Genomic DNA, 54851 nt, shown 5'->3' with positions numbered 1-54851 from the left:
AAAACATTAGTTAGTGGTGTTGAAATGCTTCGTTCCCAGCTTTTCCGTCGTTATGCCGTCTTTTTCGCCGGGCTTTATTTCTGCGCGGCCGGCGTCGCGCTGGTCACCCGCGCGGGGCTCGGCACCTCCCCGATTTCCTCGCTCGCCTATGTGCTCACCTTTCTCTTCCCGCTGTCGCTTGGCACCTTCACCCTGCTCACCAACATCGTGATGCTTGGCGTGCAGGCGGCGATCCTCCGGCGGGATTTCGAGCTGACCCAGCTGCTGCAGCTTCCCGCGACGCTCGTATTCAGCGCCGGGATCGATCTGAATATGTATTTTCTGCGCGCAGTCCCTCTGCCAAATTATCTGTCCCAAATCGCAATGCTTCTGCTCGGATGTGCGGCGCTGGGGTTCGGTGTGGCGGTTGAGGTGGTCGCGGACGCGCTCATCCTCCCGGCGGACGGGATGGCCAAGGCGATTTCTCAAAAGTGGGGCGTCGCGTTCGGCAAGGCGAAAACCGGCTGCGATGTCACGCTTGTGATCCTGGCGATCCTCATTTCGCTTCTGGCGATGCATCATATTTCGGGCGTGCGGGAAGGCACGCTGGTCGCCGCTCTGACAGTGGGGACCTGTGCGGGCTGGTTCAAAAAGCATCTCATCTGTCTGTGCTGTGAACGCTGGCGGCTCTTTCCGGCCGCCCCGGCGGCACAGCCCGATCCTTCCTGAGCGTTCCCTTCTATTTTATCAGTACGGCGTGAAATGTGCAATCATTTCACGCCTTCTCTTTTCCCATGCGCGCCTTGTCAAGACCGCCGCTTCGTGTTAAGATAAAAGCCAGAAATCTCCAGGAGGAATTCTCATGAAAATCCGGTTTGCCGCCCCCGATGACGCCGCGGCATTGCTGCGCATCTATGCGCAGTATATCGAAACCACAATCACCTTTGAATACACCCTCCCCACCGAGCAGGCGTTTTCCGAGCGGATTGCATCCATTTCCAGCGTATATCCTTACCTGGTCTGCGAGGAAGGCGGGCGGGCCGTCGGATATGCTTACGCCCACCGGCAGATGGAGCGGGAAGCATACCAGTGGAACGCCGAACTTTCGATCTACCTTGACCCGTCCGTCACATCAAAAGGACTCGGTCGGAAATTATATGGGGTTTTAATGGAAGTTTTGAAGCTGCAGAATATCAAAACGGTTTACGGTGTGGTCACCCAGCCAAACCTGAAAAGCGAAAAGCTGCATCTCTCGATGGGCTTTACCCGGGCTGGTTTTTTCCGGAACACGGGCTTCAAGTGCGGTGCATGGCGCGACGTTGTCTGGTTTGAAAAGCAGATCGCGCCATATGAACCACAGCCTGAACCCATCCGCCCCATCCGGGAGCTCCCGCGCGAAACGCTGGAAGCAATCCTGCAACCGCATTGTGAAGGCCGATTTTCGATTTGACAAACCGTCCAGGGCGCAATATACTAATATTCGTGTGGATAATACTCCAAAAGGAGATGTACTGTTAAATGAGCGAATGTAACCACAATTGTGAATCCTGCAGCCAAAACTGCAGCGAGCGGCAGATGAAGCCGGAGGATTTCCTCGAAAAGCCCCATGAACTGAGCTGTATCCGCAAGGTAATTGGCGTGGTGAGCGGTAAGGGCGGCGTCGGCAAGTCCCTTGTCACCTCGATGCTCGCGGTGCTCCTCAACCGCCGCGGCTACAACACCGCAATCATGGACGCGGATATCACCGGCCCGTCGATCCCCAAGGCGTTCGGCCTGCATGAACGCGCCGAAGGCGGTCCGGAGGGGATCTACCCGGTCAAGAGCAAAACCGGCATCGACGTTATCTCGATCAATCTGCTGCTTGAGAACGAGAGCGATCCTGTCATCTGGCGCGGTCCGGCCATTGCCGGCGTGGTCAAACAGTTCTGGACCGATGTGATCTGGAACGATGTGGATTACCTGTTTGTTGATATGCCGCCCGGAACCGGAGATGTGCCGCTCACCGTTTTCCAGTCGATCCCGCTCGATGGGATCATTGTGGTGGCCTCCCCGCAGGAACTGGTTTCGATGATCGTGGAAAAGGCGGTCAAGATGGCCGACATGATGAAAATCCCGATTCTCGGTATTGTGGAAAATATGAGCTATGTCGAGTGTCCCGACTGCGGCAAAAAGATTCAGATTTTCGGCGAGAGCCACATCGATGCAATCGCCGCGCAGCATGGGCTCAAGGTGCTTGCGAAGCTGCCGATCAATCCCGACATCGCACAGGTCGTGGATAAAGGCGTTGTCGAGCTGTTTGAAGGCGACTGGATGGACGGAGCCGCCGACGCTGTGGAAAATTTGCAGGAATAACGGTAAAAAAAACCCGCTTCATTGTATGAAGCGGGTTTTTTTGGGCGAAACTATCCATAAAGATTCTGACAAAGGAGTTTTATGGATATGAAAGTTCTCAAAGGTTCCAAAACCGAAGCCAATCTGCTTGCCGCGTTTGCCGGCGAAAGCCAGGCCCGCAACAAATACACCTTCTATGCTGCCAAAGCCAAACAGGATGGTTTTGAACAGATCGGCCGCATTTTCGAGGAGACCGCGAATAATGAAAAGGAACACGCTGAAATCTGGTTCAAGCTGGTGCATGAAAGCATGCCCGCCACCGATGTGAACCTGCAGGACGCCGCCAACGGCGAGCGTTACGAATGGGAAGAGATGTACAAAACCTTTGCCGAGGAAGCCAAAGCCGAAGGCTTCGACAAGATCGCCGCGCTGTTCTCACTGGTTGGCCAAGTGGAAAAAGAGCATATGGAACGCTATGAAACGCTGCTCCAGAATGTCAAGAACCAGATGGTATTCAAAAAGCCGCAGCAGGTCACCTGGATCTGCCTCAACTGCGGCCATATCTTCGAGGGACCCGAAGCGCCCAAGATGTGTCCGGTCTGCGAGAAACCACAGGCATGGTTCCAGGTGCGCGCTCAAAATTATTGATATCCCCTTTCTATTCCCCCTCTTCTCCCCGGCGGGACTTCTGTCCCGCCGGGGAATTATTTTTCCGGTCCTTCGGTGAAGGTAAAAATCTCCTCCACCGTCTTGCCGAACACCCGCGCAATATCCATCGCAAGCTTGAGGGAGGGGTTGTACTGTCCTTTTTCCAGCCGGCCGATCGTTTCCCTGCGCACCTGTACCAGCCGCGCAAGCTCCCCCTGTTCCATCCCGGCGCGTGCCCGCAGTTCGCGTATCTTCGTCTTCAGCATGCCTTACTCCCCGAACCGCTCATAGTAGAGAAAGACACCGCTGCGCAGGATCCCCATGGCCACAAAGCAGTAGATCACTTCGGTGGAGGTGATTGAGAGGCTGACCTCGCCAAGCGTGAGCAGCGTAACCACGGCAGCGGCAATATAGACCAGGTTAAATACCAGGGCATCCGCCTGCGCTTCGTTTTTCCTGGCCCGTTCGTCCGATTTCTCCTTCGGAATGAGGACCTCCAGGACGATTCCCAGTCCGGCGAGCAGCGCAAACAGCATGACGAACAGCATGGTCCATGCGGGTTTTTCAATCGGCAGCCCGGCGTAGAGCAGCAGAGCGCCGATCGTGCCGGTGCAGATGAGCTCCACCTGTTTGGAACGGACGATGGAAAGGCGCGGAAGCTTCATACAGATTCCTCCAATGTGATTTATTTGTATCTTATGAGATAAATATATCACTTTAAAAATTTTCTGTCAAGCCGCACTTTCAAAAAATCCGATCAGGCTATTGCACATCTGTACCAACTCCAATCGTCCTATATACCAATTTTTCGTAGAAAACACCCGAAAAAATTGACCTTGCAGACAAAGAGTTGTATCATAGAGGTGGATATTTTCGGAGATATTTTTTGTAAGGAAGGTGTCTGACTATGAAAAATTACGCGGACTATGAGGTCATCCAGCTGACCCAACAGCTGGTGCGCCACAAGAGCACAAACCCTGGCGTTTATGAAACCGAAGTTGGAAATTTCATCTACGATTGGTGCTCCAAACTGCCGGGTGTGGAAGTCTTTCGCGATCCGTATCCGGCGGATCCCAAGCGATTCAACGTCATCGCCCATCTCCCGGGTGAAATCGAGCATCCGAATCTCGTCTACATCTCGCACATGGATGTCGTCCCCGAGGGCGAAGGCTGGAACTGTGATCCCTACGCCGCCCAGATCATCGACGGGAAAATTTACGGCCGCGGTGCATGCGACATGAAATCGGGCATGGCCTGCGCCATGATGACCCTCAAATCGCTCGCCGAGATGGGTAAAAAGCCGAAGCACTCCTTTGTGTTCATTGCCTCGTTCGACGAGGAGGGCAACGTCATGACCGGCGCGGAACAGTCGATGACCAGCGGATGGGTCCGGGCGGACAGCTGGGTCGCCGACCAGGAACCCACCAAAAAGGAAATTATTGTCGCCCACAAGGGCAAGATCTGGTTTAAAATCCACGCGCAGGGCCGCGCCGCTCACGCTTCCACCCCGTGGCAGGGAATCGATGCCATCGCGGCAATGGGCGAAGTGATCCACGGATTCCGCGAGCGAATCGAACGGTTCCCGAGCCATCCGGAGCTGGGTGATTCCACGGTTGCGTTCGGCACCATAGCGGGCGGCATCAACACGAACGTCGTTTCCGATCAGGTAGATCTGTGCATTGATGTGCGTCTCTCCCCGCCGACCACCCCACAGGATGCCATCCGCATCCTCGATGAGGCGATCGCGGACGCCGAGGCGGTTGTCAAGGGCGTAAAAGTCACTTATGACATCATTGCTCAGCGGCCCCCGATCGAGCGCGATCCGGATGCAAAACTCTACAACGCGGCCATAGATGCTTATCGGAAGGTGCTGGGTGAGGAGCCGGTCATCAATTTCTTCTCCTGCTATACCGACGCCGCGGTCATCGCGGGTTCGCTCTCGAATCCGAATACGATGTCCTTCGGACCGGGCGACCTGGGGGTCTGCCACAAGCCAAATGAATTTGTTGACTGCGAGCCGATCCTTGAAGTCCAGCAGGTGCTGTTCCAGCTTGCAAAAGACATGATATTCTGATTTTTCGCAATGTATAAGGGGCGCCGGCTTTAGCCGGCGCCCCTTATATTGTTCTTTTACACCTCGTAGGTTTTTAAAATGTTCTGCGCGATTTCGCGGCGGGTGGTGCGCATATCCATTGCCTGCTTTTCGATGTATCGGTGAGCCTGCGGTTCGGTCATATTGAGGTATTGGATGAGCGCGCACTTCGCGCGGTCGACCAAGCGGATCTCTTCAATCTTGCTCTGCAGTCTGACGTTTTCGCTCTGCAGACCCACGATCCGGTTGCGCGCCGCGCTCACCAGCTTGAGCGCCTGAAAGAAGAGCGGCCGGATGACCGGTTTTGCCACGACCAGCACACCATAATCCTCCACCCTGGCTGATACTTCGTCCGCATTTTCGTTTTTCACAAGCAGCATGACCCCCGCCGTGGTCATCTGAGAAACCGAAATGGCCAGTTCATGCCCGAATTCATCCGTCAGCGGCGTATTTACCAGGATGAGGCCAAAATCGTTATCGATCAGCATCCGGCGCGCTTCAGCGCCGGACTTTGCATAAGCTGTCTGGCGGTATCCCGCTGTCCCCAGCAGGCCGCTGAGCAGATCGGCCGCCTGCTGGGAACTGGATACGATAAAAACGCTTTCCATGCCGTCACCCCTCCAAAGAGCAATCCGCCCCTATTTTACAGCCGGTCAAACGAATGCCTCCACTCGAAACCATCCCGGTCGGCAGCGGCCTGACAGTCCCGCCATTCCTTCTTCCGCACACAGACCAGTTTCTCCACCGTCTCCTGAGGCAGCGCCCGTGACACGAAAGCGCTGGACGCCGCTTTTTCCACCGCTTCCCCCAGATCACCCGGCAACTTTTCACATTGCGCAAGCAGCGCGGCGGGCGCGGCATACAGGTTCAGATTCAACGGTTCAGGCAGCGGCAGGCCTTCCCGCACGCCCTCCAAACCCGCTTCCATCAGCAGCGCGAACGCATGGTACGGGTTACACTGCGGATCGGGCGAACGCAGTTCGAACCGGGCGTATTCCCCGTCCGCCGCCGGGATACGGATGAGTTGGGAGCGGTTCTCCCGCGACCAGCTCACATAGGCGGGCGCCTCAAAGGCGCCGAGCCGGCGGTAGGAGTTGGCCGTCGGATTGAGAAACAGGGTGATCTCCGGAATGCGGCGCATCACGCCCGCAATAAAGCTATGTGCGACCGGGCTGTGGAAATTCCCCCGGTTGGTGAACAGGTTGATCCCATCTTTAAAAAGCGACAGGTTGATGTGCATGCCGCTTCCGCTCTTGTCCGGGAACGGCTTGGGCATGAACGACGCGAACAGCCCGTCGCGCGCGGCGATGGTGCGCACCACCGATTTGAAGGTGATGAAATTGTCCGCGCAGGAGAGCGCGTCCGAATAGCGGAAATCGATCTCATTCTGGCCCGGTCCCTGCTCATGGTGGGAACTTTCCGGATAGATCCCCATCTCCTCCAGCGTCAGGCAGATTTCCCGCCGGACATTCTCCCCGCGGTCAAGCGGCGCAATATCGAGATAGCCGCCCTGATCGTGCGGGATGTTGGTGGGTTCGCCGTGTTCATCCATCTGGAACAGATAGAATTCACATTCCGCGCCGACACGCACCTCATATCCGGCCGCGGCGGCTTTTGCCACCGCGTTTTTGAGGATACTCCGGCCATCCCCTGCGAACGGACGGCCGTCCGGATGCCGGATGTCACAGTAAAACCGCACAACCCGCCCCTGCGCGGGCCGCCATGGCAGCACTGCCAATGTGCCCGGATCCGGGAAGAGGAGCAGATCGCTTTCCTCCACGTTCATGAACCCTTCGACTGCCGAAGCGTCGAAACCGATTCCCTGCTGGAATGCGCGCTCCAATTCGTTCGCCATGATCGAAATATTTTTAAGCGTGCCAAAGATATCGCAGAAGGCCAGACGCACAAACTTTACATCATTTTCTTCAACAAACCGCAGCACTTCGTTCATTGTATAATCCATAACCAAACCCCTTCCAAACCATACGCCGCTTTCTTTCTGTAATCGGTTTCCTGCAATTTTATTGTACCACGTTTAATTATAGGTATAAAGCTGTTTATATGGATTCTTGCTGTCCGGGGTCAGGACATAAAACCGGCTGTCCAAAATCTCCGCGCGGTCCTCACCAAATTTTTTGCAGAATTCGGTGACGTATGGTTCAATTTCCGCAAGATCCTGGGCGGCCGCTTCCCGCACAAGAATCCGATCAGGCAGGCTGGCCGGCGGGGCGGCGCACCGCAGAAAGATCTTTCCGCCGTGCATCCCGGTGCCGCAGAAATAACCGGTAATCGGCGTATCCGCGCTTCTCCCAAGCCCCAGCACAACAATCAGTCCGCCTGCTTGATATTCCCCCAAAAAGCTTCCCGCTACCCCGCCGATCACCATGACCGGCAGCTTTTCCCGATAGGCCTTCATATGGATGCCCGCCCGGTAACCAACATTGCCATGGATATAGATTCTGCCGCCGCGCATTCCATAACCGCTACCGTCGCCGCAAGAACCATGGATGACGATCTCGCCGCCGTTCATTGTGTCGCCGGCCGCGTCCTGTGCGTTTCCAGCGGTCGTGATCGATCCGCCGCTGAGATACGCACCCAGGGCATTGCCCGGCACGCCGGTGATGTATATTTCCCGATCTGCAAGCCCGCTTGCAATATACCGCTGCCCAATACAGTTTTCAAGCCGGATCTGCCGGTCGGCGCTTGCTCGGATTTTTTCGTTCAGCTCCTGAAAGTTCATATTTCCAACCGTGATTTTCATCAATCCAGTCCCCCCAGTTTGCGCAGGCGGTCCATTTTCGAAAAGGCCATCAGCTGCGGTTTTTCCTTAATCAGCTCAAAATCGATCGAGTTGAGCGGCGTGCGATCGCGGATAAGCGCGGTGTAGATACCCGCGCGCTCCACCGCGCCGATCAGGATATAGCCCACCAGCTTTCCGTCCCGGATGACCAGCCGTTTGTAACTTCCGTCCTGCTCGAAAACACAGCTTTCGCCTTCGCAACTGCCCGCCGTGATGATATGCAGGCCGAAGAAGCCAATCGCGTTCATCGGCATGGCGCGGTCGAATATCCTGTCGCCGCCCGCCATATTGAGTCCCGCGCATTCGCCCTGCATGTAGGCATTTGGCCAAAGCGCCAGCACCCGGTCTATGCCGGTGGTGATGTCGTGGCTTTCGGCGCAGTCGCCTGCCGCGTAGACGTCCGGCAGAGTGGTGCAGCAGCGGGTGTCGGTGACGACACCGCGGTTCACCGCGCCGCCCGCTGCGCGCACCAAATCAGTGTTCGGGCGCACGCCCACCGCGAATACGAGAATGTCGAACGGGATCACCTCCCCGCTTTTTAAAAGCGCGGTGTCCCCGGTGAGCGAAGCGATGCTGTCCGAAAGACGAAAATCCACATTCTGTGCCTCGATGTGGCGGCGCATGATCTCGGAACCGCGTTCGTCGAGGATCGACGGCAGTACCCGGTCGGCCAGGTCAACCACTGTGACTGAAGCAGCCTTGTCCGCAATACCCTCGGCACACTTGAGGCCTATGAGCCCTGCGCCCAGAATCAGCACCCGCGCCTCGGGGAACAGCGCCTGATGTAAGGCGCGCGCGTCGTCAAGCGACAGGAAGGTAAATTTCCGTTTCACCTTTGCCGCGCCCTGCACCGGCGGCACAAACGGCTGCGAACCAGCGGCAACAAGGAGCTTATCATAAAGAAGTTTCCCACCGCTTTTGAGCGCCACCTCCTTTTTATCCGGGTCGATGGCGCAGGCGGACTCGCCAAGAAGGGCCTGCACGCCGTTTTTTATATAGAAGTCGTCCGGGCGGTATTTCATCCGCTCCCCGTCGGTTTCCCCTCGCAGCAGGTAGGAGATGAGCGGCCGGGAATAGACGTGGTGCGGCTCCTTCGCGACCACTGTGATCAGGCCGTCCTGGTCTCGGGTACGGATCGCTTCGACCGCGCCGACGGCCGCCGCCGAATTTCCGATGATGACATATTTCATCCACGCGCGCCCCTCTCTTCATACACAATCGCCTTGTTTGGGCATCCCTTGACGCAGGCAGGCTCTCCCGCATTGTTTTTGGTGCAGAGCTCGCATTTCTGGATCGCGCGGTGGTCGCTTGACGGCATAATGGCGCCATACGGGCAGGACATGATGCAGGTGTAACAGCCCACGCATTTTTCCTGCCCGATGGTGATGACTCCGCCCTCAATGGTGAGCGCGCCGGTGATACAGCCCTTGACGCAGAGCGGTTCGTCGCAGTGGCGGCAGGAAACCGCGAAGCTGATGTTCCCACGCTGTTCGATCTGGATGCGCGGGTTGATCGTGATATCCTTGAGCGCCTTCACCATATCGTCCTGCCCGGAGTTGGCGAACGCGCAGTAGTATTCGCACAGATGGCACCCGAGGCACCACTTTTCGTTGACATAGATCCGTTTCATAACCCAGCTCCTATCCCCTCGGTTTTCTCAATCCATTTTCTTTCTTTTTTCTCCCGCAAAAAAGAAAGAACCAAAGAAAAAATGTGTTTAAAGTGGGGCCTGCGGGCCCAAGAAGGCTTCCGCGCGCCACGTCGTGCAACCAGGGCTCCGTTCCGGAGCCCCGCAGCCTTTGAGAAGGCTTTCGAAACTTTCATAGACGCGCTTATTCGCCGGCGTGTCTGATGCCGAGGATGTCAAGCTCCTTCTGGGTGAGTCCAATGCCGCGCAGCATCAGCCGGTTGCCCCGCAGCGCCTCAATCGAATTGATGCCCATTCCGCCCATCATCTCCTTGATCTCATGATCCCAGGCGGTGACAAGATTGACCAAGCGCTTATAGCCGATGTCCGGGTTCAGACGTTTGACCAGCTCCGGACGCTGGGTTGCGATGCCCCAGTTGCAGCGGCCCGCCTGGCAGCTGCGGCAGAGGTGGCACCCGAGCGCGAGCAGTGCCGAGGTCGCGATGTAGACCGCGTCCGCACCGAGCGCGACCGCTTTGACGATATCGGCGGAGGAGCGGATCGAACCGCCCACCACCACCGAGACGTTTCCGCGGATGCCCTCCTCGCGCAGACGGGAGTCGACCGCCGCGAGCGCGAGCTCGATCGGGATGCCAACATTGTCTCGGATGCGGGTCGGGGCCGCGCCGGTGCCCCCGCGAAAACCATCGATCGCGATGATGTCCGCGCCCGAACGCGCCACGCCGCTCGCAATGGCCGCGACGTTATGCACCGCCGCGATCTTGACGATGACCGGCTTTTGGTAGGCGGTAGCTTCCTTTAAGGAATAGACCAGCTGGCGCAGATCCTCGATCGAATAGATGTCGTGGTGCGGCGCGGGTGAAATCGCATCGGAACCTTCGGGGATCATCCGGGTAGAGGAGATGTCACCCACGATCTTTTCGCCCGGCAGGTGCCCGCCGATGCCCGGCTTCGCGCCCTGTCCCATCTTGATCTCGATGGCAGCGCCCGCCTCAAGGTAGTCACGGTGTACGCCAAACCGTCCGGACGCCACCTGCACGACAGTGTGTGGGCCGTACTGGTAGAAATTCTCATGCAGGCCGCCTTCGCCGGTATTATAGTAGGTGCCAAGTTCACAGGCCGCGCGCGCGAGACTCTCATGCGCGTTATAGGAAATCGAACCGTAGCTCATGGCCGAAAACATGACCGGAACCGACAATTCGAGCTGTGGAGTGAGGTTGTTTACGATCCGCCCACTCTCATCCCGTTCGATACGGTCCGGCTTCTTGCCCAGAAAGGTCTTGGTTTCCATCGGCTCACGCAGGGGATCAATCGACGGATTCGTCACCTGGGAAGCGTTGATGAGTATCTTGTCCCAATAGACCGGGAACGGCTCGGGGTTTCCCATCGAAGAGAGCAGCACACCGCCGGTGCCCGCCTGCCGGTAAATTGCCGAAATGGCCGCGCCGGTCCAGTTGGCGTTCTGTTTGAAGGTGTGATCGCTCTTCACAATCTTGATCGCGTGGGTTGGACAGAGCGAAACGCAGCGGTGGCAGTTGACGCATTTCGCGTCGTCGCTGATCATACGGCCCAGCTCGGCGTCATAGCGCGTCACTTCGTTCGCGCATTGGCGTTCGCAGACGCGGCAGGTGATACACTTGTCGTGATTGCGCACGAGTTCATATTCGGGATAGAGAAAATTCACAGGCATTACCGCGCGCCTCCTTCGTTAAGCCGTACAATGACCGGTTCGCCGCCGCGCGGCGACCAGATTTTATCAAGCTCCGGCTCCAGTGCGCGGATAGCGCATTCCTCGCTCGCAACATAGACCGTCTGTCCCTTTTCGCCAATGACCATCGAACGCAGCTTGAGGCGGTCGTTTAATGCCATCATGCCGCCGTCGAAGCCGAGCAGGATGGAAAACGGGCCGGTGATGAGAAGACTTGAAAAGGCGTTCCGCAGGTAGGTGTATTTCTCCCGCTTTTCAGGCGGGTAGCCCGCGATGGTCGACCAAAAGGGCGCGGCGATGACGCTGGCCATTTCTTCCAGTGTCAGTCCCTGCTTACGCACGAGATAGTCGATGATATAGGTGATGACCTCGGTGTCGGTGAGCAGGGTGCATTTGTAACCAAACATTTCGATAAAGCGGCGGTTCGCGTCGTAGGAGCTTATCTCGCCGTTATGCACGATCGAATAGGAAAGCATGGCGAACGGGTGCGCCCCGCCCCACCAGCCGGGTGTGTTGGTCGGATAACGTCCGTGGGCGGTCCAGCAGTAGCCCGCGTATTCGTCAAGCCGGTAGTATTCGCCCACGTCCTCCGGGAAACCAACCGCCTTAAACACGCCCATATTCTTGCCGGAGGAAAAGATATACGCGCCCGCGATCCGGGTGTTCACGCGGATGACGCAGCGGCTGACGTATTCCGCCTCGTCAAGCTGGCTGTCCGCCAGGCGGTTGTGCTGCGGCAGGACAAAATACCGCCAGATGAGCGGCTCGTTCACAATCCTGCGGGATTTGCGCACTGGGATTTTCGAAAGGTTCACCACGTCGAAATGCGCTTCCAGGTATTTTTCACAGGCCGCCTTTGCATCAGCGTCGTCATAAAAGACATGGAACGCGTACGCGTCCTTATATTCGGGATAGATGCCATAGCCCGCGAAACCGCCGCCCAAGCCGTTCGAACGGTCGTGCATGGTGGCGATTGAACGGATGATCGCGTCTCCCGAAACGCGTTTGCCGTCCTTTTGGAAGATGCCGCTGATGGCACAGCCGGAAGGGATTCGGATTTCCCCTTCGCGCTGCCGCGGATTCAGATCCTCCTGCAACATAGTAAAGTCCCTCCATCATTTCAGATAAACAGCTTAACGCAAAAGACGTTCAGAAAACGGCGGCCGCGCGGGCGGCGCCATTTTCTGAACGTCTTTGTCCAATGTGGCAATGATACCTTATAAGTGGACACACTGTCAAGAATTTTGAATCAAAAAATGCAGCTTTCCCCGAAATGTTGTATAAAACAAACATTTCCAGCCTTTATAGAACGAATTTTGCAGGACACATTCACAAATCTTGCAAAATATACTTGACATCTGTTTTTTACACGTCTATACTGTGAGCATGCAAAGCAACGGCGCTTGTGGACCTTGGTCCGCAGGCGCCGTTGCTATTTGAAAAAGGAGTTGTGTTTATATGAGCACCGTACCGGACATCTTTGGCAGCATGGTTTTTAACGATGCGACCATGAAGGAACGCCTTCCCAAGGAGACCTACAGGGCGCTGAAAAAAACCGTCCGCGAAGGCAAGATCCTGGACATCACCGTTGCAAATGTGGTCGCAAACGCAATGAAGGATTGGGCCGTCGAAAAGGGCGTCACCCATTTCACCCACTGGTTCCAGCCGATGACCGGTATCACGGCGGAAAAACACGACAGCTTCATCTCCCCGCTCGATGACGGCAATGTCATCATGGAGTTCTCCGGCAAGGAGCTCATCAAGGGCGAACCGGACGCATCCTCCTTTCCGTCCGGAGGGCTTCGCGCCACCTTCGAAGCCCGCGGCTACACCGCCTGGGACCCCACCTCCTACGCCTTTATCAAGGAAAACGTTCTTTGCATTCCGACCGCCTTCTGTTCTTACAGCGGCGAGGCGCTCGACAAAAAGACCCCGCTCCTGCGTTCGATGGAAGCGATCAATACCCAGGCGCTGCGCATCCTGAGGCTCTTCGGCAACACCACCGCCACCCGGGTTCTCACCACCGTCGGCCCGGAGCAGGAATACTTCCTCATCGACAAGGAGCTTTATCTGAAGCGCAAGGATCTGCGCTTCACTGGACGCACCCTGTTCGGTGCGAAGCCGCCCAAGGGCCAGGAGCTGGAGGACCATTATTTCGGATCGATCAAGCCGCGCGTCGCGCAGTTCATGGCTGATCTTGACCAGGAACTCTGGAAGCTCGGCATCCTTGCAAAGACCGAGCACAACGAGGTCGCGCCCGCCCAGCACGAGCTGGCTCCCATCTTCACAAACACCAACATTGCCACCGACCACAACCAGCTCACAATGGAGCTGATGAAAAAGGTTGCCGACCGCCACGGGCTGGCCTGTCTGCTCCATGAAAAGCCATTCGCCGGCGTAAACGGCTCGGGTAAGCACAACAACTGGTCGATCAGCACCAACACCGGCGTCAACCTGCTCGACCCCGGCAAAACCCCGTATGAGAACGCGCAGTTCCTGCTTTTCCTCACAGCGGTCATCAAGGCGGTTGACGAATATCAGGATCTGCTGCGCCTGTCGGTCGCAACCGCGGGAAACGACCACCGTCTCGGAGCAAACGAAGCTCCTCCGGCCATTGTTTCGATGTTCCTGGGCGACGAACTGACTGAAATCCTCAAAGCGATCGAAAGCGGCAGCGCCTATAACGGGACGGTCAAGGAGGAGATGGAAATCGGCGTGGATGTCCTGCCGCACTTCCCCAAGGACACCACCGACCGCAACCGAACCTCCCCGTTCGCCTTTACCGGGAACAAATTTGAATTCCGGATGCTCGGCTCGACCCTTTCGATCTCCGGCCCGAACATCGTGCTCAACACGATCGTCGCGGAGGAACTCGGGCAGTTCGCAGACGAGCTTGAGAATGCCTCCGACTTCAAGGCGGCCCTGGGCGGTCTGATCAAACGCACCATCAAGGAGCATAAGCGGATCATCTTCAATGGCAACGGATATGACGACGCCTGGATCACAGAAGCGGAAAGCCGCGGCCTTCTGAACCTGCATTCCACCGCCGACGCGCTGCCTTACTTCTGTGCCGACAAGAATCTGACGCTTTTCGAAAAGCACCATATTTTCACCAGGCAGGAAGTGCGCTCCCGGTGTGAAATCATGCTGGAAAACTACTGTAAGGTGCTTTCCATCGAAGCGCTCACCATGCTGGAAATGGTCAAGAAGGACATTCTCCCCGCGACCTATTCCTATATCAAGCGGCTCAGCGACACCGCGGTTTCGGCGCGCAGCCTCTGTCCGGACCTCACCTGCGAAAGCGAGATTAAAATGGTTTCAAAACTCTCCTCGCTCTGCAACTGCCTGTATGTCAAAGCCGACAACCTCGATAAAGCGGTGATTGGCGCCAAAACCTATGCTGATCCAGCGGAGGCCGCCAGCTATTACCGGCAGTATGTGTTCGCGGCCATGCAGGAACTGCGCGCGGTCGCGGATGAGATCGAAGGCATGGTCGGAGAAAAATACTGGCCGTATCCAACCTACGGCGCGCTGCTCTTCAGCGTCTGATTCCTTTGTCCCCTTACTGTTTTTTATAGATCACAAGCACAGATCCCGAAAAATGCACAAGGGCGTGTATCCCCGGTTCGTCCCCGGGGATGCGCGCCCGATCTGTTTTGAGGAGGAAGTTCTATGTTTTCATCTGTTGACACCATTTGGGTACTACTCGGCGCGGCGCTCGTATTCTTCATGCAGGCGGGCTTCGCCATGGTCGAAACCGGATTCACCCGCGCGAAGAACGCAGGCAATATCATCATGAAAAACCTGATGGATTTTTCGATCGGCACCCCGATTTTCTGGATCGTCGGATTTGGCCTGATGTTTGCGGGTTCCGGCCCTCTCATCGGAGGATTCGACCCTTTCATCCTGAACTACGACCTTGGCGGAAGCTTCCCAACCGCCGCGTTCATTATCTTCCAGACGGTCTTCTGCGCCACCGCCGCAACCATCGTTTCCGGCGCGATGGCGGAACGCACCAAATTCTCCGCCTACTGCATCTATTCCGCCATTATCAGCGCGGTGATTTATCCCATCTCCGGCCATTGGATCTGGGGCAGTGGCTGGCTTGCGCAGCTTGGGTTCCATGATTTTGCCGGTTCCACGGCGGTACATATGGTCGGCGGCGCCGCGGCGCTCGTGGGAGCCAAGATCCTTGGGCCGCGCCTCGGCAAATATGCGAAGGACGGTACCCCGAAGGCGATTCCCGGGCACAGCCTCACCCTTGGCGCGCTCGGCGTGTTCATCCTGTGGTTCTGCTGGTTCGGCTTCAACGGCTGCTCGACCGTTTCGATGACCGGCGACGACACGCTTATGAGCGCTTCCAACATCTTTGTCACGACTAACCTTGCAGCAGCGGTCGCGACCTGCACCACCATGATCCTCACCTGGCTCCGTTACAAAAAGCCGGACGTCTCGATGACCCTGAATGGTTCGCTCGCGGGCCTGGTGGCGATCACGGCCGGATGTGACGCGGTTTCACCTGCGGGCGCCGCAGCCATCGGTATCTGTGCCGGTATCGCGGTGGTCTTTGGTATCGAATTCATCGACAAGACCTGCAAAATTGACGACCCGGTTGGCGCGATCGGCGTTCATGGCGTCTGCGGCGCGCTCGGCACCATCCTCACCGGCGTTTTCGCGCTGGACGGCGGCCTTGCCTACGGCGGCGGCTTCCACTATCTAGGCATTCAGGCGCTCGGCGTTGTTTCGGTCATCGCCTGGGTCGTGGTCACAATGACCATTGTGTTCCAGATTATTAAACATACGGTCGGCCTGCGGGTCACAAAACACGAAGAGGTCGTCGGCCTCGACATTGAGGAACACGGCCTGGTCAGCAGCTATGCCGACTTCATGCCCACGATCGATTCTCTGCGCGACTTCGATTCCGACGCGCCGACCGGCGAAATCCCCATCGCGCGGGCGGTGCCGGTCGAGCTGGTTTCCGATTCCTCCGGGAAGCTCGCCTCCGATGTAAAAATGACCAAGATCGCGATCGTGGCGCGGCAGAACCGGTTCGAACCGCTCAAGGCCGCGATGAACGAAATCGGCGTGACCGGCATGACGGTCACCCAGGTCATCGGCTGCGGTATGCAGAAGGGTTCCACCGAATATTACCGCGGCATCCCGATGGAGATGAATCTCCTGCCCAAAATGAAGGTGGAGATCATCGTCTGCAAAGTGCCGGTCCGCACAGTCATCGAAGCCGCCAAAAAAGCGCTCTATACGGGGCACATCGGAGATGGCAAGATCTTTGTTTACGACGTTGAAAATGTAGTCAAGGTCCGCACCGGCGAAGAGGGCTACGACGCCCTGCAGGATGAGGACTGACCGATCAATTCCTATACAGCGCCCCAATCTGCCTCCTATATATTCCATGAAAGCCCCTGGGCGGGTTCTCCCACCCGCGGCTGCCGCGCTATTCCATGCCCGGCAGCCGCTCCCTTTTTCCGATCGACCCCTCATTTTTGATAAACACAACACGGCAGGAGGTCCCACTGGAAGGCGGGGCCTCCTGCCGTTCGGTGCTTGCATCCGGCCGATGGAACGTCTATACTGGGACAAACAGATCAAAAGGGGGCATCGCTTATGAAAATCCAAAAAATCATCGCAAACCGGCGCGCTGCTTTGGCGTTGGCCTGGGAGGTCTTTCTCGAATTTGAGGCGCCGGAGTACCCGCCGGAAGGGGTCGCGTCTTTTCGCGGCTATCTCAACAATCCGCAAGCCATGGCCGCGCTCGATTTTTATGGCGCTTATAAAAACGGGACACTCGCAGGCATGCTGGCTATAAAAGAGAAAAGGAGGAGCCTTAAGGCTCCTCCTTTTCTTTTTTTGTACATCCTTCCGCATGCGGGCAACCAGCGCATCCGCCGCACTTTCCTTTGTTGCGGATACTGTAGCGCACCGCGAAAAAAAGCGCCGCCGCCAGAAGGCCCAAAATCAGCCAGTCTCCAATACTCAAGAAAAAACGCCTCCTCAGTGGATGAACAGTCCTGCAAGCTGATAGAATACAAATGCCGCCAGCCATGCGATGCCGCTCTGGTAAAAGGCCATCAGAATGGCAGAACGGGTGTTGAGCTCCCGCCGCACCGCAGCAATCGCGGCCACGCAGGGGGTGTAAAGCAGGGTGAACACCAGAAACGCCCCGGCCGCGAGCGGCGTGAAGATCCCCTGCAGCGCCACCGGCAGGGAGGCGGGATTGGTTCCGGTGAGCACGGCCAGCGTACTGACCACCGCTTCTTTGGCGGAGAATCCCGTGATGAGCGCGGTTGAGGCGCGCCAGTCGGTGAAGCCGAGCGGCGCGAATACCGGCGCGATGAACCGTCCGATCGAAGCGAGCATGCTCGCCTCCCCGCCCGCGGCCACGACATTGAGCCGCGTGTCAAAGGTCTGCAAGAACCAAATAATAATGGTCGCCACGAAGATCACCGTGAAGGCACGGGTCAAAAAATCCTTTGCCTTGTCCCACAAAAGCAGGCAGACGCTCTTCGCACCCGGCAGCCGGTAGTTTGGCAGCTCCATGACGAACGGCACCGGCTGCCCGTGAAAGACGGTGTTCTTCAGGATGAGCCCGCTTAATATGCCGACCAGCATCCCAAGGATATAGAGCGCAATCATCACCAGCGCGCGATGCTCCGGGAAGAACGCCACCGTAAACATGCCATAGATCGGCAGCTTTGCGCTGCAGGACATGAACGGCGTGAGCAGGATGGTCATCCGGCGGTCCCGTTCGGAGGCGAGCGTCCGGGTCGCCATAATGGCAGGCACCGAACAGCCGAATCCGATCAGCATCGGTACAAACGAACGGCCGGAAAGGCCGATTTTACGCAGCAGTTTATCCATTACAAAGGCGACGCGGGCCATATAGCCGCTGTCCTCCAAGATCGACAGGAAGAAAAAAAGCACCACGATGATCGGCAGGAAAGAAAGCACGCTCCCTACTCCCGCGAACACGCCGTCGATCACCAGCGAATGCACCACCGGATTGATGCCGTATGCGGTCAGCCCCGCGGATACAGCCGCTGTGACCGTGTCGATGCCCGCCGCGAGCAGATCGCTCAGAAAACTGCCGATCACCCCAAAGGTCAGCCAGAAGATCAGCATCATGATGCATAAAAAGATCGGCAGCGCAAAATACTTGTGAGTGAGCCACTCGTCCATCTTTAGGCTGCGCAGATGTTCTTTGCTCTCGCCGGATTTCACCACCCAGTCATGGCAGAGCGATTCGATAAAGGTGTAGCGCATATCCGCGAGCGCGGCCTCCCGATCGGTGCCGGTCTCCTGCTCCATCTCGGCCACATTGTGCTCCAGCAGTTCTTTTTCATTCTCAGAAAGCTGCAAAAGCTCCATCATTGGCGTATCGCCCTCGACCAGCTTGGTTGCTGCAAAACGTGACGGCACACCGACCCGCTCGGCATGGTCTTCGACCAGGTGGGCGGTCGCGTGGATCGCACGGTGCACCGCGCCGGAGCAGAAGTCCATCCGTTTCGGCTTCTGCCGGGCGGCCGCGACAGCGATCGCCGTGTCAATGAGTTCCCCGATGCCTTCGTTCTTGACCGCTGAAATCGGCACGACCGGCACGCCAAGATCCTCCGCCAACCCCGCGATTTTGATGGTGCCGCCGTTGGCGCGCACCTCGTCCATCATGTTTAAAGCGATCACCATGGGGATACCCAACTCGATAAGCTGCATGCTCAGATAGAGGTTGCGCTCGATATTGGTCGCGTCGACAATATTGATGATCCCATCCGGATTCCCGTTTAAGAGGAAATCGCGGGTGACAATCTCCTCGTTTGTATACGGAGAAAGCGAATAGATCCCCGGCAGATCGACCACTTCAACAGGCTTGCCGTTATACTTCCACTCGTGACCCTGCCGCATCCGTTCCCGCGCCCGCCGCAAGCCATGGCCCGGGCGCTGCCGGCCGTGTTCCCGGCGCAGGATGGCGCCGACCTTGCGTTCGACCGTTACGCCCGGAAAGTTCCCGACATGCTGGTTACTGCCGGTCAGCTGATTAAATAGGGTCGTTTTGCCGCAATTCTGGTTGCCCGCCAACGCAAAAATCATTGGACAGATTCCTCCTCCACATCGATTTCGCGCGCATCTTCCAGGCGCAGCGTCAATTCATATCCGCGCAGATGCAGTTCAATTGGGTCTCCCATCGGCGCCACCTTGCGCACCATCACCCGGGTTTTGGGCGTGAGCCCCATATCCAGAAGCCGCCTGCGCAAAGCGCCGCTGCCGCCGACGCGGGTGATCACCGCGCTGCCCCCGACCTTCAGCTGGTCCAGTGTCATTTTGGTCCTCTCCTTATGTATGTTAGCATCCACTAACCTACGCTCATTTTATTCGAAAACACGTTGTTAGCCACAGCTTACATATTACCTTTTTTCAATATCTTTGTCAATATCGCCCGGCGGGGACTACGCCTGTATTCCGGCATCCTTTTGTATAAATATTGAAAGATTGCACAAATAGATGGATTTACATTGACATTTTATAATGCAATGCGCTATTATTGAAACATATCATCCGCGGCACCCGGCCGTCATATGAAGGGAATTGAAATGATGGATAATTTTAAACTCGTGACCGACAGCGCCTGTGAACTGGACGACGACCTGATCAAATTTTTCGACGCGGAGACGGTTCCGTTTTCGATGATGCTCGAAAATGTGAACTATATTGACGATGATCATCTCGACGTGAGAAATTTCGTAAAAGCGATGAAACAAAGCAAACATGTGCCGAAATCGGCCTGCCCGTCTCCCGAGGCATTCGCGGAGAAATTCCGCAAAGCGAAAAATGTTTTCTGCACCACGATTTCTTCCCATCTGAGTGGCTGCTACAACAGCGCCATGCTCGCAAAGGAAATGGTGGAACAGGAGGGCGGACACCGGGTCCATATTTTCGACTCCTGGTCGGCAACCGCCGGAGAAATCGCGATCTGCATCAAGATTAAAGAATGTATCGAGGCGCATATGGATTACGATGCTGTTGTTGAAAAGGTCACCGAATTCCGCAATGGGATGCGTACCTTCTTCATCCTCGAAAGCCTTGATAACCTCATCAAAAACGGCCGCATGAACAAAATTGTCGGCTATGTGGCGTCCGCCATGAGCCTGCGCCCAATTATGACCGCTCCGGGCGGCGAGATCAAGCTCTTTGAAAAAGCGCGCGGCTCGGTGCGCGCCTTCACCCGTCTGGTCGAACTCATCGGGGAATGCCACAAGGATTTCTCCGACCGCACGCTGGTGATTACCCACTGCAACAACGAACGGCAGGCCAGCTTCATCAAAGCCGAAGCGCAGAAGCTCTATAATTTTAAGGATATCTGTGTGATGCCCACCCGGGGACTGGCCAGCATGTATGCCGACGACGGCGGCGTGGTCATCGCATTCTGACAAAGGAGGCGTTTTCTCCATGGGCAAAAATATTCTCATCCTCGCCGGCAGCCCGCGTCCGGGCGCCAACAGCCTCATCATGGCGGAGGCATTCGCCAAAGCCGCACAGAAAAATGGCCATGCGGCCACACTTGTCAAGACCGCGCAGCTCAGGGTCGGCTGCTGCCGCGCCTGTGAAAAATGCTGGACCGGCGGCAAGCCCTGCATCCAGCAGGACGATATGCAGAAGCTTTATCCGCAGCTCAACCTTGCGGACATCATCGTCTTTGCGTCGCCGCTTTATTTTTATGGTCTTTCCGCTCAGCTAAAAGCAGTCATCGACCGCTTTTACCCGCTCACCAAAGATGACAAGCTGCCCGCGTTCGGCGGCAAGCAGTGCGTCCTGCTCCTTTGCGGCGCGTCGGAGGACGAGGACGATTTTGAAGGCGCCATCCGCACCTACGAGCTGATCTGCGACTATGCCGGGTGGGAGGACTGCGGCGTGGTTTCGGCCTGCGGCGTGACCAATCCCGGTGATGTCAAGGGCACCGTCTGGATGGACGAGGTGGAAGCGCTCGCCGGACAGTTCTGATGTGTTCAAAAAAGGGGCCGCCCGGGCGGCCCCTTTTTTTGTATTTTCGGTTATTTTTCATGTTCCTCGGTGATTTCACCCATTTTAAAAGCGCGCAGCAAACGCCTGAGGTCATCGACATTCTGCTGCAGCTTCACGCCGGTATCGGTCTCCGCGATCTTGATGCGGGATTCCATCCGCTCAAACACGACCGATGTCGAGATGATGTCGGTGTTTTGTTTGATCGCCTGCTTGCGGCCGCCGAACGGCTCGTGGGAAGCGATGCGGATACCCCAGGAATTGTAAATCAGCGTATATCCCGCGATGCCGGTCGTAGGCTGGTATGCGCGGCAGAACCCCCCGTCGATCACGATGAGGCGGCCGCCGGCCTTGACCGGGTTCTCGCCGTCCTTCGATTTGACCGGGACGTGGCCGTTGATGATGTGGCAATGCGGGCCTTCCAGCCCGAATTCCCGCAGCAGCCGGATACAGACCTCGGGGTCCTCGTAATAGGTGTAATACGGGTTTTTCTCCTCCGCCCAAACCGATTTATCCGGAACCAGTCTGCGTTCAAACGTGGTGATGTGGTCGCGGCCAAAGAGCGGCGAGTGCCTGCCGCACCAGAGAAACCACAGAAAATCCTTCCCGAACTGTTTTTCCAGGGTATCCGGCTTGGCATAGTAGCCCTGCCGGGCAACCGTTTCGGCGTGGTCGAGGAACGCCTTGCCCCCAAGGCCCTTGCAGCCGATATTGAACTTCATATCCGTGCCGTCCGGATTCATCGGGATGCAGCCATGGAACAGGAGGTTGCCGTTATAGGTTTTGTAAAGGCCGCCCTTTGAATAGAGGAATTTAACATGCCGCTGGAGCTTCTCGCTGCGAAGGAACGCGTCCTTCAGCTGCGCCATGAGTTCGGTTTCCTCATCCGAAAGCTTGTAGGGGTCCGCCGGGTCGACCGTCGGGAAATCGGTGTCGCTGAGCGGGTAATCCTTTCCGCCGATTTTCACCGTCTTTTTCTCATAATCGATCTTGTCGAGCAGCAGCCGGTCGTCCATGCCGAATTCCGGATTGCGCAGGATTGTTTGGCCCTCGAGCTTGAAGAGAATCACTGAAATTGCTTTGTGCATACGCGCACCGAGCTCAATGTCCTTGGCGTTGTAGGTGGTGGAATCGGTTACGCGGGTAGCAAAGCAGGCGGTATCCACATCCATGTAGACCTCGTTTGCAAAGAGCGCGAGCGGCCGCAGGCTGATGCCATAGCCGGTTTCGATGACCGCGAGGTTGTTATAGGTGATCGAATTGACCAGTACGGTCGCAATACAGGTGCGGCTGCCGGTGGCGGCGCCCATCCATAAGACATCATGGTTGCCCCACTGGATATCCACCGAGTGGTGGGTCATCAGTGAATCCATCACAATATCGGCGCGCGGGCCGCGGTCAAAGATATCGCCCACAATGTGCAGATGGTCGACTACAAGGGTCTTGATAACGCTGCAGACCGCAATGATAAAATCCTCGGCTTTATCGATATCGATCATGGTCGAAATGATGTTCTCGTAATAATCCTTTTTGTTATGGATTTCATAATTGGTATTGAGGAGCTCGTCGATGATATAGGCATAGTCCTTCGGCAGCGCCTTACGCACTTTGGAACGGGTGTATTTGGAGGAAACCAGCCGGCAGATTTCCAAAAGCCGGTTCAGGGTAATTTTATACCATTCGGTCAGGTCGCTGACCGTTCCCCGCACCTCCTCCAGCTTTTCCTCGGGATAATAAATAAGGGTCGCAAGCTGATCGCGCGCGTCTTTGGGGACGCTGTTTTCAAAAAGGATATCCACCTTTTCGCGCACCGCGCCGGAGGCATTATTGAGGATATGCAGGAATGCCTCGTATTCCCCGTGCAGGTCCGACATGAAATGCTCGGTGCCCTTCGGCAGGTTAAGGATCGCCTGCAGGTTGATAATTTCCGTGCTTGCCGCCTGTACCGTTGGATATTGGCGCGCCAGCATCTGCAGATACCGGTGTTCGGTGATCTCGGCGCGCATTGGCTGTTTCATGTTGTCCACACTCCTTTTATATCGCTCACACATACCGCCCACATTGGGGCTGCTTTCCCTTCTTTGTCATTATACCACAAGCGCGCAGTGGTATAATTGCGCATTGGGACGGCAGCGCTCTTGGCGCGGATCGTCCTGCGCATAAACTGGTATTGTAGTCGCTTTGCGGCTATGATACCACAAGCGCGAAGCGCGCAGTTGGATAATGGGCCATTGGGCAGGAAACCGGCAACACCGGCGGATCTGCCTGGCATAGACTACAAGCCGCGCCAAGCCTGTCTGTGGCGGGCGCAGGCGGCAGCTGCCGCTTGCTTTGCGTTTATTATCCCATGATTTGTGAATTCTTGCAATGGATTTTTGTCGGATTTATGTTATAATAAATCAAAAGCGGCCGCCTTCCCGCGCAGAGCGGGCCCTCTGCCGGGGTGGCGCGGGACTTACTCCATCGGCGCCGGTGGCCCCCGGTGTTTCGCGGCCGCCCGCTACATCATCGCAAAGGAAGGATCTAGAAAATGGAGAACAAAGCCAAAGGATTTTGGGGAGAATTCAAACAATTCATTTCGCGTGGGAACGTCATGGACATGGCGGTCGGCGTCATCATCGGCACCGCCTTCACCGCAATCGTCAATTCGCTTGTCAAGGAAGTCATCATGCCGTTTGTCGGGTGGCTCATCGGCGGGATCAACTTCTCCGACTTCAAGATCGTGCTTTCCCCCGCTGTGGGTGAAACCCCCGAGGTCGCAATCCTTTACGGCAGCTTCCTCAACCAGATCATCAACTTCCTGATCATCGCATTTGTTGTATTCGTGATGGTCAAGGCAATCAATTCCCTGCACCGCAAAAAAGAGACGGAAAAGCCCGCGGAACCAGCCGCGCCGCCGGCGGATATCGCCCTGCTCACCGAAATCCGCGACCTTCTTAAAAAGGACAAGTAAATCTGTCACCCTGCGGCTTTGCGTCTGACGGCACAAAGCCGCTTGGCATTTGCCGAACTTTTATGATATCTCCAGGCCCGGGTGCGGGCCGGAAAGGAAGCTAGCTATGAAACGCGTCTTTTTGATCGTACTGGACAGTTTTGGCATCGGAGAAGCGCCCGACGCCGCTGAATATGGCGACGCCGGCAGCAACACCCTGCGTTCCTGCTTTGAGACCGGGAAGCTGCGGGTGCCCAACCTGCAAAAACTGGGGCTTTTCAATATTGACGGGATTTGCTGCGGGGAGCCGGCCAGCCGGCCGCGCGGCGCCTACGGACGGATGCGGGAGGCTTCAGCCGGCAAAGACACCACCTGCGGCCACTGGGAAATCGCGGGCATCATCTCCCAAAAGCGGATGCCCACCTATCCGGACGGTTTTCCCACGGAGCTCATCCAGGAGTTTGAACGGCGGACAGGCCGCCGTGTGCTTTGCAACAGGCCTGCCTCCGGCACCCAGGTGATCCTTGATTACGGGCAGGAGCATGAACAGACCGGCGCGCTCATCGTCTACACCAGCGCGGACAGCGTTTTCCAGATCGCGGCCCATGAGTCGGTCATCCCAGTCTCGGAGCTTTATGAATACTGCAAAATCGCCCGCGCCCTGCTCACCGGTGAAAATGCCGTCGGGCGGGTCATCGCGCGGCCGTTCACAGGCAAATACCCGAACTATAAGCGCACCTCCAACCGTCACGACTTTTCGCTCGCGCCCCCGCGCCCAACCGTACTTGACGCGATCCAGGCTTCAGGGCTTGAAACCATCGGCGTGGGAAAAATTTTTGATATTTTTGCCGGGCGGGGCATCAGCAGGACCAGCCGAACCCAAGGCAACGACGACGGCATGGCACAGACCATCGCCCACGCAAAGGAGGATTTTTCCGGGCTCTGTTTCGTAAACCTGGTCGACTTCGATATGGTCTACGGCCACCGCAACAACGCGGACGGCTATGCAGAAGCGCTTTCCCGCTTCGACGGGCAGCTTGGCGAACTGATGGCCCTGATGGGCCCGGACGACGCCATTATGATTACCGCCGACCATGGCTGTGACCCCGGAACCGCCTCGACCGACCACTCCCGGGAATATGTCCCGCTGCTCATCTGGGGCGGTGGGATTGAGCCGGTGAACCTCGGCACCCGGCCAACCTTCGCGGACGCGGGTGAAACCGCCGCCGCGCTGCTCGGCGTGGCGGGAAACTGTGATGGAACCCCGCTTGCCAGGCTCATCCTGCGGCCTGGCACCCAGGATCTCCGCTCCGGATGGGAAACCCTCGTCAGGGAGGCCTTCGCCGCGCGGGAAAAATCCTACTCCCCACATTCCGCTTTTGCCGTGGGCGCCGCGCTGCTTTCTAAAAATGGACGGGTCTTCCACGGCTGCAATGTGGAAAACGCGAGCTATTCTGTCACCTGCTGTGCCGAGCGCACCGCTCTTTTCAAAGCGGTCAGCGAAGGGGAACGCTCCTTCTCCGCGATCGCTATCGCCGGCGGAAAAACAGACTGCGCACAATCCGAATATTGTTATCCCTGCGGGGTCTGCCGGCAGGCGCTGGCCGAATTCTGTCCGCCGGATTTCCCGGTAATCGTGGCAAAAAGCCCGGAGGATTACCGCGTTTACACGTTGGAGGAACTGCTGCCGCATGCCTTCGGGCCTGGCGGAAAATTTTGACCGGGAGGGGTCTGCGAAATGCGCATGTATGATATCATCCTGAAAAAACGCGGCGGACAGCCGCTTTCCGATGAAGAGATCGGCTGGTTCGTCGAAGGTTACACAAACGGCTCCATTCCGGACTATCAGGCGTCCGCCCTGCTGATGGCGATCTGGTTTCGCGGCATGGACGAACATGAAACCGCCCTGCTCACCGACCGGATGGCGCATTCAGGCGATATGGTTGATCTTTCCGCCATTCCTGGCGTGAAGGTGGATAAACACAGCACCGGCGGCGTGGGCGACAAGACCACCCTCATCGTAGGACCGATTGTCGCGGCCTGCGGCGTGCCGGTCGCGAAGATGAGCGGCCGGGGACTGGGGCACACCGGCGGCACAATCGATAAGCTCGAATCGATCCCCGGGCTTTGCACCTCGGTCAGCCGTGAACGGTTCTTTGAGATCGTCCGGGAAACCGGCCTCGCGGTCATCGGACAAACCGGCAACATCGCGCCCGCGGACAAAAAGCTCTATGCCCTGCGCGATGTGACCGCAACCGTGGACAATCTTTCGCTGATCGCCTCGTCGATCATGAGCAAAAAACTGGCGGCAGGTTCGGACGCGATCCTGCTCGACGTCAAAACCGGGTCCGGCGCATTTATGAAAACGCTGGATGATTCGATCGCGCTTGCAAAGGCAATGGTCTCGATCGGGGAGCGCAACGGCCGGCGCACCGCGGCGCTCATCACCGATATGGATATTCCGCTCGGTCACGCCATTGGAAACTCCCTCGAAGTGATCGAGGCGGTTAAAACCCTGCGTGGACGCGGGCCGGCGGATCTCACTGAGGTCTGTCTGCAGCTTGCTTCCAATATGCTGTTCCTCGCCGGGAAAGGAGAAATCGCCGCCTGCCGCGCGGCGGCGGAAGCGGCGCTCGCAGGCGGCGAAGCCTTCCAGAAACTTTGCGCGATGGCGGCGGCGCAGGGCGGCGACATTTCGGTGCTGGAGTCCACGGAAAAGTTTGCAAAATCACCGGCTGTGCACGCCGTACAGGCGCCGCGCGGCGGCCGCATCACCCGGATGCAGACCGAACAGATTGGCGAGGTTTCGGTTGTGCTCGGCGCGGGCCGCGAAAACAAGGACGATCCGATCGACCCGCGTGCGGGCCTTATTCTATATAAAAAGACCGGCGACGCGGTCGCGCCCGGCGAAACGCTGGCGGTGCTGCACACAGCCAGGCCCGAAGCGCTGCCGCGGGCCGAACGGCTGCTGCTCGGCGCAGTCGAGATCGCGGACGCGCCGCCCGCGCCGCATCGCCTTATCTATGCGCGTGTCACCAGAGACGGCGTGGAATTGCTGTAACGGCGAAAATTCCAAAAGTTTTACGCGATTTTTTCAAAAAATCGCGGGGGATTCAGGGACGGAGGCGCTGCTCAAAGAGATTTGAGCAGCGCCTCTTTTTCGTTTGGCAGTTTGCCGTCGATCACCCAATCAAGCAGCATATCCAAACTTTTACCAATCTCCCTGCCGCTGTAACCGCGCGCCGCAAGGTCGCTCCCATCGACCGCGAGACCGGCAAGGCAAAAGCAGTCGCCATCCGCTAGGATCTCGTCAAGCATCCTTCTCACATTGAGGAGCGCTTCTCCATACGCCCTGCGAAACGTGATCAGCTTTTGCAGATCCGCCGGGCCGATACGCGCAAGCCAGCGGCGCAGGAGCGGCCGTTCCGGCCGCAGATCCGCCGTCCGATGGGTGAGCAGCATCCGTACCAGGCGGCGGGTTTCCCTGTCGCTTCTGAACCCGGATAGCACCGCGTCGGCCTCCTTTGGCGAAAGCTCCTCCAGCACGGCCGCCAGCCGCAGACGCGGATCAGCCGGCAGCTTTGCAAGCGCTTCTGACGGCGCAAGCGGTATGCCCGCCGCCGCGCGAACCACCTCCGGGTACTCCCACAGGACTTCCCGCGCGTTTTGGCCGCAGACGAGCCGGCAAAGTTCCGCAAAAATCCGTTCCCGGGCAATTTTCCAGAGCAGATCCCGGTTCTCCCGCAAGCTTTTCGCAGTTTTTGGCTCAATCGCAAAGCCAAGCACAGCGGAAAAACGCAGCGCGCGCAGGATGCGCAGCGCATCCTCCCTGAAGCGGCGGTCCGGTTCGCCGACACACCGCACCAGCCCGGCGGCAAGATCCTGCCGCCCGCCAAATGGGTCGGCGATTCCGCTGCTGGGGGAATATGCCATGGCATTGATGGTGAAATCCCGCCGCGCAAGATCCTCCCGCAGATTCCGGGTAAAGGACACCGTGTCCGGATGCCGCCCGTCCGAGTAGGCACCGTCAACCCGATAGGTGGTAATTTCCACCGGATGGCCGTCCATCAGGACGGTTACAGTGCCGTGCCGCAGACCGGTTTCGATCACCTTGCACGTTTTTGCAAAGGCCGCGATCGTTTCCGCCGGCAGCGCCGAGGTCGTGACATCCCAGTCGGCGGGCTCCTGCCCCAGCAGGCTGTCCCGCACGCATCCGCCCACCGCAAACGCTTTGTATCCGGCCTGCGCAAGCTGGTCCAGCACCTGGCGCGCATACGCGGGCATGCCGATCTTTTCCATCCATACCACCTCTTTTTGACATGATACCACGATCTTCGCAAAAATAAAACAATCTGTTCACAAAATATCTATTGATCATATTATTTATTAAGAATATTATCTATTTATCATAGATAATTCAGGAGGGGGATGCCGTGACAACGCCAAATCTGAAAAATGCGCTCTACGATTTTTTCCGAAGCGCAGCCACTAAAATGAACACCGTTCTCAACTGCTGCTGCGAGCCGTACGGATTGACCGGCATGCAGGCCCGGGTGCTGATGGAGCTGAGTATCCATCAGCCGCAGGCCGTCGGAGAGCTCGGTCGGATGCTCAGCATGTCAAGCGGCAACATCTCCGCCATGTGCAAGCAGCTTGAAAAAAAGGGGCTGCTCCGGCGCGCCCGGCGTGCCGGTGACGAGCGCATCGTCGAGGTTATGCTCACCGAATCGGGCGAAGACATCATCCGTCCGGTTGACGCGCATTTTGAAGAGGCATTCGCCCGGATGCTTTCCAGCATGAGCGAAGCGGAACTTTCGCAGATCGTTTGCGGGTTCCAAAAAATGTCCAAGCTCTTCACCGAATTTGAAATTTCCCATCCGAAACAGGAGGTATAAACATGCAGGAACAGAAAACTCCCAAAAAACCATTTATATACTATTATTGCATCGTACTGATTGGAATCCTCCTCTTCAACCTGTTCTTCATGCCGATGATGAGCGAATCAAAGGTGGAAAAGGTCGATTACGGCACCTTCCTCACCATGTTGGGCGACGGCAAGATCGACACGGTGGAACTCAACGACAGCGCAACGACCATCGCCTACACCACCAAGGAAGACGGCGGCAAAACGATCTATACCACCGGCGCCTGGAACGATCCGGGTATCGTCGACCGGCTCTGGGAAGCGGGCGTCAAGTTTGACAAGATCGTGCCGAAAGAGCTGTCCCCGCTGATGAGCGCATTGCTCACCTGGGTGCTGCCGATGCTGCTGTTCATCTTTATCGGGCAGATGCTGATGCGTTCGATGCAGAAAAAAATGGGCGGCGGCAACGCGATGATGTTCGGCAAGTCGAACGCAAAGATCTATGTCGCCGCGCAGACCGGCAAAACCTTCGCGGACGTGGCTGGCGAGGATGAAGCCAAGGAGGCGCTCACAGAGATCGTGGATTTCCTCCACAACCCCGCCAAATACGAAGCAATCGGCGCGTCGATGCCAAAAGGCGCTCTGCTCGTCGGCCCTCCCGGAACCGGCAAAACCCTGCTTGCCAAGGCGGTCGCGGGGGAAGCAAACGTCCCGTTCTTCTCGATCTCCGGTTCGGAGTTCGTTGAGATGTTTGTCGGCATGGGCGCCGCCAAGGTGCGCGACCTTTTTAAACAAGCGCAGGAGAAAGCTCCCTGCATCGTCTTTATCGATGAAATCGATACGATCGGCAAAAAGCGCGACAATGGCGCCATCGGCGGCAACGATGAGCGCGAGCAGACCCTTAACCAGCTGCTCACCGAGATGGACGGTTTTGACGGACGTAAGGGTGTCGTAATCCTCGCAGCCACCAACCGTCCTGAATCGCTTGATCCGGCGCTGCTGCGTCCCGGCCGCTTTGACCGGCGCATCCCGGTCGAGCTGCCCGATCTCGCGGGACGCGAAGCGATCCTGCGGGTGCACGCACAGGATATTCAGATGGAGCCCAATATCGATTTCCGGGCGGTTGCGCTGGCGACTGCGGGCGCTTCCGGCGCCGAGCTTGCCAATATCGTGAACGAAGCCGCGCTGCGGGCGGTCAAATATGGCCGTACAGCGGTCGCGCAGGCGGATCTCGAGGAAAGCGTCGAGGTAGTTATCGCGGGTTATCAGCGCAAGGGCGCGGTCATCCCGCCCAAAGAAAAACGGATCGTCGCTTACCACGAGATCGGGCACGCACTCGTCGCGGCCAAACAGACCGATTCCGCGCCAGTGCACAAGATTACCATCATCCCGCGCACCTCCGGCGCGCTTGGCTACACGATGCAGGTGGATGAAGGCGAAAAGGTGCTGATGTCCCGTGAAGAAATCCTTAACAAGATTGCGACTCTCACCGGTGGGCGCGCGGCCGAGGAGCTCATCTTCAACTCGATGACCTCCGGCGCGTCAAACGATATCGAACAGGCCACCCGGCTCGCCCGTTCAATGGTGACGCGGCTGGGCATGACCGAAAAATTCGACATGATGGCGCTTGAGACGATCCAGAATCAGTACCTTGGCGGCGACGCTTCGCTCGCCTGCTCCCCCGAAATGGCGGCGCAGATCGATGAAGAGGTGCTCCGGATCATCAAGGCGGCGCACGAAAAGGCGGTCGGTATCCTCAAGGAAAACGCTGAAAAGCTGCACGAGCTTGCGGAATACCTGCTCGAAAAAGAAACCATCACCGGAGAAGAATTCATGCAGATCCTCAACAGCTAAAAAAACCATGAAAAAAGCCGCCCAATTGGGCGGCTTTTTTCATACGTCGTTCCGTTTGACCGATTGTTTCTTCGCGTTTTTATTCTGGTTCTGGTTTTCACGGGTCAACGGGGTCTGACCGTTGCATTTCTGTTCCCGGACTTCCTTCTTGTCCGGCTGCGAATCTTTCGGCATATTTTCACCTCCGGGATTAGGGTTCCGTCTGTGGGAACGCCCCGCAGGGGTCAGCGTTCTCCCTCGTCAATAATTTCCTGCAGGCAGCGCATCAAGTCGGTCAGCGAATGGATCTGCACATCCCTCCGCAGGATCTCATTTTTGAGATCGATCGAAAGGGATTCAAACTGCGGACGGACCTGATCGGAAACATAGGACATGGCACTCACCTCACAGATAGGATGCCCCCGGGAATGGGAAATTAACCAAAAAAACAGGGCCATCCTCTTCGGACGGCCCTGTTTTTTTGGTGGTTCAGAGGTTCAATTTGACAAGGCAGCTCTTGACTTCGCCCTTGTCGTTGGTATATTCCATCGCACAGACCATCGTTTCCGGATTGTAGCCAATCAGGTCGCTGAACACCGTTTCGAGCACGATGTTGCCCTTGCGGTCGATGAGGCCGATCTTGCCGTCACGCTCGACAAATGCAAGATCCTTATCCGGCATAAAGTTGTCTGCGTAGTCAAATTTCGCGTCGATCACAAATTTTCCGGTCCGGTCGATGTAACCCCATTTTTCCTGCGGGGTCATCACGAGCATATACTGCTGATCCTCGCCCCGCGTAATATAATTGCTGGAGGAGAGGATCACCTTGCCTCCGGTGGTCATAATCCCATAGGAACCCGGGCCGTTGTCCCCGTCGAAGAGTACGTACCCTTTGTCGAGATGCGCGGCGTCTCCGGTGAGCAACCCCTCGTACTTCGAGTTCATGATCTCGTTGCCTTCCCGGTCGATCAGGCCATACCGGCCGTTGCGTTCAAAACAGGCATATTCACCCGAAAACGGGGTGACATAGTCGTAAAACGGTTCAATTCCGACCTTGCCGTTGTCAAGCCCGGTGATCACGCCCCAGCGGCCGTCTTTGCAGACGCTCGCGCTCGTCTCACCCATCACCAGATCCTCCCACTGGGCCTTGCAGGTGATTTTTCCGAAAATGTCCATGATCCCTTTCTTGCCGTCCTGGGAGAAATCGGTAAACTCGTTGCTTTTGTTAAAATATCCGATCTCGTCATACGAAGGCTCGACGATAATGTTCCCGCTGCCGTCGGCCATGCCGTAACGACCGTCCACCGTGAAAACGACGCGGTCCTCCTGCGCCGAAATTTCGGAACGGATGCCAATCTTTGCCTCGTCGCAGCCGAAATTCTGGATCGGGGAAAAGTCCTTAAGACTGTAGAACTTGATCATGTCGTTCTGCAGAATCGCAAGGGTTTCGCTGAGTGCGAGAACATCGTCGCCGCGCTCAGCCGTAAAGACGGTCTTGCCGGAAAGGTCTTTGAGCTCGGTGTCGTCACCGGTGGTGCATTCGATCAGCTTTCCGCCGTAGAGCGGCCAAGTGGAGTCATATTCGAACGGGATCACCACTGTACCGTCCAGCGTGTTGACCACTCCGTATTTGCCATCCTTCTGCACCGACGCCAGCGCATCGCCAAATGCGGTGTACCAGCCCGAATCGTCCGAGGTAAACACAAAATCGGTCACGATCTTGCCGTTCGGGTTGGCAATGGCATATTTGCCGCCCTGCGCGGGTGCAAAATAGTCACAGGTCAGATAGCCGCGCGGGCCGCCCCGGTTGAGCGGCAGATACATATCATACTGCGCGGGGGTGAGCAATTCAAGCGAATAGTCGCCCGAAGTGGTGTAAAGGGTCTTTGGCAGCTCAATGGCGCCCACGGTCGTTGACGGCGGGGCGTCAGGCATCGGCGCTTCGACCGCGGCGGAAGCGCTTGTCTTGGGCAAGCCGGCCGGATCGTTCGATTCTAAGGACGCATCAGCCGACCCGGATGCGGACGGCGCCTCCGCGGAAGATCCCGCGCCGACAGGCCCGTTTACAGACACAGTATCGCAGCCGGCCAGCGCCAGAAGCAGAGCCAAAAGCATTGCAAATTTTTTCATAAGGAAACCTCCTTCCGGAGCGGAAGAGCCGCTCCTGCAGACAGGGGTATCACCACCGGCTTTAAAGCCGGATGTATCACAGCCTGTACATCTATAGAGTGCTGGAAAAGCAGGAACTTCCTGCATCTAAAGTATACCATATCTTTTATGGAAAACGGTGTCTTTTTTGTGAATGAGAAAACCGGGCCTTTTGGCCCGGTTTTCTCCGATTTTTCAGACGCGTATCCGCGCCATCACTTCTCCGACACTGCCCGCGATCAGCAGATCCGCACGGCTGTCCATCGGCGTGGCGGAACGGTTGATGAGCACAATTTTGCCGCGGCAGTAATCAATCAGCCCGGCCGCCGGATAGACCGCCAGTGAGGTGCCTGCGATAATCAGGAGGTCCGTCCGTTCGAGTGCGCGAACCGCCCGGCCGACCGTATCAGAATCGAGCGGCTCCTCGTATAGCACCACATCCGGCTTCACAAGCCCGCCGCAGGTACAGCGCGGCACACCTGTGCATTCCTTTATAAAGTGCGCATCATAAAACTTTCCACAGGCGGTGCAGTGATTGCGGTGTACCGAACCATGCAGCTCATAGACGACTTTGCTTCCCGCCGCCTGATGCAGCCCGTCAATATTCTGGGTGATTACCGCGTCGAGCCGTCCCGCCCCTTCCATCTCAGCCAGTTTTTTGTGCGCGGCATTCGGCTTTGCATCAAGGCAGAGCATCTTCGTCCGGTAGAATTCGAAAAATTCCGCGGTGTTGTGCACAAAAAATCTGTGGCCGATCATCGTTTCCGGCGGATACTTCCAACGCTGCCGGTAAAGACCGTCCACACTGCGAAAATCCGGGATACCGCTTTCGGTCGAAACACCCGCCCCGCCAAAAAAGACGATATGACGGCTTTCGTCAATCAACGCCTGTAAAGCTTCTGCTTCCCGCATCCATTTTACCTCCCTCAGCTCTGAAGCTGCCAGCCGCCTCCCGCATCGTAAGCGATCAGCGTCCAGTCATAAGCCGGGCCGCCGGTGCAGCGCAAAAGCATCTCGACCGCATTGTGCCCATCCTCCGCATAAGCATAGGCAAGATCGGTGCCGAGCAGCTTCGCTTCTCCCGGAAAATATCGCATCGTTCCGCCAAGCGCCGCTTCAACCGGGATGAGGTCGGTGCGCGCGAGCAGACTTTCCAGTTTTTCCGCCTTTGCAGGGTCAGCCTCTTCCAGCTGTGATGGCGGCTCCTCCGCCGCAGCGGCCAGCTCCTGCACCTGCCGCCTGAGCGCGTCATTCTCCGCGGTCAGCGCGGCAACCTTTTCCTCAAGCTGCGAAATATGTGCCGGCGGATTCCCGGCACAGCCACCCAACAGAGTCAGAATCACGAACAAAGAGATTACTAACCGTAATATTTTCATTTAATATTCCTTTCCATCTTCATCATTCTCTCCTCTTCTGCAATTTTGTCTTGTTGCCTTTCTCATCCACAAGATAGGTATTGTCGAGTGACGAACGCAGGCTTGCCTTGATCGCCGCGAGATATTCCTGCCGCAACGCGAGCCGTTCCTCCTTTTCGGCGTCGGTCAGTTCCCGCTGTCCGGCCAGCCGCGTCAATTCATTGATCCGTTCTATTTTTTTCTGCTGCATCTTCCAATTCCTCCGATATCGATGTTTCCCGATGAAACCATTATACCACAAGCGCAAAAACAAAAACACCAGGCAAGCCCGGTGTTTAATCCTTCTTTTTTTTTCGGCTGAGAAAAACGGAAATCTCATCGTAACTGGAAAACGCAATGTCCTCCCGATAGAGATAGGACAGACAATACGCCCATTCCGCAAGACTATAGGTTTCCCGGTCCAAGTCCAGCACCATCTGGATGAGTTCCTGCGTATCCGCTTTTGCCGGCAGGGACGAGATATAACAGCCGCATTGCTGTGACAGCGTCTCAAGCATACTCTCCTGCATCCGGTTCACCCCGATCAAATCTTTATAAACCAACAATTTATTTCAGTTTATCATATTTACCGCGCTTTGTAAACTTTTAGTCGTCAAAATATTTCAAAATTCCTCCGTACAGGTACTTCCTTCCAGTACACTCTATGAGGAGGTGATTTGATGGTTTTCGACTTCGGATATCGTTTGCGTGCTTTGCGAAAACAAAAAAAGCTTACCCAGACGCAAGTAGCTTCCCGCTTAAACCTTTCCAAAACCACCATCAGCGGCTATGAGAACAACACCAAGACCCCTTCGGTGGACACCCTGATTCAGCTGTCCAGTCTCTACGGCGTTTCAACCGACTACCTGCTTGGCATCGAAAACCGCCCGCTGCTGCTGATTGACGGCATATCTGAGCGCCAGCAGGAAATTCTTCGGACACTGCTCGCGGAATTCCGCACCCGCCAAAATACGGAACATTGAATATGCCAAACAAAAAAGCCGCTTTGAAGCGGCTTTTTCTATTTACGCTGTACGTTTCATCGATCTGATCACTGTCTTGGCCTTCCCGTCCACCCGATCGGATTCAACGATTTTGCGGAGCGCTTTGTTATAAGTGTCCGCATCCAGTCTGCTTTCACGCAGATACCGCATCGTTTCGTCCGGGAACTTCACAAAACACACGGAAATCGCCCACGCAACCGCCATGCGCACATAATACTGCCGCCCTGCAAGCCGTTCGAATTGGCTGAAAAGATACCGCAGATGCTGCTCATCCACAAAATAATCCATCAGCACCACCACTGCGAACCGCGTTTCAAACTCCTTTTGTGAGGCGAGGTACGGAGCAAGGAACTCCAGCGTACGTTCCCGGTCTTTTTGCAGGAATTTGAAGCCTGCGCAGCAGCTGTCGCAGATTGCCCAATTGGCGATCTTCGGGATAAACGCCGCAAGCTGTTCATAAAGTTCATCAGCCGGCGCCTTCACATAGCCGAGCACCAACCCCTGCAGCATCGTTTCCTCATAGGTGCCGGTTTTGGCCGCCGCCAGATACCCGCGCCAATCCTCCCTGGCCAGCTCCTTGGCAACTTTACGCAGCACCGGCAGCCGTACCCCGAGCAGGTGTTCTTCCCCTGGCACCAGCTTCTGATGGAACGCTTTAAAAGCCGGATCGGCCAGTTTCCGCAGGCGCTCTGCCAGTTCCTGATACTCCGCTTCAGTCATTGCTTTTTCCTTCCCTTCGGCGCGGTCAGCGCAAAGCTGTGGTCAATCATTTCCCGGATAATTTGATCATCCAGCCCGTCGTTTGGCCGCACCGTATTCCAATGCGACTTATTCATGTGGTAGCCGGGTGTGACCTGGGGGTAAACCCTGCGCCAGAAATCCGCCTGCATCGGTTCACATTTGAGGTTTATACAGAGACCATCGCGTTCATAAATCAGCGCAAAGCTCTTGCGGTTGCTTTTGTGGCGCATAACCGTCCAGGCCTCCCCATCCGAAACGGCGTCGAACGGATAGTCCTCATAGGCGTCCGCATAGGTCAGGCAGTGATCAATCCATTCCCGCCGCGTCATGGCTCACACCTCGTAGGCCATTTTTTCAGGTGTCCAGCCACACAGCACCCCGCACATGTCCGCTCCGATTTTTTTGGCGCCGGCAAGGTCGTGCTCCCGGTAATTCCCGCATTCCGGCTCGGTGCTGCCGGGGATTTCCCCCTCATAACCCGCGATGAAGGCAAAGGTATCCTGCAGCAGCCGGATCACATCCTCCTTTGAAAGGCTGTCCCGCGTGAGCAGGTAAAAACCCGTCCGGCAGCCCATTGGCCCGACATAAAGGATCTGGTCGGAGAATACCCCGTTGCGCACATAGGTTGCAAAAAGATGCTCCACCGTGTGCAGCGCGGCATTTGGCAGATAGTCGCCCGCATTCGGGGTGCACATGCGGATATCATAGGTAAAAACATCTCCGTCAACGCGGGAAATATAAAGGCCTTTTTTCAGCTTGGTGTGATCAACGCAGAAGCTGGCGATCCGTTTCATCTTCAGTCCTCCAGATAATTTTGGATAACCCGGTAGCTTTCGCAGAGCGATTCAAACGACCGGGCGCAATTTGCCGGGCTGGTCGAGGGCAGCGGGATCGCCTCCCTCCCCACAGCCGGCTGGATATGGCGCTTATAAAGTTTCGCAGCCGTCCCGCCGGTGGTGAAAACCGCACGGATCTTCGCCGCCGAAAGGATCGGGGAAAGGTCATTCGGCTCCGGGGCCGCGATGCTCGCATCCGACGCGCCCTCAATTTCACAGGCATGCAGCACATCCCAAAGGGCAATCCCGTTTTCCAGAAGAAAAGCATGTTTTTCCTCGTTTGTCCGCGGCAGCGGTTTCTCCAGTACCGCCGCGAGCACCTTCCAGAAGCGGTTCTGCGGATGCCCGTAAAAAAAGCCATATTCCCGCGATTTTGGCGAAGGGAAGCTCCCGAGGATCAGCACCCGGGAATTTTCGTCGTAGACCGGGGAGATGGTGTGGATGAGCTTTTCAGCGATGGGAATCCCTCCATTTCCAGGAATTTTTCCCGCAAATCCATCATTTCATTTCGGCGGTTTTGCGCAGCAGCGACAGCGCGTTCGACGCGGCAAGATAGCGGATGAGTTCCCGCTGGCCGTCGCGGTATCCGCGCGCAAGACGCAGTTCGGCCACTTCATTATGCCATGCGCTGCTGATTCCCACATACACAAGCCCAACCGGTTTTTCGTCGCTTCCGCCGTCGGGGCCCGCGATCCCGGTGGTGGAGATACCGATGTCCGCACCGGAAATCCGGCGCACGCCGTCGGCCATCTCCTTTGCGGTTTCAGGTGAAACCGCGCCGTATTTTTCGAGCGTTTCGCGCTTCACGCCGAGCAGCTTCTCCTTCACCCCGTTTGCGTAACTAGTCACGCCGCAGCCAAACACCTCCGAGCTGCCAGGAACTTCGGTGATCCGTTTGGAAAGGTATCCACCGGTGCAGCTTTCCGCCGTGGCGACCGTGAGCCCACGCTCTTTGAGCGCCTGTACAGCTGCGGTCTGGAGATTATCGACATCCACGCCGTAGATGTATTGCGGATAACGGTCCCGGAGCATCCGCAATACCGGCGCCATCAATTCCTCGGCTTCCGCCGCGCTTTTTCCCGCGGCGGTCACACGCAGCATCACTTCGCCGTCCTTTGCATACGGCGCAAGGGTCGGATTCTCCATCGTCTGCATTTCTTCGCGCAGCTGTGCCTCGAGCGTGCTTTCTCCGATGCCGAAGAAATAAACGCAGTGGGAACGCAGTACATGGTCCGAACGCTTTGCCAGATACGGCATGACCTGGTTTTGGAACATCGGGGCCATCTCGCGCGGCGGTCCGGGCATCATAATCGCGATCTTCCCCTTACCTTCAATGATCGCGCCGGGCGCGGTGCCATTTGGATTTTCAAGTACGATGCAGCCCTTGGGCATCATGGCCTGTTTGAGGTTGTTTTCGGTCATCTTGCGGCCGAATTTTTTAAAGAAGCGTTCGAGCGCTTCGACCGACGGCTGATGCAGTTCGAGCGGCAGCCCAAAATAAGCGGCGATTGTTTCCTTGCTCAGGTCGTCATAGGTTGGGCCGAGGCCGCCGGTGGTGATGACGATATTATTGCGGGCAAAGGCAATCTCCAACGCATCTTTAAGCCGTTCCGGGTTGTCCCCAACCACCGTGTGATGATACAGGTTGATCCCAAGGTCGGCAAGCCCGCGGGAAATCTCCGCCGAATTGGTGTTGACAATGTTCCCAAGCAGGATTTCTGTGCCGATACATAAAATTTCCGCAGAATCTTTCATAGGGTTTGCACTCCGTTTCGATAGAATCTTTATGGGGTTTATTATAGCACGTTCCGCCGAATTTTTCCGTGTTTTTTTGTAAATTGTTGTTTCCAGCGACGGCGGCGCGCCATGCATCCGCATTTTCATAGGAAAGCCCGGCAAATGCCCCTTTACGCGGACAGGCTTCCTATGTTATAATATTTCTGTTTAAAATGAAGGAGAATCGATAAATGGCTAACTACAGCGAACTTCAAAATGTGTCGCCTGAAATTTTGCAGGCGGTGGAGCGGATGGGCTTCACAGAAATGACCGAAATTCAGGAAAAGGCAATCCCTGTCATGCTCGAAGGGCACGAGATCATCGCCAAAGCGCCCACCGGTACTGGAAAAACCTGTGCCTTTGGCATCCCGCTCATTGAAAAGGTCGATCCCGACCTGCTCCAGGTACAGGCGATTGTCCTCTGCCCCACCCGTGAGCTCTGCACCCAGATCACAGAGGATCTGCGCAACCTGGCATTTTTCAAACACGGGCTCAAAGTGGTTGCGGTCTACGGCGGCCAGCCGATCGATAAGCAGATCGGCGCGCTCAAACGCGGCGCGCAGGTTGTTGTCGCCACGCCGGGACGTCTGCTCGACCACATGCACCGGCGCACAATCAATATCTCCAAAGCCAAAATCGCCGTACTCGACGAGGCGGATGAGATGCTCGATATGGGGTTTTATAAGGATGTCTGCAAAATCCTTGACGCGCTGCCGAAGGAAAAGCAGATGGTCATGTTCTCAGCCACCATTTCCCGCGAAGTCATGGACATTGGCTGGATCTATCAGCGTGATACTGTGGAATTGACCGTCGAGCCTGTGCAGGACAGCGAGCCGAGAATCTCCCAGTATATGATCGAAAGCGTGGGCCGCCAAAAGCTGGCCGACCTGGTTTATATTCTGCGCGCGAACGACTATCACCGTTCAATTATCTTTTGCAACACAAAATATTCCACCGCCAGCCTTGCCGGGCAGCTCACCGACCGCGGTTTCGACGCGGCCTGCCTCAACGGAGATATGCAGCAGGGCGAACGCAACAGGATCATGGCGAAATTCAAGGCGGGCGAAATTGAAATCCTGGTTGCCACCGATGTGGCGGCGCGCGGCATCGACGTAACCGACGTAGACGCGGTTTTCAACTATGAAATCCCGCTGGAAAACGAATATTATACCCACCGCATCGGGCGCACAGGGCGCGCGAAAAAGGCCGGCACCGCCTATGTTTTCTATGGTCCGGACGACCGCAAGCGGCTCGACAACATCATCCGTTACACGCGTTCGCACGTGATCGAGCTGGAATTCAACGAAGCCGGCGAGCTGGTGGAGAAATCCTGATGTAACTTTCTTGCGCGTCCAAGAAAGTCACCAAAGAAGGACGTTCAAGGGGGCCTCCGACAGCCCCCTTGAAAATCCCCTGTGGGAACATCCGCTGAGACAAAACGTGGCTTGCCGCGTTTGGCAGCCTGCTCGCCTGGCGGCGAAGCGCGCTAACGCGCGACGGCTGCTCACGGGGGCTTTCCGCCCCCGTGTCCCCCGGTAAAGAGTCGTCTGCGGCGACCCGCCACCTTTGGCGGCGGATTCGGGATAAGGAACGCGGGACGGGTTTTCGCAACCATTGCGAAAACCGGCTTCGCCGAATAAGGACAAACCGATCAAAAAATGCGCGGCCCTGCGGGCCGCGCATTTTTTATAGCAATTGTTTTGCACCGGGCATATCGCGCCGGGATCAGATGCCGTTACATTTCCCGTTGTCCAGCAGGACACGATAGCGTCATCGCCGCCGAAGGGCGGCGATCCGGGCTCAAGGCTTTTCGAGGCCCTTCGCGCGGCGGTTGAGGAAGTTAAACTGTTCCGCCAGCTCGTTGATGAGGACGATCTGGTCGTCCTCCAGGTGGTCGAGGTCCATATGTTCCACATCGCTGAGGTCGAGCAGATAATCGGCGGAGACGTTGAAAAAATTGCACAGGTCGCGCAGCACCTCGACCGACGGCAGCATCGCGCCGCGTTCATAGGAACTGATTGTCGCACGTTTGAGTCCCAGCTTTTTTGCAAGGTCATCTTGTGACAATTCCTGCGTAGTACGCAGTTTTTTCAGTTTTATTCCGAAATTCACAATCGTTCCCATATTCGCCCTCATATATTGCAATTTTAAATTACTTATGTTACTATTATAATCGCAAATCGATATAATAAATCGCATTTGTCATTTAATAACGCGTCCGGAGGAAGCTATGGAAGTCAAATTATTTGTGAAACTGGTCATGTCGATTATGGACCCTGCCAACGAACAGCTTACGCCGGAAGAGCTTGTGTATGTGCAGGAAAGCGGTCTGCTCGAAACCCTCGAGCTTTTTTTCCAACTGATTGAAGATCCCTCCAATTCCTTTGAGGAATGCGTTTCCGCCATGCGGGTCGCGCTTCATATCCCGGAAACAGAAAACACCGGGCGCCACGAAACGTGACGCCCGGTGTTTTTTCCATTCAAACCGTTACGAACCGGATGGCATTGCCGTTCGCTTCGATCACTTTGCGAAGGTCGTCAAATGCAATCCAAACGGTCGCCGTGTTGTCGTTCGGATGCACGCCCAGCTTTGGATTTCCCACCAAATCCTTGTCAAACGCGACTTCCACCGCCGCGTCCGCGTCGTTTACCACCCCAAGCGGCGTGACTTCCCCCTGATGCAGCCCCAGATATTTTTCCAGCCGTTCGGCGGATGCAAAGCTCAGCCGGGTGGATTCCAGCTCCTTTTCCAAAGCGCGCAGGTCCGCGTGCTTATCCTTTTGCACCACGACCAGAAAATGCCGCCTGCCTTTTGCATCGCGCAGAAAGAGGTTCTTGCATACCTCCCCGCTAAGCGTGATGCCGAGTTTATCCATCTCCTCAATGGTGAATACCGCCGGATGTTCGATCAATTCATACGGCGCCCCGGCTTCGTCCAGCCGTGCAAGCGCTTTTTCCCGTTGCGTCATGATTTTCCCTCCCAGTTTTGTCAATTCTATTTATTTATAGCACAGTCCGTGCCCGGGTGCAATGTATATCCTGCCCAATTTGAAAGAATTGCTATTGACTATTTCAAAAATTAGGCTATAATATTTTTACATAATCTTTTTAACATACTTGTGAAAGACGCTGAAAAGAAGAGTAAGCTTTGGATGCTTTTGCAGAGAGCCCCGGCAGCTGAAAAGGGGTAAAGCAAAGATTGCCGAACATGGTCTTGGAGTCCCGCAGGCGAAAGTCTTTAGTCTGCGGCGGGCGCACCCGTTACAGTGCCGGACGTTCGGATTTTAGCCGGCCGTCATTGAGGCTCGTTTCTGTAAAGATTCGGGTAAAGCAAGGTGGTACCACGAAGCTTCGGCTCTCGTCCTTGGATCAGTTCCAATGGCGGGGGTTTTTTTATTGGGAAGGTTAAATTTTCAGGAGGGATTCAGCCGTGATCGAAATCAAGCATCTGTGTAAAAGGTTCCATGACAAATCCGGTGAGGTCGTCGCATTGAACGACGTGAACCTCACCATCGAAAAAGGGGATATCTTCGGGATCATCGGCATGAGCGGCGCTGGAAAGTCCACCCTGCTGCGCTGCCTTTCCACCCTGGAAACCCCAACATCCGGCACGGTGGAGCTCGACGGCGTGAACCTCTCCAGCCTGGCCGGGCGGCAGCTCATCGAGACGCGCCGAAAAATGGGCGTGGTTTTTCAGGGCTACAACCTGCTGATGCAGCGCACCGTCGCGCAGAATGTCGCCTTCCCGCTCGAACTGGCCGGCGCGGATAAAGCCGCCATCAAAAAGCGGGTGGCCGAACTGCTCGATCTGGTGGGGCTTGGCGATAAGGCTGGCAGCTATCCTTCCCAGCTTTCCGGCGGCCAGAAGCAGCGCGTTGCAATCGCGCGGGCGCTCGCCACCAGCCCGGAGGTTCTCTTCTGCGACGAGCCGACCTCGGCGCTCGACAGCCTGACCACCAAGGCGGTGCTAGAGCTGCTCAAGGATATCAACCAGAAGATGAGCGTCACCATCGTCATCATCACCCATGAGATTTCGGTGGTCAAATCGATCTGCAATAAGGTCGCGGTCATCGACGCCGCGAATTTTGTCGAATGGGGCGGCACCAGGGAAATCTTCGAAGCGCCCAAGAGCGACATTACCAAACTTCTGCTGGGATATGAGGTGATTTCATAATGATGGAGATGTTAAAAGAGCTTGCCCCCATGCTTTGGGAAGGCACGGTCGACACCCTTTATATGACGGTGCTTTCCACCTTCTTTGCTTATCTGCTCGGCCTGCCGATGGGCGTGCTGCTTTCGATCACCGACAAGGGCGGCATCCTGGAAAACCGCCCGTTCAATACCGTTTTTGGCTGGATCATCAACATCCTGCGTTCCTTCCCGTTCGTGATCCTGATGATTGCGATCGTACCTTTCACCCGGCTCATCGCGGGAAAAATCTACGGGCCGACCGCCGCGGTCGTCCCGCTGGTCATCGCCGCCGCGCCGTTTGTCGCGCGGCTGGTGGAATCCTCGCTCGCTGAGATCGACGCCGGCGTGATCGAGGCCGCCAAATGCATGGGCGCGACCACCGGCCAGATTATCCTGCGGGTCATGCTGACCGAATCGGTTCCGTCGCTGGTGCGTGGGCTTTCGATCACCACCATCACCCTGATCGGCTATTCCGCCATGGCCGGCGCGGTCGGCGCCGGGGGACTGGGCGACATCGCCATCCGCTACGGCCTGCACCGCTACGAGACCGATGTGATGATGATTACCATCGTTCTGCTCATCGTGATCGTCTGTCTCATCCAGCTCATCTTCGACCATACGGCCAACCACATCGACAAACGAAACCGCTGATACGCGGTTTTCCCATCCGGGAACTCCCCGCGGGGTTTGTGGCCACAAACCCTGTTCACATAGATCTAAAGTTTAAAAAGTGAGGTAATAACCATGAACTATTTAAAAAAATCTCTGGCACTTGTTTTTGCGCTGGCTCTCTGCCTGAGCGCCGCCGCCTGCGGCGGCAGCGACGCGCCCGCTTCTTCCGCAGCTCCGGCGGCGTCCGCCCCGGCTTCCTCTGAGGCGACAGACGGGTCCTCCGCGCTCGCCGAGACCATCACTCTTACGGTTGGCGCGTCTCCGGCTCCGCATGCGGAAATCCTTGAGCAGGTGAAACCGCTGCTCGAAGCCGAAGGCATCCAGCTCGAAATCAAGGAATTCACCGATTACGTCATGCCCAACAAGGTCCTTGACGCGGGCGAAATCGACGCAAACTACTTCCAGCACAAACCCTATCTCGACAACTTTAACGCCGAAAACGGCACCGATCTCGCTGCCGCGGCCTTCATCCATTTTGAACCGCTCGGCGTCTACCCCGGCAAGACCGCTTCTCTCGACGCCCTGCCTGACGGCGGCGTGGTGGCCGTCCCGAACGACCCCTCCAATGAAGCCCGCGCCCTGCAGCTGCTCGAAAAGCTCGGCCTCATCAAGCTCAAGGAAGGCGTTGGCCTGAATGCCACCAAGCTCGACATCATCGAGAACGCAAAGAACCTTGACATCCAGGAAATTGAAGCCGCACAGCTCCCCCGCCTGCTGCCTGACGTCGATATCGCGGTCGTGAACGGCAACTACGCGGTCGAAGCAGGCATTGCCGACACTGTACTGGACGCGGAGGATAAAGAATCCGAAGCGGCGCAGGAATTCGCGAATATCATCGCGGTGCGCGCAGGAGACGAAAGCCGTCCGGAAATCCAGAAACTGATCGAAGCGCTCCAGAGCGACACCATCCGCGACTACATCACAAACACCTACGGCGGCGTTGTGATTCCTGTATTCTAAATCAAAATCGAAAAAACATCCAAATCCCGCTGCGGCTCGATTGCCCGGCGGGATTTGTCATCTTTCGATTGGACATTACAGTTGGAGTGTGGTACAATACCTCTGCGTCCATTTCAGCGTGGAACTTTTTTATAGAAAACTTACCATGCGTTTACGGAGGTACATACGACATGAAACGTTGGACCGCAATTTTCCCAATCGCCGTTCTGATCTTCGGCGCAATCGCGTGCAGCTCTGAAACACGCGGCACCGCTCCCATTTCCGAGGAAAGCGGACAGTTCGCGCCAGCGGTTGAGGAGTACGAAGTTTACGACGGCGGCCTAGGGGTTTCCCTGGAGATCCCGACCGAACTGAAAGCACTCACGGAGTCGGACGGGACGGCGTCCTTTCAAAGTGAAAAAGGCGACCTCGTCTGCACCGTCACCGCTTACAAAAATGCCGATGGTAAAACTCCCGCGCAGGTGATGAAGGAGATCCCGTTCCAGTATGGGGACATCACTCTGTCAGAGGAGGACCGGATGACCCGCATCGGCGTGGGTGACACGCTTGACGGCCAGATGGCGCATGTCGTCGTGAGTCCGGAACTGTGCGTTTCCATTGTATTTTGCTTTGAGGCAAGCCGCCTGGAGGCCTGTCAGAAATATTTTGAGCACGCGCTTGAAACGCTCTCATTTTCGTGAGGAGGAATTGCATATGATGCGGGACCCGGATAAGAGCATCGGCAACCTGATCGATAAGCAGAAAACCGCTTATCTTTCCTCGGTGGATGAACAGGGTTTTCCAAACACCAAGGCGATGCTTGCACCGCGTCTGCGCGAGGGGATCAAAACCTTTTATTTCACCACCAACACCTCCTCCCGCCGGACGGCACATTTCCGGGAAAACCCAAAAGCCTGCATCTATTTCTGCGACCGGCGCTTTTTCCGCGGCGTGATGCTGCGGGGCACGGTGGAAGTGCTGGAGGACCCCGCCGCGAAGGAGCTCATCTGGCGGGATGGAGACACCCTCTACTATCCCGGCGGCGTGACCGATCCGGATTACTGCGTCCTGCGGTTCACCGCTTATGACGGACGGTATTACGCGAATTTCCATTCGGAGGACTTCCAGATCGGGGAATGAACAGTCAAAAAGGCCCGGCAGCATCAGCTGCCGGGCCTTTTCATTCTATTTGTCAGCGTTCAAGATTCTGGTCGCGGGCCGGGCCAACGCCAACCATCTTGATCGGGCATTCGCAGAGCTCCTCCAGTTTCTCAATATAACGCTTGCAGGAATCGGGAAGTTCATCATAGCTCCTGCAGTTCTCCAAATCGCCCGAGAAGCCTTCGATCTCTTCATAAACCGGCTCACATTCTGCCAGTTCTTCGATCGTCGGCGGAAAATCACGGGTGATGGTGCCGTCCGCCTTTTTGTAGGCGACGCAGACCTTGAGGCTGCCAAGGTTCGAGAGGGTATCGATCTTGTTGATTGCGAGCGCTGTGAGGCCGTTCACACGGACCGAATGGCGCATGATAACCGAATCGAACCAGCCGCAGCGGCGCGGACGGCCGGTCACGGTGCCGAATTCATGGCCAAGGTTGCGGATGGTGTCCCCCATCTCGTCGAACAGTTCGGTCGGGAACGGACCCGCGCCGACACGGGTGGTGTAGGCCTTTGCCGCGCCATAAACCTCATCGATCAGGGTGGGGCCGATGCCGCTGCCCACGCAGACGCCGCCCGAAATCGGGTGGGAGCTGGTGACGAACGGATAGGTGCCGTAATCGATGTCCAAAAGGGTTCCCTGCGCGCCTTCAAAGAGCACTTCCCGCCCCTCCCGGATCGCGTTGTAGGCAAGCACCGAAACATCGGCCACATATTGTCTGAGGCGTTTTCCGTATTCGGTATATTCCGCAATGATCGCGTCGAGGTCAAGCGGCTGCGCTTTATAGAAATCGGTCAGGAGGCGGTTTTTGATTTCACCGGCCAGACGGGCTTTCTCCGCAAACACTTCGGGATGCACCAGGTCGTAGATGCGCAGGCCGGAACGTTCCGCCTTATCCATATAACAGGGGCCGATGCCCTTTTTTGTGGTGCCGATTTCGGATTTGCCGCGCATTTTTTCGCTCAGGCCGTCAATCTCCAGATGCCACGGCATGATAATGTGCGCGCGCGGGTCGATCCGCAGGTTGTCGCAGCAGATGCCGCGGGCAGTGAGCCCATCGATCTCCCCAAGGATGCCTTTGGGATTGATGACGACGCCGCTGCCCAGAAGGCACAGCGTATTGGGGTAAAGGATGCCGGACGGGATAAGCTGGAGCTTATAAACCTCGCCGTTATTCTCCACCGTATGGCCGGCGTTATTGCCGCCCTGTGAGCGGACCACCACTTCGGCGCGGGAAGCCAGGATATCGATGATCTTTCCTTTTCCCTCGTCCCCCCACTGGACACCGACGACTACTTTAGCAGACATGCTGCAGACCTCCTGTCTATTTTTCACAAAAAATTCTGTAAATTCCCAAGCCCCATAAAAAGCCATCATTTAGTATAGCAAAAACATTGTCGAATAGCAACTGCTGTATAATATTTATTTTTGTGCAAACCCTATCGATGTGACTTTTACAATCCAGAATGAAATGGGGGATTCCATATGAATATGACGCCTGAAGAATATGACAAGCTGGCAAAAAAAGCTTCCCCGCCCTCGCCGTTTCTCAAAAACGTTTCGATGGCGTTTCTCTTCGGCGGGCTCATCTGCATGCTGGGTCAGGTTTTCGTGATGATCTACCAGAACGCCGGCCTTGACAAGGAAGTCGCCGCGACCGCCGCTTCAGTGAGCCTTGTATTTCTTTCAGTCCTGCTGACTGGCCTCAATATTTACGACGATATCGCAAAAATTGCCGGCGCCGGCACCCTGGTGCCGATCACCGGTTTTGCAAATTCGATGGCCTGTGCCGCAATGGAATTCAAAAGCGAAGGCCTGATCCTTGGGCTTGGCGCCAAAATGTTTATCATTGCCGGGCCGGTCATCGTCTACGGCACCTCGGCAAGCATCATTTACGGACTCATTATCTACCTGTTCGGACTGTATTAAAGGAGGCTGTCAGATGGCTCAGAGAAAAGGAAAATATACCATCGTGTTCGATGACCCGCCGAGTGTACGCGCGTCGGCTTCCATCGGCACCAAAAAGGAAGCGGAAGGCCCCATCGGAGATTCGTTCGATGTGATCAACGACGACGCTTATTTTGGGCAGGCCAGCTGGGAAAAAGCCGAAAGCCAGATGCAGAGCCAGGTGGTGGCCAAAGCGCTCGAAAAGGCGCAGCTCTCCACCGCCGACATCGAATGTGTATTCGCGGGTGACCTGCTCAACCAGTGCACCGGCAGCAGCTACGGCCTGCGTTCGCTCGGCATCCCGTTTGTCGGGCTTTACGGCGCCTGTTCCACCATGGCGGAATCGCTCGAAGTCGCGTCGGTCTTTCTCGATGCGGGCGCGATCACCAAGGGCGTGGCGGTGACTTCCTCACACTTCTGTTCCGCCGAGCGTCAGTTCCGCCTCCCGCTTGAATATGGCGGGCAGCGCACCCCAACCGCCCAATGGACCGCCACAGCGGCCGGTGCAGCCGTCCTCGAAAAGGGCGATTCCCCGCCGTTTATCCGCGCCGCTACCGTCGGCACGATCGAAGACCTTGGCATCACCGACGCGAACAATATGGGGGCCGCAATGGCACCCCCCATTGTCATAATAGCACCATATCCACGAAACAGCCTGCGAAGCCTGTCTGAAAGGAACCTACATAAGAAAGCGCCGCCCGCGGGCGGCGCTTTCTCTTTTATTCCTTGATCGATTCCTCATGGTACAAGGTGCATGCGACAAAATGTCCGCCGCCCATGTCTTTGAGCGCGGGATTCGCGTGCATGCACTTTTCGGTGCAGTAATTGCAGCGCGGTGCGAACCGGCAGCGTGCTGGCGGTTCGATCGGGTCGGAAACCTCGCCGCGCAGGGAATTTACCAGCTTGTGCTCCGGCTTCAGATCCGGAATCGGGATCGCCTTGATGAGTTCCTTGGTGTAAGGGTGCATCGGATTTGCGAAGAGCTCCTTCGAAGGCGCTCGTTCGACCACCACGCCAAGATACATGACCAGAATCTCATCTGAAATGTGCCGCACGACCGAAAGGTCGTGTGTGATAAACAGATAGGTGAGTCCGCGCTGCTCCTGCAAATCCATCAGCAGGTTTAAGATCTGCGCCTGGATCGATACGTCAAGGGCCGAAACCGGTTCGTCGCAGACGATGAACTCGGGCCGCAGCGAAAGCGCCCGTGCGATGCCGATGCGCTGGCGGCGGCCGCCGTCCAGTTCATGCGGATATGCCTGCGCGAAACGTTCGGCAAGCCCGACTGTCTCCATCAGTTGAGATACCCGCTCCCGCCGCTCCTGCGCGGGGACATGGTAGACCTTGAGCGGGTCCGCGATCAGGTCGCTGACCGTTTTGCGCGGATTGAGGCTCGCGTACGGGTCCTGAAAAATAATCTGCATCTTTTTGCGCATCTCGCGCATCTGTTCGGCGCTGTAGCCGACGATATTTTCCCCGTTATAGAGGATCTCGCCGCCTGTCGGTTCGATCAGCCGCAGAATGGTGCGGCCGAGGGTCGATTTACCACAGCCCGATTCGCCCACGACACCGAGCGTCTTGGTGCGCGGGATCGAAAGGTTGACATGATCAACCGCGTGCAGTTGGCCGCGCTTGGTTCTAAAATATTTCACAAGGCCGCGTGTTTCAATGATCGGTGTGTTCGCTTCAGGCATGATCCCCCTCCTCCGTTGTTTCGTCCGCTTCCGTGACCGGTTCCCACAGGCCGTCGTAAAGGAAGCAGCTGATCGTGTGCGAACCGTTCCGGTAGGCTCCGGGCTGCTCGGTCCTGCACCGCTCGGTACAATGGGCGCAGCGTTCCGCGAAGCTGCATCCGGCCGGTTTCACCATCGGGTCGGGCATCAGGCCGGGAATCGGGTTAAGGCGGCGCGCATCCCGGTTCATCTCCGGGATCGAACCGAACAGACCGATCGTATAGGGATGGTGCTCCTCCGATTCATAGATGTCTTTGGCTGTACCGACCTCCACAACCCGGCCCGCATACATAATCGCGACCCGGTCGCAGGTCTGTGCGACCACACCGAGATCATGGGTAATCAGGATCATGCTGGTGCCAAGCTTTTCCTTGAGCTCGTTCATCATGTGCAGCACCTGGGCCTGGATGGTAACATCGAGCGCGGTGGTCGGCTCGTCCGCGAGCAGCAGTTCCGGGCTGCAGGCCAGCGCGATCGCGATGACAATCCGCTGTTTCATACCGCCGGAAAACTGGTGGGGATATTCGTTCTTGCGCGAGGGCTGCAGGCCTACCGCTTCAAGCATCTCGTCAACCCGGCGGCCGCGTTCCTCTTTCGAGATATTCGTGTGCAGAAGCACCGCTTCCTCTATCTGCTGGCCGACCGGAAGGATCGGATTCAAAGAGGTCATTGGATCCTGAAAGATCATCGAGATGCGGTTGCCGCGGATTTCACGCATCTGCGGCTCACTCAGCTTTGTGACATCCTGCCCGTCGAAGAAGATACTTCCCTGTTTGATCGAACCGATCCGGTCGGGCAGCAGCCGCAGAATCGAAAGCGCCGTGGTGGTTTTGCCCGCGCCGGTCTCCCCGACCAGCCCGAGCGTCTCGCCCTTGGCAATTGAAAGGTCGATTCCGTTGACCGCGTAAACATGGCCGTCGTCGGTTTTATATTCGACATGTAAATCTTTGATTTCGAGTAAATTATCCATCAGCCGCACCTCAATTTTTCAGTCTGGGATCCAACGCGTCACGCAGGCCGTCGCCGATCAGATTGATTGCCAGGACAGTGACCGCGATCGCGATGCCGGGGATCATGACGAGGTAGGGGTAATACCGCATCTGTGACTTGCTTTCCGCCAGCATGGTTCCCCATTCCGGCTGGGGGCTCGGCACGCCAAGCCCGATGAAACCCAGCGCCGCCACCGAAAGCAGCACCGAGGCAAGGTTGAGCGTCGCCTGCACGATGATGGGCCCGATGGCGTTGGGCAGCACATGCGAGAAGATAATCCGCAAATCCTTCGAACCATAGGCGAAAGCCGCCTCTATGTAGTCGGAGCCTTTGACCTGCAGCACCGCCGAGCGCACGATCCGCACGAACGGCGGGATCATCGAGATGGTCAGCGCAAGGATCAGGTTCGGGATGCTGGTGCCGAGCGCGGCCACCACCGTGACCGCCATAAGGGTCATCGGGACTGCCAGAAAGACGTCCACCAGCCGCATGACGATGCTGTCAAGCCAGCCGCCATAGTAGGCGCAGACCGCGCCGAGCAAACAGCCGACCACAAGCGACAGGGTAACGGTCGAAAGCGAAATCATCAGCGACAGCCGCGCGCCGAAAATGATGCGCGCGAATAAATCGCGCCCATAAGCGTCGGTCCCGAACAGATGCTCACCGCCCGGCGCCTGCAGGCGCTCGACGACATTCTGTTTGATCGCATCGGTCTCATAGTTTGCAAAACCGTCCGCAAAAACCGCGAAAAAGACCACGATCAAAAAGACCACCAGCCCGAACATGGCCATCTTATTTTTTTTGTAGCGCAGGCAGATCGATGCAAACTGCCCCCTGCGTTTCGGGGCGGCGAGGGGGTTCTCCTGTTTTCTTTTCATATAGCCCTCCTCAATTCTTGACAAATTGGCTGCGCAGCCGCGGATCGACATACATATAAAGGATATCGATCACCAGGTTGATGAGCCCAATCATCGCGGCGATAAACAGCACGCTGATCATCACGACCGGCATATCGTATTTGTTGATGCCCTGCAAAAGGTAGGTGCCCACGCCAGGCAGCGCGAAGATCGTCTCGGTGACGATCGCGCCGCCCAGCGTCTGCCCCAGAATGATGCCGACGACAGTGATCATCGGCAGCAGGGCGTTGCGCAGCTCATGCACAAAAACCACCCGCATCGGTTTCGCGCCTTTGGCACGCGCGGTCTGCACATAGTCCGCCCGGATGACCTCCAGCATGGTGGACCGGGTCATACGGATCATCTGTGCCGACATCGCCGCCGACAAGGTGATCCAGGGCAAAATGAAATGCATCATCGACCCTCCTCCGGTCGCGGGGAAGATGTTGAGGTCGAGAGAAAATTTCAAAATCAGCACGAGCCCGAGCCAGAAGGCCGGGATCGAAGTGAGCAGCATGGCGAGCAGACGGGTGACATTATCGAAAATACTGTACTGCTTGACCGCAGAGATAATCCCGACCGGCACGCCGATCAGAATGACCAGTACGATGGTGCCCACGGCAAGCGAAATCGTCGCCGGAATGCGCTGCGCAAACTCCACCGCAATCGGCGTGTTTGTGGACCAGGAGATGCCGGGATTTCCAGTCAGCAGGTCTTTCATGTAGTTAAAATACCGAATGAGGAACGGATCGTTCATCCCATGATCCAGATTCCATTGCGCAATCCCCTCCGGGGTGGCGGAAACGCCCAGCTGCACCGCGGCGACCTCGCTCGGCATCAGCGCCAGGATGCCAAACACCAGGAAGGACACGCCGAGAAGCACCGGGATCAGGATCAGCAGCCTTTTGGCAATATATTTAAGCACGGTTCTCCCCCTTATATGCAGGATGGAGCCGCAAAAAACATGCGGCTCCATCCAAAGTGTTCAGAATTCTGTCTGCAAAGAGCCGGAGCCGGATTTACCAGGACCAGTCATAGACATAGTGCTGATAGATATCGTTCGTCTTGTCAACACCTTTCAGGTTGGCGCTGTAAGCGACGGCGTTCGCTGGCTGAAGCAGCGGCACGCAGACGGCCTGCGCGTCGATCTCTTCCTGAATCTTCTTATAAGCCTCCCGACGCTCGTTTTCATCGCTGGAGGAGCGGCCCAGTTCGAGGTTTTCATCGATGATCGGGTCTTTCACGCCGAAATAGTTCTGGCCAGCGGTGCTGTGGAAATACAGATAGTTCGCATCCGAATCCGCAACCGGCCAGGAGGTTCCGCTGACCGCGATCTGGAAGTTGCCGGAATAAAGCGAAGCCCAGAAGGTGGCGCGGTCAATCTGCTCGGTGGTGACGTCGAATCCGACCTCGCGCAGCATGCCCTCGAGGGTAATCGCCGGGTTGAGGTACATGGCGGTATCCGGGGCAAGAATCGAGATCTTCACATCGCTGACGCCGGTTTCGGCCTTGTACTGGTCGAGATACTGTTTTGCCTTTTCCACATCATAGGTATACGGCTGGGTATATTCCTCCTCCGGAGAAGCGCCGACGCTTGCCGGATAGATGGTTTTCAGGATCTGTCCGAGGCCTTCGGAACCTCCGATCAGCATCGCGTCCTTATCAACCGCGTACTGGACGGCCTGGCGGGCCAGGATATTATCAAACGGGGCTTTGTCTTCACGCATACTGACCCAGATGTTCCCGCGGAACATCGTCTCCTGCCAGACCAGATTCCCGTCATCCTCGACGGTGGCCTTCGCGGTCAGCGGGCAGTGGGTCAAAAAGTCGATCTCACCCTTCTGCAGGGCGGCGATCTGGGTGGTGGTGTCGGTGATGACTTTGAAGGTCAGGTTCTTGATTGCGGCTTCGCCCAGATAATACTGGTCAAAAGCCTCCAGAACGATATTGTCACCCGAGTTGCGGGAGACATATTTATACGGGCCGGTTCCGATCGGCGCGCTGTCGTAGTCGGTGGTGTTCGCGCTGCTGATGCGTCCGAAGCCGTAGAGGACCTCAAGGGTCGGGGCATACGGAGCGGAGAGGTGGATTTCGACGGTATAGTCGTCCACTTCGGTGCAGTCGATCATGCTGACCATCGCGGCGCCAAACGCCGGCGCTTCGACCAGACGGTTGATCGAGGTGGCAACGTCTTTGGAGGTCATTTTGCTGCCGTCGTGGCAGATGACATCCTGGCGCAGATGGAACGTATAGGTCTTCCCATCCTCGGAAATCTCCCAGCTCTCGGCCAGCTTGCCGACCCAATTGCCGTTTTCGTCCTTGTCGACCAGCGTATCGTAGAGCTGGCGGTAGACGATGGTGGTGATCTGGTCGGTCGCGTAAGTCGGGTCAAGGGACGCGATGTCACTGGTCAGTCCATAGTTTACGTCGGTGCGCACAGCAGACGCATCTCCGGACGCACCGCCGGACGCGGTCCCCGCCGTGCTGTTCGAGCCGGAGCTGGGGCCGAAGCAGGACGCCATGCCAAAGCACAGCACGACTGCCAGCAGGCAGGCCAGGCACTTCTTCAAAGTGTTCAGATTTCGCATGTTTTAATCCTCCTAAAACTGTTTTTGGGTCGTGTACAGATGTACGCCGAGTTTCCGGGTATAAAAATGTCCATCCGGAAAGCTGTTCAATTGGACAACCTCTTGGATGGACATCTTTGTCAAAAAGAGGCGGGGTTTCCGCTTATTTACGCCAGGTCTGGTCAAAAACCCGCAGGAAGTTCTCGCCCATGACCTTTTTCACATCCGCTTCGCCAAAACCGCGTTTCAGCATATGCTCGACGATGTTGACAATGTTCGCCAGGCTGTAAAGCCCTTCCGGGAAAGCGCACCGTTTGCCGAGTCCCGCTTCGGCGCCCGCGAGATAGACCTCCCGGTTCGGGGAAACGAGCTGCATCAGATGGCGGGTGTCATGCCGGTCATATGCAGCCGGCTCCGCATTCGAATCGATGCCGATGCCCACATGGTCGATACCGACCAGATCCGCATAATAGGAGATCGCGTCGACAAAATTTTCGATACTCGGATGATGTTTTTCATCCCACAGGATCGGCACATACGAGCAAACGCCAATGACGCCGCCCTTGGCCGCGCATTTCTTTGCCTGCTCGGCGGTGATGTTTCGCGGATGCTTGAAGAGCTCAAGCGGGTTCGAATGGCTGAAGATCGGGGGTTTCTCGCACGCTTCGATCGCGTCGAGCGAGGAGCGCGCGCCGATGTGGCTCAAGTCGACGGTAATGCCGGCCTTTTCCATTGCCTTGATGAGGACTTTGCCCTCCCGGCTCAGCGGCGCGTCGGTACCTGACAGGCAGCCGTCCGCGGCAAAGGTGCGCATATTGTAACCGATCTGCATGACGCGCAGGCCGACTTTTGCAAAGACTTCGCACGCGGATTCGAGATCCGCATGCTCGATGAAGCGGCAGGACTGCGCGCCGATGATGACGCCGATCTTGCCCGCTTTCTTGGCATTTCGGATATCGTCCGGGCGCTCCATCAGCGCGAAGAGGTTCGGACTGTT

Annotated in this window: 59 protein-coding genes (1 of these 59 running past the window's edge); 24 read left to right on the top strand and 35 right to left on the bottom strand. The window is 56.6% G+C overall.

Translation table 11 applies throughout. The features are described 5' to 3' along the window. Positions 1-24: 24 nt before the first annotated feature. The 4 genes from BN4275_RS09640 to rbr all read left to right on the top strand — a co-directional run bounded on the left by BN4275_RS09640 (position 25) and on the right by rbr (position 2958). Positions 25-708, top strand: coding sequence for a YczE/YyaS/YitT family protein (locus BN4275_RS09640; RefSeq protein WP_066457353.1), 684 nt, complete (start codon positions 25-27; stop codon positions 706-708). Positions 709-841: 133 nt separating this feature from the next. Beyond that, a complete protein-coding gene (locus tag BN4275_RS09635; RefSeq protein WP_066457350.1) occupies positions 842-1429 on the top strand; it encodes a GNAT family N-acetyltransferase in 588 nt (195 codons plus the stop codon). A gap of 68 nt (positions 1430-1497) precedes the next feature. After that, complete coding sequence (locus tag BN4275_RS09630) at positions 1498-2331, top strand: Mrp/NBP35 family ATP-binding protein (protein ID WP_066457346.1); 834 nt, start codon at positions 1498-1500, stop codon at positions 2329-2331. Positions 2332-2418: 87 nt separating this feature from the next. Then, complete coding sequence (gene rbr, locus BN4275_RS09625) at positions 2419-2958, top strand: rubrerythrin (RefSeq protein ID WP_066457342.1); 540 nt, start codon at positions 2419-2421, stop codon at positions 2956-2958. 56 nt (positions 2959-3014) lie between these two features. Here the strand turns inward: rbr and BN4275_RS09620 are convergent, their stop codons facing one another. Beyond that, complete coding sequence (locus BN4275_RS09620) at positions 3015-3224, bottom strand: helix-turn-helix transcriptional regulator (protein WP_066457339.1); 210 nt, start codon at positions 3222-3224, stop codon at positions 3015-3017. Positions 3225-3227: 3 nt separating this feature from the next. After that, positions 3228-3623, bottom strand: a complete 396-nt coding sequence (locus BN4275_RS09615) for a hypothetical protein (protein WP_066457337.1) — start codon at positions 3621-3623, stop codon at positions 3228-3230. A gap of 242 nt (positions 3624-3865) precedes the next feature. Here BN4275_RS09615 and BN4275_RS09610 point away from each other — a divergent pair, with 242 nt between their 5' ends. Beyond that, the gene (locus BN4275_RS09610; RefSeq protein WP_066457335.1) at positions 3866-5032 is read left to right on the top strand and encodes a M20 family metallopeptidase; all 1167 of its coding nucleotides are present in this window, start codon (positions 3866-3868) and stop codon (positions 5030-5032) included. Positions 5033-5088: 56 nt separating this feature from the next. On the opposite strand, the gene BN4275_RS09605 is transcribed toward BN4275_RS09610, so the two are convergent. The 7 genes from BN4275_RS09605 to BN4275_RS09575 form a co-directional block, all read right to left on the bottom strand. Further along, on the bottom strand, positions 5089-5658 hold the full coding sequence (locus BN4275_RS09605; protein WP_066457333.1) for an ANTAR domain-containing response regulator: 570 nt from the start codon (positions 5656-5658) through the stop codon (positions 5089-5091). Between the two features lie 35 nt (positions 5659-5693). Then, on the bottom strand, positions 5694-7013 hold the full coding sequence (locus BN4275_RS09600; protein WP_066457331.1) for a glutamine synthetase family protein: 1320 nt from the start codon (positions 7011-7013) through the stop codon (positions 5694-5696). Between the two features lie 72 nt (positions 7014-7085). After that, entirely contained in the window at positions 7086-7811 is a 726-nt protein-coding gene (locus BN4275_RS09595; protein ID WP_066457330.1) for a GltB/FmdC/FwdC-like GXGXG domain-containing protein, read from the bottom strand. Further along, complete coding sequence (locus tag BN4275_RS09590) at positions 7811-9040, bottom strand: NAD(P)/FAD-dependent oxidoreductase (RefSeq protein WP_066457324.1); 1230 nt, start codon at positions 9038-9040, stop codon at positions 7811-7813. Before BN4275_RS09590 ends, BN4275_RS09595 begins: the two co-directional genes overlap by 1 nt. After that, positions 9037-9480 (bottom strand): 4Fe-4S dicluster domain-containing protein, encoded by a 444-nt coding sequence (locus tag BN4275_RS09585; RefSeq protein WP_066457322.1) that lies wholly within the window; start codon positions 9478-9480, stop codon positions 9037-9039. The genes BN4275_RS09590 and BN4275_RS09585 overlap by 4 nt, the downstream gene beginning before the upstream one ends. A 202-nt stretch (positions 9481-9682) precedes the next feature. Beyond that, positions 9683-11188 (bottom strand): glutamate synthase-related protein, encoded by a 1506-nt coding sequence (locus BN4275_RS09580; RefSeq protein ID WP_066457320.1) that lies wholly within the window; start codon positions 11186-11188, stop codon positions 9683-9685. Continuing rightward, positions 11188-12306 (bottom strand): class II glutamine amidotransferase, encoded by a 1119-nt coding sequence (locus tag BN4275_RS09575; protein WP_066457318.1) that lies wholly within the window; start codon positions 12304-12306, stop codon positions 11188-11190. The genes BN4275_RS09580 and BN4275_RS09575 overlap by 1 nt, the downstream gene beginning before the upstream one ends. 358 nt (positions 12307-12664) lie before the next feature. Between BN4275_RS09575 and BN4275_RS09570 the strand changes: the two genes are divergently transcribed. Beyond that, positions 12665-14755, top strand: coding sequence for a glutamine synthetase III family protein (locus BN4275_RS09570; RefSeq protein ID WP_066457317.1), 2091 nt, complete (start codon positions 12665-12667; stop codon positions 14753-14755). A gap of 123 nt (positions 14756-14878) precedes the next feature. After that, positions 14879-16570, top strand: coding sequence for an ammonium transporter (locus BN4275_RS09565; protein WP_066457316.1), 1692 nt, complete (start codon positions 14879-14881; stop codon positions 16568-16570). 478 nt (positions 16571-17048) lie between these two features. On the opposite strand, the gene BN4275_RS17910 is transcribed toward BN4275_RS09565, so the two are convergent. From BN4275_RS17910 to BN4275_RS09555, 3 genes are read right to left on the bottom strand one after another with little or no spacing between them, the layout of a single operon-like run. Next, positions 17049-17267: a FeoB-associated Cys-rich membrane protein gene (locus tag BN4275_RS17910; RefSeq protein ID WP_079988198.1), complete on the bottom strand. Its 219-nt coding sequence runs from the start codon at positions 17265-17267 to the stop codon at positions 17049-17051. Beyond that, positions 17216-19306: a ferrous iron transport protein B gene (gene feoB / locus BN4275_RS09560; protein ID WP_066457312.1), complete on the bottom strand. Its 2091-nt coding sequence runs from the start codon at positions 19304-19306 to the stop codon at positions 17216-17218. The genes BN4275_RS17910 and feoB overlap by 52 nt, the downstream gene beginning before the upstream one ends. Then, positions 19303-19536: a FeoA family protein gene (locus tag BN4275_RS09555; protein ID WP_066457310.1), complete on the bottom strand. Its 234-nt coding sequence runs from the start codon at positions 19534-19536 to the stop codon at positions 19303-19305. Before BN4275_RS09555 ends, feoB begins: the two co-directional genes overlap by 4 nt. Positions 19537-19806: 270 nt before the next feature. Between BN4275_RS09555 and BN4275_RS09550 the strand changes: the two genes are divergently transcribed. Further along, a complete protein-coding gene (locus BN4275_RS09550; RefSeq protein ID WP_158572745.1) occupies positions 19807-20643 on the top strand; it encodes a DegV family protein in 837 nt (278 codons plus the stop codon). Positions 20644-20662: 19 nt separating this feature from the next. Beyond that, entirely contained in the window at positions 20663-21214 is a 552-nt protein-coding gene (locus tag BN4275_RS09545) for a flavodoxin family protein (RefSeq protein WP_066457307.1), read from the top strand. Positions 21215-21264: 50 nt separating this feature from the next. Here BN4275_RS09545 and BN4275_RS09540 read toward each other — a convergent pair whose 3' ends face one another. Further along, positions 21265-23250, bottom strand: coding sequence for a fructose-bisphosphatase class III (locus tag BN4275_RS09540; protein ID WP_066457304.1), 1986 nt, complete (start codon positions 23248-23250; stop codon positions 21265-21267). 512 nt (positions 23251-23762) lie between these two features. Here BN4275_RS09540 and mscL point away from each other — a divergent pair. The 3 genes from mscL (at position 23763) to BN4275_RS09525 (ending at position 27225) form a co-directional block, all read left to right on the top strand. Then, positions 23763-24185, top strand: coding sequence for a large-conductance mechanosensitive channel protein MscL (gene mscL / locus BN4275_RS09535; protein WP_066457301.1), 423 nt, complete (start codon positions 23763-23765; stop codon positions 24183-24185). A 106-nt stretch (positions 24186-24291) separates the two neighbouring features. Further along, entirely contained in the window at positions 24292-25884 is a 1593-nt protein-coding gene (locus BN4275_RS09530; protein ID WP_079988194.1) for a phosphopentomutase, read from the top strand. Positions 25885-25902: 18 nt separating this feature from the next. Beyond that, positions 25903-27225 carry a thymidine phosphorylase gene (locus tag BN4275_RS09525; protein WP_066457299.1) on the top strand — a complete coding sequence of 441 codons (1323 nt, stop codon included), beginning with the start codon at positions 25903-25905 and terminating at the stop codon, positions 27223-27225. 71 nt (positions 27226-27296) lie between these two features. On the opposite strand, the gene BN4275_RS09520 is transcribed toward BN4275_RS09525, so the two are convergent. Beyond that, positions 27297-28463, bottom strand: a complete 1167-nt coding sequence (locus BN4275_RS09520; protein WP_066457298.1) for a CCA tRNA nucleotidyltransferase — start codon at positions 28461-28463, stop codon at positions 27297-27299. 134 nt (positions 28464-28597) lie between these two features. Between BN4275_RS09520 and BN4275_RS09515 the strand changes: the two genes are divergently transcribed. Together BN4275_RS09515 and ftsH are read left to right on the top strand one after the other, a co-directional pair. Continuing rightward, positions 28598-29059, top strand: coding sequence for a MarR family winged helix-turn-helix transcriptional regulator (locus tag BN4275_RS09515; RefSeq protein ID WP_066457297.1), 462 nt, complete (start codon positions 28598-28600; stop codon positions 29057-29059). 2 nt (positions 29060-29061) lie between these two features. Continuing rightward, positions 29062-30882: an ATP-dependent zinc metalloprotease FtsH gene (gene ftsH, locus BN4275_RS09510; RefSeq protein WP_066457295.1), complete on the top strand. Its 1821-nt coding sequence runs from the start codon at positions 29062-29064 to the stop codon at positions 30880-30882. 39 nt (positions 30883-30921) lie between these two features. Here the strand turns inward: ftsH and BN4275_RS17835 are convergent, their stop codons facing one another. From BN4275_RS17835 to BN4275_RS09485, 7 genes are all read right to left on the bottom strand, one after another. Next, positions 30922-31056, bottom strand: coding sequence for a hypothetical protein (locus tag BN4275_RS17835; RefSeq protein WP_255420037.1), 135 nt, complete (start codon positions 31054-31056; stop codon positions 30922-30924). Between the two features lie 50 nt (positions 31057-31106). Beyond that, positions 31107-31256: a hypothetical protein gene (locus tag BN4275_RS17565; RefSeq protein ID WP_187116773.1), complete on the bottom strand. Its 150-nt coding sequence runs from the start codon at positions 31254-31256 to the stop codon at positions 31107-31109. Between the two features lie 94 nt (positions 31257-31350). Next, entirely contained in the window at positions 31351-32991 is a 1641-nt protein-coding gene (locus BN4275_RS09505) for a WG repeat-containing protein (RefSeq protein WP_066457292.1), read from the bottom strand. A gap of 213 nt (positions 32992-33204) precedes the next feature. Continuing rightward, on the bottom strand, positions 33205-33921 hold the full coding sequence (locus BN4275_RS09500) for an NAD-dependent protein deacylase (RefSeq protein ID WP_066457290.1): 717 nt from the start codon (positions 33919-33921) through the stop codon (positions 33205-33207). Between the two features lie 14 nt (positions 33922-33935). Continuing rightward, on the bottom strand, positions 33936-34385 hold the full coding sequence (locus tag BN4275_RS09495) for a hypothetical protein (RefSeq protein ID WP_147539176.1): 450 nt from the start codon (positions 34383-34385) through the stop codon (positions 33936-33938). 22 nt (positions 34386-34407) lie between these two features. Beyond that, the gene (locus BN4275_RS09490) at positions 34408-34614 is read right to left on the bottom strand and encodes a DUF896 domain-containing protein (RefSeq protein ID WP_066457285.1); all 207 of its coding nucleotides are present in this window, start codon (positions 34612-34614) and stop codon (positions 34408-34410) included. A gap of 85 nt (positions 34615-34699) precedes the next feature. Then, entirely contained in the window at positions 34700-34933 is a 234-nt protein-coding gene (locus BN4275_RS09485) for a hypothetical protein (protein ID WP_147539177.1), read from the bottom strand. 150 nt (positions 34934-35083) lie between these two features. Between BN4275_RS09485 and BN4275_RS09480 the strand changes: the two genes are divergently transcribed. Then, positions 35084-35386, top strand: a complete 303-nt coding sequence (locus BN4275_RS09480) for a helix-turn-helix domain-containing protein (RefSeq protein ID WP_066457278.1) — start codon at positions 35084-35086, stop codon at positions 35384-35386. A gap of 42 nt (positions 35387-35428) precedes the next feature. Here the strand turns inward: BN4275_RS09480 and BN4275_RS09475 are convergent, their stop codons facing one another. From BN4275_RS09475 to BN4275_RS09455, 5 genes are all read right to left on the bottom strand, one after another. Continuing rightward, positions 35429-36127, bottom strand: coding sequence for a DNA alkylation repair protein (locus BN4275_RS09475; RefSeq protein WP_066457276.1), 699 nt, complete (start codon positions 36125-36127; stop codon positions 35429-35431). Continuing rightward, entirely contained in the window at positions 36124-36477 is a 354-nt protein-coding gene (locus tag BN4275_RS09470) for an MmcQ/YjbR family DNA-binding protein (protein WP_066457274.1), read from the bottom strand. The genes BN4275_RS09475 and BN4275_RS09470 overlap by 4 nt, the downstream gene beginning before the upstream one ends. Before the next feature lie 3 nt (positions 36478-36480). Beyond that, positions 36481-36942, bottom strand: coding sequence for an S-ribosylhomocysteine lyase (locus BN4275_RS09465; protein WP_079988192.1), 462 nt, complete (start codon positions 36940-36942; stop codon positions 36481-36483). 2 nt (positions 36943-36944) lie between these two features. After that, complete coding sequence (locus BN4275_RS09460; protein ID WP_438264181.1) at positions 36945-37418, bottom strand: DNA-deoxyinosine glycosylase; 474 nt, start codon at positions 37416-37418, stop codon at positions 36945-36947. A 64-nt stretch (positions 37419-37482) separates the two neighbouring features. After that, positions 37483-38739 (bottom strand): competence/damage-inducible protein A, encoded by a 1257-nt coding sequence (locus BN4275_RS09455; protein ID WP_066457265.1) that lies wholly within the window; start codon positions 38737-38739, stop codon positions 37483-37485. 212 nt (positions 38740-38951) lie between these two features. Between BN4275_RS09455 and BN4275_RS09450 the strand changes: the two genes are divergently transcribed. Then, on the top strand, positions 38952-40094 hold the full coding sequence (locus BN4275_RS09450) for a DEAD/DEAH box helicase (protein WP_066457262.1): 1143 nt from the start codon (positions 38952-38954) through the stop codon (positions 40092-40094). Positions 40095-40560: 466 nt separating this feature from the next. Here BN4275_RS09450 and BN4275_RS09445 read toward each other — a convergent pair whose 3' ends face one another. After that, positions 40561-40884, bottom strand: coding sequence for a helix-turn-helix domain-containing protein (locus BN4275_RS09445; protein ID WP_066457259.1), 324 nt, complete (start codon positions 40882-40884; stop codon positions 40561-40563). 106 nt (positions 40885-40990) lie between these two features. Between BN4275_RS09445 and BN4275_RS09440 the strand changes: the two genes are divergently transcribed. Continuing rightward, positions 40991-41221: a hypothetical protein gene (locus BN4275_RS09440; protein ID WP_066457256.1), complete on the top strand. Its 231-nt coding sequence runs from the start codon at positions 40991-40993 to the stop codon at positions 41219-41221. 19 nt (positions 41222-41240) lie between these two features. Here the strand turns inward: BN4275_RS09440 and BN4275_RS09435 are convergent, their stop codons facing one another. Further along, complete coding sequence (locus BN4275_RS09435) at positions 41241-41729, bottom strand: prolyl-tRNA synthetase associated domain-containing protein (protein WP_066457254.1); 489 nt, start codon at positions 41727-41729, stop codon at positions 41241-41243. Between the two features lie 461 nt (positions 41730-42190). Here BN4275_RS09435 and BN4275_RS09430 point away from each other — a divergent pair, with 461 nt between their 5' ends. The 5 genes from BN4275_RS09430 (at position 42191) to BN4275_RS09410 (ending at position 45702) form a co-directional block, all read left to right on the top strand. Next, complete coding sequence (locus BN4275_RS09430) at positions 42191-42934, top strand: methionine ABC transporter ATP-binding protein (protein ID WP_066457253.1); 744 nt, start codon at positions 42191-42193, stop codon at positions 42932-42934. After that, positions 42934-43602, top strand: coding sequence for a methionine ABC transporter permease (locus tag BN4275_RS09425; protein WP_066457250.1), 669 nt, complete (start codon positions 42934-42936; stop codon positions 43600-43602). Before BN4275_RS09430 ends, BN4275_RS09425 begins: the two co-directional genes overlap by 1 nt. Before the next feature lie 93 nt (positions 43603-43695). After that, positions 43696-44583 (top strand): MetQ/NlpA family ABC transporter substrate-binding protein, encoded by an 888-nt coding sequence (locus BN4275_RS09420; RefSeq protein WP_066457245.1) that lies wholly within the window; start codon positions 43696-43698, stop codon positions 44581-44583. Positions 44584-44753: 170 nt separating this feature from the next. Further along, complete coding sequence (locus BN4275_RS09415; protein WP_066457242.1) at positions 44754-45263, top strand: hypothetical protein; 510 nt, start codon at positions 44754-44756, stop codon at positions 45261-45263. A gap of 13 nt (positions 45264-45276) precedes the next feature. Continuing rightward, positions 45277-45702, top strand: a complete 426-nt coding sequence (locus BN4275_RS09410) for a pyridoxamine 5'-phosphate oxidase family protein (RefSeq protein ID WP_341423426.1) — start codon at positions 45277-45279, stop codon at positions 45700-45702. 52 nt (positions 45703-45754) lie between these two features. Here BN4275_RS09410 and BN4275_RS09405 read toward each other — a convergent pair whose 3' ends face one another. Further along, on the bottom strand, positions 45755-47029 hold the full coding sequence (locus BN4275_RS09405) for an adenylosuccinate synthase (RefSeq protein WP_066457240.1): 1275 nt from the start codon (positions 47027-47029) through the stop codon (positions 45755-45757). 177 nt (positions 47030-47206) lie between these two features. On the opposite strand from BN4275_RS09405, the gene spoVAC reads away from it, so the two are divergent. Together spoVAC and BN4275_RS09395 are read left to right on the top strand one after the other, a co-directional pair. Beyond that, positions 47207-47650, top strand: coding sequence for a stage V sporulation protein AC (gene spoVAC / locus BN4275_RS09400; RefSeq protein WP_066457238.1), 444 nt, complete (start codon positions 47207-47209; stop codon positions 47648-47650). 13 nt (positions 47651-47663) lie between these two features. Beyond that, positions 47664-48398 (top strand): beta-ketoacyl-[acyl-carrier-protein] synthase family protein, encoded by a 735-nt coding sequence (locus BN4275_RS09395; RefSeq protein WP_079988191.1) that lies wholly within the window; start codon positions 47664-47666, stop codon positions 48396-48398. Here the strand turns inward: BN4275_RS09395 and BN4275_RS09390 are convergent. The 6 genes from BN4275_RS09390 to BN4275_RS09365 form a co-directional block, all read right to left on the bottom strand. Next, positions 48388-49362: an ABC transporter ATP-binding protein gene (locus tag BN4275_RS09390; protein WP_066457236.1), complete on the bottom strand. Its 975-nt coding sequence runs from the start codon at positions 49360-49362 to the stop codon at positions 48388-48390. The genes BN4275_RS09395 and BN4275_RS09390 overlap by 11 nt on opposite strands. Beyond that, complete coding sequence (locus BN4275_RS09385; protein WP_066457234.1) at positions 49355-50371, bottom strand: ABC transporter ATP-binding protein; 1017 nt, start codon at positions 50369-50371, stop codon at positions 49355-49357. The genes BN4275_RS09390 and BN4275_RS09385 overlap by 8 nt, the downstream gene beginning before the upstream one ends. 10 nt (positions 50372-50381) lie before the next feature. Further along, positions 50382-51269: an ABC transporter permease gene (locus BN4275_RS09380; RefSeq protein WP_066457232.1), complete on the bottom strand. Its 888-nt coding sequence runs from the start codon at positions 51267-51269 to the stop codon at positions 50382-50384. A 10-nt stretch (positions 51270-51279) separates the two neighbouring features. Further along, the gene (locus BN4275_RS09375) at positions 51280-52212 is read right to left on the bottom strand and encodes an ABC transporter permease (protein ID WP_066457228.1); all 933 of its coding nucleotides are present in this window, start codon (positions 52210-52212) and stop codon (positions 51280-51282) included. Between the two features lie 94 nt (positions 52213-52306). Continuing rightward, the gene (locus BN4275_RS09370) at positions 52307-53875 is read right to left on the bottom strand and encodes an ABC transporter substrate-binding protein (protein WP_066457226.1); all 1569 of its coding nucleotides are present in this window, start codon (positions 53873-53875) and stop codon (positions 52307-52309) included. Positions 53876-54017: 142 nt separating this feature from the next. After that, a protein-coding gene (locus BN4275_RS09365) for a dipeptidase (RefSeq protein WP_066457224.1) crosses the window boundary here: on the bottom strand, positions 54018-54851 show its 3' portion. It continues 291 nt past the right edge of the window; 834 of the gene's 1125 nt are visible here — the last part of the coding sequence; its start codon lies beyond the right edge, outside the window — the gene reads right to left on this strand; its stop codon occupies positions 54018-54020.

Origin of the sequence: Anaerotruncus rubiinfantis (genome assembly GCF_900078395.1) — a bacterium.
GTDB lineage: Bacteria > Bacillota > Clostridia > Oscillospirales > Ruminococcaceae > Anaerotruncus > Anaerotruncus rubiinfantis.
This window is presented reverse-complemented; position numbering and strand designations above follow the sequence as displayed.

Bases quoted from the DNA above. Each gene is read 5' to 3' on its own strand.
- BN4275_RS09640 (WP_066457353.1), top strand. From the start codon at position 25: ATGCTTCGTTCCCAGCTTTTCCGTCGTTATGCCGTCTTTTTCGCCGGG.
- BN4275_RS09635 (WP_066457350.1), top strand. From the start codon at position 842: ATGAAAATCCGGTTTGCCGCCCCCGATGACGCCGCGGCATTGCTGCGC.
- BN4275_RS09630 (WP_066457346.1), top strand. From the start codon at position 1,498: ATGAGCGAATGTAACCACAATTGTGAATCCTGCAGCCAAAACTGCAGC.
- rbr (WP_066457342.1), top strand. From the start codon at position 2,419: ATGAAAGTTCTCAAAGGTTCCAAAACCGAAGCCAATCTGCTTGCCGCG.
- BN4275_RS09620 (WP_066457339.1), bottom strand. From the start codon at position 3,224: ATGCTGAAGACGAAGATACGCGAACTGCGGGCACGCGCCGGGATGGAA.
- BN4275_RS09615 (WP_066457337.1), bottom strand. From the start codon at position 3,623: ATGAAGCTTCCGCGCCTTTCCATCGTCCGTTCCAAACAGGTGGAGCTC.
- BN4275_RS09610 (WP_066457335.1), top strand. From the start codon at position 3,866: ATGAAAAATTACGCGGACTATGAGGTCATCCAGCTGACCCAACAGCTG.
- BN4275_RS09605 (WP_066457333.1), bottom strand. From the start codon at position 5,658: ATGGAAAGCGTTTTTATCGTATCCAGTTCCCAGCAGGCGGCCGATCTG.
- BN4275_RS09600 (WP_066457331.1), bottom strand. From the start codon at position 7,013: ATGGATTATACAATGAACGAAGTGCTGCGGTTTGTTGAAGAAAATGAT.
- BN4275_RS09595 (WP_066457330.1), bottom strand. From the start codon at position 7,811: ATGAAAATCACGGTTGGAAATATGAACTTTCAGGAGCTGAACGAAAAA.
- BN4275_RS09590 (WP_066457324.1), bottom strand. From the start codon at position 9,040: ATGAAATATGTCATCATCGGAAATTCGGCGGCGGCCGTCGGCGCGGTC.
- BN4275_RS09585 (WP_066457322.1), bottom strand. From the start codon at position 9,480: ATGAAACGGATCTATGTCAACGAAAAGTGGTGCCTCGGGTGCCATCTG.
- BN4275_RS09580 (WP_066457320.1), bottom strand. From the start codon at position 11,188: ATGCCTGTGAATTTTCTCTATCCCGAATATGAACTCGTGCGCAATCAC.
- BN4275_RS09575 (WP_066457318.1), bottom strand. From the start codon at position 12,306: ATGTTGCAGGAGGATCTGAATCCGCGGCAGCGCGAAGGGGAAATCCGA.
- BN4275_RS09570 (WP_066457317.1), top strand. From the start codon at position 12,665: ATGAGCACCGTACCGGACATCTTTGGCAGCATGGTTTTTAACGATGCG.
- BN4275_RS09565 (WP_066457316.1), top strand. From the start codon at position 14,879: ATGTTTTCATCTGTTGACACCATTTGGGTACTACTCGGCGCGGCGCTC.
- BN4275_RS17910 (WP_079988198.1), bottom strand. From the start codon at position 17,267: ATGGCTGGCGGCATTTGTATTCTATCAGCTTGCAGGACTGTTCATCCA.
- feoB (WP_066457312.1), bottom strand. From the start codon at position 19,306: ATGATTTTTGCGTTGGCGGGCAACCAGAATTGCGGCAAAACGACCCTA.
- BN4275_RS09555 (WP_066457310.1), bottom strand. From the start codon at position 19,536: ATGACACTGGACCAGCTGAAGGTCGGGGGCAGCGCGGTGATCACCCGC.
- BN4275_RS09550 (WP_158572745.1), top strand. From the start codon at position 19,807: ATGATGGATAATTTTAAACTCGTGACCGACAGCGCCTGTGAACTGGAC.
- BN4275_RS09545 (WP_066457307.1), top strand. From the start codon at position 20,663: ATGGGCAAAAATATTCTCATCCTCGCCGGCAGCCCGCGTCCGGGCGCC.
- BN4275_RS09540 (WP_066457304.1), bottom strand. From the start codon at position 23,250: ATGAAACAGCCAATGCGCGCCGAGATCACCGAACACCGGTATCTGCAG.
- mscL (WP_066457301.1), top strand. From the start codon at position 23,763: ATGGAGAACAAAGCCAAAGGATTTTGGGGAGAATTCAAACAATTCATT.
- BN4275_RS09530 (WP_079988194.1), top strand. From the start codon at position 24,292: ATGAAACGCGTCTTTTTGATCGTACTGGACAGTTTTGGCATCGGAGAA.
- BN4275_RS09525 (WP_066457299.1), top strand. From the start codon at position 25,903: ATGCGCATGTATGATATCATCCTGAAAAAACGCGGCGGACAGCCGCTT.
- BN4275_RS09520 (WP_066457298.1), bottom strand. From the start codon at position 28,463: ATGGAAAAGATCGGCATGCCCGCGTATGCGCGCCAGGTGCTGGACCAG.
- ftsH (WP_066457295.1), top strand. From the start codon at position 29,062: ATGCAGGAACAGAAAACTCCCAAAAAACCATTTATATACTATTATTGC.
- BN4275_RS17835 (WP_255420037.1), bottom strand. From the start codon at position 31,056: ATGCCGAAAGATTCGCAGCCGGACAAGAAGGAAGTCCGGGAACAGAAA.
- BN4275_RS17565 (WP_187116773.1), bottom strand. From the start codon at position 31,256: ATGTCCTATGTTTCCGATCAGGTCCGTCCGCAGTTTGAATCCCTTTCG.
- BN4275_RS09505 (WP_066457292.1), bottom strand. From the start codon at position 32,991: ATGAAAAAATTTGCAATGCTTTTGGCTCTGCTTCTGGCGCTGGCCGGC.
- BN4275_RS09500 (WP_066457290.1), bottom strand. From the start codon at position 33,921: ATGCGGGAAGCAGAAGCTTTACAGGCGTTGATTGACGAAAGCCGTCAT.
- BN4275_RS09495 (WP_147539176.1), bottom strand. From the start codon at position 34,385: ATGAAAATATTACGGTTAGTAATCTCTTTGTTCGTGATTCTGACTCTG.
- BN4275_RS09490 (WP_066457285.1), bottom strand. From the start codon at position 34,614: ATGCAGCAGAAAAAAATAGAACGGATCAATGAATTGACGCGGCTGGCC.
- BN4275_RS09485 (WP_147539177.1), bottom strand. From the start codon at position 34,933: ATGCAGGAGAGTATGCTTGAGACGCTGTCACAGCAATGCGGCTGTTAT.
- BN4275_RS09480 (WP_066457278.1), top strand. From the start codon at position 35,084: ATGGTTTTCGACTTCGGATATCGTTTGCGTGCTTTGCGAAAACAAAAA.
- BN4275_RS09475 (WP_066457276.1), bottom strand. From the start codon at position 36,127: ATGACTGAAGCGGAGTATCAGGAACTGGCAGAGCGCCTGCGGAAACTG.
- BN4275_RS09470 (WP_066457274.1), bottom strand. From the start codon at position 36,477: ATGACGCGGCGGGAATGGATTGATCACTGCCTGACCTATGCGGACGCC.
- BN4275_RS09465 (WP_079988192.1), bottom strand. From the start codon at position 36,942: ATGAAACGGATCGCCAGCTTCTGCGTTGATCACACCAAGCTGAAAAAA.
- BN4275_RS09455 (WP_066457265.1), bottom strand. From the start codon at position 38,739: ATGAAAGATTCTGCGGAAATTTTATGTATCGGCACAGAAATCCTGCTT.
- BN4275_RS09450 (WP_066457262.1), top strand. From the start codon at position 38,952: ATGGCTAACTACAGCGAACTTCAAAATGTGTCGCCTGAAATTTTGCAG.
- BN4275_RS09445 (WP_066457259.1), bottom strand. From the start codon at position 40,884: ATGGGAACGATTGTGAATTTCGGAATAAAACTGAAAAAACTGCGTACT.
- BN4275_RS09440 (WP_066457256.1), top strand. From the start codon at position 40,991: ATGGAAGTCAAATTATTTGTGAAACTGGTCATGTCGATTATGGACCCT.
- BN4275_RS09435 (WP_066457254.1), bottom strand. From the start codon at position 41,729: ATGACGCAACGGGAAAAAGCGCTTGCACGGCTGGACGAAGCCGGGGCG.
- BN4275_RS09425 (WP_066457250.1), top strand. From the start codon at position 42,934: ATGATGGAGATGTTAAAAGAGCTTGCCCCCATGCTTTGGGAAGGCACG.
- BN4275_RS09420 (WP_066457245.1), top strand. From the start codon at position 43,696: ATGAACTATTTAAAAAAATCTCTGGCACTTGTTTTTGCGCTGGCTCTC.
- BN4275_RS09415 (WP_066457242.1), top strand. From the start codon at position 44,754: ATGAAACGTTGGACCGCAATTTTCCCAATCGCCGTTCTGATCTTCGGC.
- BN4275_RS09410 (WP_341423426.1), top strand. From the start codon at position 45,277: ATGATGCGGGACCCGGATAAGAGCATCGGCAACCTGATCGATAAGCAG.
- BN4275_RS09405 (WP_066457240.1), bottom strand. From the start codon at position 47,029: ATGTCTGCTAAAGTAGTCGTCGGTGTCCAGTGGGGGGACGAGGGAAAA.
- spoVAC (WP_066457238.1), top strand. From the start codon at position 47,207: ATGAATATGACGCCTGAAGAATATGACAAGCTGGCAAAAAAAGCTTCC.
- BN4275_RS09395 (WP_079988191.1), top strand. From the start codon at position 47,664: ATGGCTCAGAGAAAAGGAAAATATACCATCGTGTTCGATGACCCGCCG.
- BN4275_RS09390 (WP_066457236.1), bottom strand. From the start codon at position 49,362: ATGCCTGAAGCGAACACACCGATCATTGAAACACGCGGCCTTGTGAAA.
- BN4275_RS09385 (WP_066457234.1), bottom strand. From the start codon at position 50,371: ATGGATAATTTACTCGAAATCAAAGATTTACATGTCGAATATAAAACC.
- BN4275_RS09380 (WP_066457232.1), bottom strand. From the start codon at position 51,269: ATGAAAAGAAAACAGGAGAACCCCCTCGCCGCCCCGAAACGCAGGGGG.
- BN4275_RS09370 (WP_066457226.1), bottom strand. From the start codon at position 53,875: ATGCGAAATCTGAACACTTTGAAGAAGTGCCTGGCCTGCCTGCTGGCA.